Consider the following 54,734-nt stretch of genomic DNA (forward strand, 5'->3'; position numbering starts at 1 on the left):
GCGCGACGACACCCCGGCCAAGGCGGTGATGACCCATGAGGGCCTGGTCACGGTCCGCGAGGGCGTCAGCCAGGCCGAGGCCCGTGACCTCCTGCGCCGCCACAAGATCGAGCGCCTGATCGTGGTGGACGAGGACTACCGCGCCGTCGGCCTGATCACCGTCAAGGACATGGAGAAGTCCCAGGCCCACCCATTCGCCGCCAAGGACGCGCAGGGCCGCCTGCTGGTCGCCGCCGCCTCCACGGTGGGCGACGCCGGCTACGAGCGCTCCATGGCCCTGGTGGACGCCGGCGTCGACGTGGTGGTGATCGACACCGCCCACGGCCACAACGCCAGCGTCGCCGAGGCCGTCCAGCGGGTGAAGCGCGAGAGCAACCGCGTCCAGATCGTCGCCGGCAACGTCGCCACCTACGACGGCGCCCGCGCCCTGATCGACGCCGGCGCCGACGCGGTGAAGGTCGGCATCGGCCCGGGCTCCATCTGCACTACGCGCATCGTCGCCGGCGTGGGCGTGCCCCAGCTCACCGCCATCGCCGACGCCGTGCGCGCCGCCCAGGGCACGGACGTTCCGATCGTCGCCGATGGGGGGATCAAATACTCCGGCGACCTGGCCAAGGCCCTCGCCATGGGCGCCTCGGTCGCCATGATGGGCTCGGTCTTCGCGGGCGTCGACGAGGCGCCGGGCGAGGTCTTCCTTTACCAGGGCCGCAGCTACAAGTCGTACCGCGGCATGGGCTCGGTAGGCGCCATGGGGCAGGGGTCGGCCGACCGCTATTTCCAGAAGGATGTGAAGGACAGCCTCAAGCTCGTGCCCGAAGGCATCGAGGGCCAGGTGGCCTACAAAGGTCCGATCGCGCCTATTCTGCACCAGATGGTCGGCGGCCTGCGGGCGGCCATGGGCTATGTGGGCGCGCCCAGCCTGCCCGAGTTCCGCGAGCGGGCGCGGTTCATCCGCATCACCAGCGCGGGCCTGCGCGAGAGCCACGTCCACGACGTGATGATCACGCGCGAGGCCCCGAACTATCCGAGCGCGGGCTGATCCGGGCTTAACGGAGGGGCGACGATGGGGACTGAACTGGCGGTGGAGCTGAAACTCCTCGGCGCGGCGATCGTGGTGGGCCTGGTGCAGTTGCTCTGGGCTGCTGCGGCCGCCCGCGCGCAACAGGGTGACCTGAAGTGGGCGGCAGGTCCGCGCGACACGCCCATGCCGCTGGGCGGTGTGGCCGCGCGCCTCGACCGCGCCTTCTGGAACTTCGCCGAAACCTTCCCCTTCTTCGCCGCCGCCGTCCTGGCCTGCGCGGTGGCGGGCAAGCTGGGCACGCCGCTGACCATCTGGGGCTGCGGCCTCTACGTCGGCGCCCGCGCCCTCTACGCGCCCCTCTATGCTTCGGGCGTCCCGACGATCCGCACCCTGGTCTGGCTGGCCGCCATGGCCGGCCTGGTCATGGTGCTCGCGGCCCTGTTCAGGTGACCTGATGCGAGACGGCGGACGCGTTACCGCAGCCATTGAGGTTCTGACCGAGATCGAGACGCGCCATAAGCCCGTCCGCCTCGCCATGAAGAACTGGGGCGAGGGCGCGCGCTACGCGGGCTCCAAGGACCGCGCCTTCATCTCAGGGCTGGTGCTCGATGTCCTGCGCCGCCGCCGCACCCTGGCTTGGCGCATGGGCGACGACAGCCTGCGCGCGGCGGTGCTCGGCACGCTACATTTCCACTGGGACTGGCCTATCGATCGCATCGCCGAGGCGGCGGGCGACGAGGTCCACGGCCATGGTTCGCTCACCGACGCCGAGCGGGCGGCCCTGGCCGCCCCGCGCGACCTGGCCGACGCCCCGCCCGCCGTGCGCGGCGACTATCCCGACTGGCTCGACGCCTCGTTCGCCCGAGTGTTCGGCGACGATCGCGCCGCCGAGGGCGCGGCCCTGGCCGAGCGCGCGCCGGTGGACCTGCGGGTCAACACCATCAAGACCGACCCGGTCCGAGCCCTGAAGGCGCTGACAACCTTCGACGCGCGGCCGCCCGGCCTGATGCCCAACGCCCTGCGCGTGGCCGCGCCTGCCGCCGCCGATCGCAGCGGCGCCGTCGAGGCCATCCCGCAGTTCTCCAAGGGCTGGTTCGAGGTCCAGGACCTGGGCTCGCAGATCGCCGCCTCGGCCGCGGGCGACGTGAAGGGCAAGCAGGTGCTCGACCTTTGCGCCGGGGGCGGGGGCAAGACGCTGGCCCTGGCCGCCGCCATGGCCAACACCGGCCAGATCTACGCCTACGACAGCGACGCGCGCCGCCTGACCGACACGGTCCGCCGCGGCGACCGCGCCGGCGTGCGCAACCTCCAGGTCCGCACGCCGCTCAACCCGGAGCCGCTGAAGGATCTGGCCGGCAAGATGGACGTGGTCTTCATCGACGCGCCCTGCAGCGGCACGGGCTCGTGGCGCCGCCACCCCGACACCAAGTGGCGCCTTACGCCCGAGACGCTCGCCAAGCGCCAGGCCGACCAGGACCTGGTCCTCGACGACGGCGCGGGCTTCGTGAAGGCCGGCGGCCGCATGGTCTACGTCACCTGCTCGGTGCTGCCCGACGAGGACGAGGACCGCGTCGCCGCGTTCCTGGCCCGCCACCCCGAGTTCGCCCGCCGGCCCGCCGCCGCCACGCCCGAGCTCGAACCTCACCTGACCGCCGATGGCGACCTGCGCCTGACCCCCCGATCCTCCGGCACCGACGGCTTCTACGTCGCGGTGCTGGAAAAAGCCCGCTGACGGAGCCCCATGACCACGCCCGCCCACGAAAAGGTCCTGATCGTCGACTTCGGCAGCCAGGTGACCCAGCTCATCGCGCGCCGGCTGCGCGAGGCGGGCGTCTATTGCGAGATCCATCCCTACGACAAGGTCGACGACGCCCGCCTGGACGCTTTCGGGCCCAAGGCGATCATCCTCTCGGGTGGCCCCGCCAGCGTGCATGAGGACGAGAGCCCGCGCGCGCCGCAGAAGGTCTTCGAGCTCGGCGTTCCGGTGCTCGGCATCTGCTACGGCGAGATGACCATGTGCGCCCAGCTTGGTGGGGCGGTGGAGGGCGGCCACGACCGCGAGTTCGGCCGCGCCGAAATCAAGCTGCAGCACGAGAGCCCCCTGCTGGAGGGCCTAGGCGACCTCGGCCACACCGAGACCGTGTGGATGAGCCATGGCGACAAGATCACCGCCATACCGCAGGGCTTCTCGGTGGTCGCCACGTCCGAGGGGAGCCCCTACGCCGTGATCGCCGACGAGGGCCGCCGGTTCTACGGCATCCAGTTCCACCCCGAGGTGGCCCACACGCCGCGTGGCGCGCTGATCCTGCGCAACTTCACCCACCGCATCGCCGGCCTGAAGGGCGACTGGACCATGGCCTCCTACCGCCAGGAGCAGGTGGCCAAGATCCGCGCCCAGGTGGGCGATGCCAAGGTGATCTGCGGGCTGTCCGGCGGCGTGGACTCCTCGGTGGCCGCCGTCCTGATCCACGAGGCCATCGGCGACCAGCTCACCTGCGTGTTCGTCGACACCGGCCTGCTGCGCAAGGACGAGGCGACCCAGGTCGTCACCCTGTTCCGGGATCACTACAATATCCCGCTCGTACACGTTGACGCGTCTGATCTTTTCCTGGGTGAGCTCGCCGGCGTCACCGACCCGGAGACCAAGCGCAAGACCATCGGCCGCCTGTTCATCGAGGTCTTCGACAAGGAGAGCGCCAAGATCGAAGGAGCCGCCTTCCTGGCCCAGGGCACGCTCTATCCTGACGTGATCGAGAGCGTGTCGGCCAGCGGCGGCCCCTCAGCCGTGATCAAGAGCCACCACAATGTCGGCGGCCTGCCGGACTATATGAAGCTCAAGCTTGTCGAGCCGCTGCGCGAGCTGTTCAAGGACGAAGTCCGCGCCCTGGGCGTGGAACTGGGCCTGGCGCCCGCGTTCGTCGGCCGCCATCCGTTCCCGGGCCCCGGTCTGGCGATCCGCATTCCCGGCGAGATCACCCGCGAGAAGGTCGCTGTCCTGCAACAGGCCGACGCCATCTACCTGGAGGAGATCCGCAAGGCGGGTCTCTACGACAGCATCTGGCAGGCATTCGCAGTGCTGTTGCCCGTGAAGACGGTCGGGGTCATGGGCGACGCCCGCACCTACGAGGACGTGCTCGCCCTGCGCGCCGTCACCTCCACCGACGGCATGACCGCCGACTTCTTCGAGTTCCCGTGGGAGGTCCTGGGCCGCTGCGCCACGCGGATCATCAACGAGGTGCGGGGCGTCAACCGAGTCGTCTACGACGTGACCAGCAAGCCGCCCGGCACCATCGAGTGGGAGTAAGTTGATAGCGTTCGGGAGCTATCGGCGGCGATCAAGTTATCGCTATATCACACTGAAACAATAAGTGAAATACCTCTAGGTCTATCGCTCTCTATCGCCCGCCAGCGATCTGGGATGGCGGTAGCGTTGACGGTAGCGGCCTAGCTTGCCCAGGGCCCCTCGTGCTCATACCGTCAGGCCGTTCGATGGGCCTGACGGTATTTCTGAGGACGTAAGTTGCAGAAATAACAGGGAAAATGGCACGTCGACGGCCCCTGAAAAGGGGTGACGGTAATCCACTCCCGAGCGCCTGCCATGCTAACCGACACCGCCCTGCGAAACCTCCGCCCCAAGGACAAGGCCTATAAGGTCGCCGACCGAGACGGGATGTACGTCCACGTCGCGACCTCGGGGGCCGTCACATTCCGCTACGACTATCGCCTGCACGGACGACGCGAGACCCTGACCATCGGCAAGTACGGATCGGCCGGCATCTCGCTCGCGCGGGCGCGGGAGAAGTGCATCGACGCGCGCCGCGCCGTTTCGGAAGGGCAGTCACCCGCCCGGGAGAAGCAACGCGAGAAGCGGCGCCTGAAGGAGGCGAAGAGCTTCGGCCAGTTCGGCGAGCGCTGGTTCAGCGAGGCGCCTATGGCCGACAGCACCCGCGCGATGCGGCGGGGCATCTACGAACGCGACATGCTTCCGGTGCTGCGCAACCGGCTTCTCACCGAGATCACGCCGGACGACCTGCGGGCGCTCTGCGGCAAGGTGAAGGCGCGGGGCGCGCCGGCCACGGCGGTTCTCGTTCGCGACATCCTGAAGCAGATCTATGGCTTCGCCATCCTGCACGGAGAGAAGGTCGCCAACCCGGCGGACGATGTCGGGCCAGCCTCCATAGCCACCTTTGTCGCCCGGGATCGTTCGCTCTCGCCGACTGAGATCCGGATCATGCTCAAGCAGCTGGAGCATGTCCCGACCCTGCCGACGATCCGCCTGGGCCTGCGGCTGATCCTGCTGACCATGGTCCGGAAGAGCGAGCTTCAGGACGCGACGTGGGACGAGGTCGACTTCGAGAACGCGGTCTGGACCATCCCGAAGGAACGGATGAAGCGGTCCAAGGCCCACAACGTCTACCTCTGCGACCAGGCCCTAGACATCCTGATCGCGCTGAAGACCTGCGCCGGGAACTCGCGGTACTTGTTGCCGTCGCGCTACGACGCGGACGCCCCGATGTCGCGCGCCACCTTCAACCGGGTGACAACCGCGGTGGCGGCCCGCGCGCAGAAGGAAGGTCTGCCGCTTGAGCCTTTTACGGTGCACGACCTGCGCAGAACGGGTTCGACGCTGCTGAATGAGCTGGGCTTCAACAGTGACTGGATTGAGAAGGCGCTGGCGCATGAGGACGGCCGCTCTTCTCGCGGCGTCTACAACAAGGCGCAGTACGAGCCCCAGCGCCGGCACATGCTTCAGGAATGGGCCAACCTGATCGACGCGTGGGTGGAAGGGCGCAGGTTGAAGCCGACCTTGCTTCCGCCGGCGATGGAGATCGGTCCGCTCGACTCTACGGTCTGACCGGCCGCGCGCGTCGCTGCCGGACGTCGGGGGCCGGCGCCCGGGCGACTTGGCCGGCGTCGGACGCCTGCTGCCGGGCTACGAGCCAATTCTCGACTTCCGCGAGATCCCACGCGACGCATCGCGGCGTGAGGTTGAACCGGCGCGGAAACTCGCCGCGTTGCTCCATCTCGTAGATTGTGGTGTCGGCCAGCGGGACCATTTGCCGAAGCCTGTCCCTGCGGATGGATTGGCGGACGACAAAGCGAGCCGACTCCGAGCGTTGGGTGTCCAAGTTCATCGCGACATTCCATACGTCTGCCTGAGCGACTCAGAATGTTAGGCCGTCTCGGCGGGGGGAAGGGCGTAGTCTCACTCCCGGCGCACTTGGCGCGCCGGCTGGCCCAGATGGCGCAGCATGCTGGTTCCAGTCCGCTCTCTTCAGGGGGAAGTTGCGCCCTCATCAGTCGAGGCCATTTTGCCTATGTCGGGCGAATGTCGAATGAGCTCATCGCCGCGTGGCCGCATCCTTCGCCCGAGGCGACGGGGGGAAACTTTCCCACCTACGAACTTCGAGGCCAGCGCATCGCCTTGGACACCGACCTCGCACGCCTTTTCGGCGTCCAGACGTTCCGACTGAACGAGCAGCTGAAGCGGAACCTCGATCGCTTCAGCGGCTACGCTTTCCAGCTGACCGCTGACGAGTTTGCGGCTTTGACATCGCAGATTGCGATATCAAAGTCTGGTCGGGGCGGCCGTCGGACAGCGCCTTGGGCCTTCACCGAACATGGCGTGGTTATGGTCGCCACAATCCTGAATTCCGAGCCGGCGATTCATGCCATGCGGCTCGTCGTCGAGACCTTCGTTGCCGCGCGTCACGCCGGTGGAACGCTGCCAGCGTCCAGTGGCCTGGGACCGCGCTTGCAGAGGACCCTTGAGCGGCTCCTCGACACCGTCGTCGACCAACGCGCCCAGTCGACGGTGCGGGAGGAGGCGCAGGAGCTCATCGCGCAGTCGATCCAGCACCTGAAGGACCGGCTCGGCCGCCCGGGCCTGGAGAATGAAGAGCTTGCTGCGCGGGCCGCCAAGCTCCTGGCCGAGGCGGAACTCGCTAAGGCGACAGCGGCCAAGAGCCAAGCCGAGGCGAACGAGATCGAGCTGCGCTTGCTGGCCCGCCGGCTGCGGCTGGTCATCGAAGCCGAGCGGGCGTTCGCCGCAGGCCAGACGGATGCATTCCTCACCGTCCTGGAGGACCTCGGCCGCGCCTCCTGAGATATTCAGGACCCGCTTGTCGTGAGGTGGCGCTGGTCTACGCAGGACCGACCCAGCATCGCGAACGTTCGCCCGAACCGCCGGCTCAAGACACGGCGCCTAGCGCCTGTCCGCCGCCCGTTTGCTGACGCTTGCCCAAGCCACCCCTGTGGCGAGCGCGCACAGCGCGCCCGCCAGAAGCATGGCTCCCGCGCCGCGCGGCGCGGATGCGAGAGGGCCCGCAGCCAGCGAGTACGCCCCGCCGAAAATCAGGGGGCCGATCGCGCTGGCCGCCCCCTGAAGGGCGGTGTTCGCCCCCTGCAACTGCCCTTGCTGCGCGTCACTCACCCGCATCGAGAGGATGGTCGCGAGCGTGGGGGCCCCCACGGCGCCTGCGGCGTAGAGGGGCAGAGCCGCAAGGAAGGTCTTGCCATCCGGTGCGAGCCCCAACACCAGCAGCGCCAGCATCAGGCTCATCAGTCCAAAGATGAGGGTCGGAGGTTCGCCATACCGTCGCACCAGTCTCTCGACCCCAAAAGCTTGCACGACGATCCGACCAACGCCCAACGCCGTGAGAGCCAGGCCGGCCGCGCCGACGCTCCAGCCGTACCGTTCAATAACGCAGAGAACGAAGAACGTCGGCAAGGCTTGGTCCGCCAAGGCGGCGAGGCCGAACACAAGCGCCGGCGCACGAAGTCCCGGGCGGCCGAGGAGCTCGATCACGCCCCGGAACGGCCACGCTTGACGCAAGGGTGACAGGCTTCGCCGACGATCGGCGGGCAGGGACTCTTTCAGGCGCAGGGCGGCGTAGAGCCAGGTCGCCGCCGCACTCAGGGCGCAGACCACGAACGGAAGGCGCATGTGGATGTCGGCGAGGCCGCCGCCAAGCGGGGGTCCAGCTATGAGCCCGATCGACCAGGCCGCGCTCAACAGACCCAGGCGGCGGGCGCGCTCTTCGGGCAGGCTGACGTCGATGACGTGCGCGCTGCAGGCGATGACGCTGGCGGCGAGCGCGCCGCTGATCGCGCGGCCCACCAACAGCCAGGTGAGACTCGGCGCGACGGCCATGAAGAGGGCGTCGGCGGCCAGGCCCGCCAGGGCCACGAGCAGAACAGGTCGGCGGCCGAAACGATCGGCCAGGCTCCCCATGAGGGGCGCGCTCAGGAACTGGGCGGCGCCCCAAGCCGCCAGGTGGGGAAGGGCGGGCAGGATGATCCCGACCGACAGGGCGTCCAGGGCAGCCACCACATAGACGGGGTGCGAAATGCGCGGCGGTCCGGCCTCCCGCGGCGGGCCGAGGAGAATGCGCATGGGTTAGTCGGGCCGCAGGGCCCGAAGGAGGATGCATCCGTCGTCGCTGATCCCGTGCTGACGCGCCTCGTCGAGGATCAGCGCGAGATCGCTGGCGAGGTCGGGCGGCGAAGCCATCTCGGCCAGGCGACGTCGGGTGGTCGCCTCGATGGTGGCCAGCGGTAAGGGGGTGAGCACGAGAGCGTAGCTGTAGCGCACCTCGAGGTCGCCCGCTGCGGCCAGGATCCGGACGAATTCTGCGGCCGCGATCGAGGGGTTGTGGACATAGCCGAGGCGACGGTCGGCCCGCTTCAGCCAGGCGTCGTAGCTCCGCGCCACGCGCTGGCAAGGGAGGTCGTCGTCATACCAGCTGTCGAGCACCAGGACGCCGCGCCGCGCGACCCGCACCGCTTCGGCCAGGGCCCTGCCGAGCCGTTCCACGTGGTGGGCGGTATAGTCAAACACCACCAGGTCAAACGTGCGGTCCGCGAACGGCAGCGCCTCGGCGCGTGCGGCTTGGACGTCGAGGCCACGCGCCTTTGCAGCTTCGAACGCCAGAGGCTCCGGTTCGACGCCGGCGACAGCGACACCTCTGTCCCGCAGGTCGGCAAGCAGTTGGCCGGCACCGCAGCCGACCTCGAGCAGCGACGCCGGGGCGAGCTCCAGGACCTCGTCCAGCAGCCGCCGCTTGTAGGTCTTGTGAGCGCGCTCAAGCGGCCGTCCTTCGGCCGGCGGGATCATCAGGGGCAGTTGCATGCTCGGGCTCCTCGAAGAAGCGCCAGATGCGGGCCTGCGGGTCCTGTCGGATAGATGCTATTCGGACGGAAAGTATTCTTCGTCGGACAGGAGTTGCGTTCCATGCTGATCGCGGAGTGGGCGCGGTTCGAGGCTGGCTTTGCCGGCGTATGGCACGACCATCCCGAGGCGCAGCTGATCTACCCGGATCGGGGCGTGATGGTGCTGCACACCCGCGAGGGCCAATGGGTGACGCCGCCGCTGCAAGCCTGTTGGCTGCCGGCTGGCGAAAGGCACCGGGTCGAGACCTCCCGGGGGTTCGACATGGTGAGCGTCTACTGCCGGGGCCGCCTGCTGAAGCGGCTGCCGGCGAAGCCGACCGTGATCGCCGTCAGCCCACTTCTGCGCGAGATCATTCTCGCGGTTCCTTCGGCAGCCTCACGACCCGAGGCGCGGCGCCTGGCGCATGTTTTTGCCGATCATGTGCGACCCCAACGGGCGCCGACGCTGTTCATTCCCCAGCTCTCGGGACCCCATCTGCCCGCCATTGCGGCTGCGCTCTCGGACGCCCCGGGGGACGAACGGACCCTCGAGGCGTGGGCGACCGAGCTCGGGGTGAGCGCGCGGACCCTCGCGCGAGCGTTCGAACGCCAGGCGGGGATCACCTTCAGCGCTTACCGTCGCCAGGTTCGCCTCAAGGCCGCCCTCGTGCGGCTCGCCGAGGGGGAAGCGGCGACGACCGTGGGCCTCGACCTCGGATTTGGCGCGGCAAGCAACTTCATCCGCGCCTTCCGCGCGGCGACAGGCGTGACACCCGGCAGCGCGTTCCGACGCAAGACCGGAACCTAGCGCACTGCGTTTGGCGAGGCCGCCGCCATGGCTCCGCTCGCCGAGGCCGGCCTGATCCGCCAGCGCAAACTCGGGACCTTCGTGGCGAGGCCCAGGATCCACTCGATGGTGCTGGACATCCCGGACATCCCCGCCGAGGTGACCGCCCGCGGCGAGCCGTACGCCCACGACCTGCTGGCGCGCGACGTGCGCTGCGCGCGAGGCGGCGACCTAGGGCGGCTTGACGCGGCGCAGCCGGTCGAGGTGTTCGCGCTGCGCTGCCTGCACAGGGCCAGCCAGCGTCACTTCGCGCTCGAGGAGCGTCTCATCAATCTCGAGACCGTGCCCGAGGCGCGCGACGTGGATTTCGCCGCGACCGCGCCCGGCAGCTGGCTGCTGGGCCATGTCACATGGACCGAGGCCGAGCACCGGATCAACGCCGCCAACCCCTCCAAGGCGGCCGCCGCCCTGCTGACCCTGGAATTGACCGTCGCCTGCCTGGTGATGGAGCGCGGCACTTGGCGGGGGCAGACCGCATCACCCATGTCCGGCGTACCTTCCCGGGCGATGCCTATGACCTGGTGGCGCGGTTTGCGCCGCAAGGTTCGGGCGGCGCGCCGCCGGCGAAGCTGCGCCCTCGGTAGCGGGCGGCCGAACCTATCCGGCGGAGGCGGCGTCGAGGCGCGCGAGTTCCGCGACCACCTCCGAGCAGAGTTCAACCGGGTCGCAGCCCAGGACCCGGGCCATCGCCAGGAACTCGAGCAGGTCGATCCGGCGCTGGCCTCGCTCGATGCGCGTCACGTGCGAGTTCGCCTTCCCGAGCGCTTGGGCAAGCGCCCGCTGAGAGAACCCGGCGCGGCGGCGCGCCCGCAAGAGCACCGCACGGGCCCCCGCATAGTCTGCGCTGAAGACCGGGTTCGGGCGGCGTCCGAAGGGCATCCCCGTGTCAGTGGAGAAGCTGGCCGAGGAAGGCCCGCGTCCGCTCGTGCTGCGGGCGCTCGAAGAAGTCCGCCGGTGGCCCGGCCTCGAGGATCTGACCCTGGTCCATGAACACGACGCGGTCGGCGACCTGGCGCGCGAAGCCCATCTCGTGGGTGACCGCCAGCATGGTCATGCCCTCGCGCGCCAGGCCGATCATGGTGTCGAGCACCTCCTTGACCATCTCCGGGTCCAGGGCCGAGGTGGGCTCGTCGAACAGCATGATCTTCGGCTTCATGCAGAGGGCGCGTGCGATGGCCACGCGCTGCTGCTGGCCGCCGGACAGCTGGGCGGGGTGCTTGTGCGCCTGGTCCGCCACGCGCACGCGCTCGAGCAGCGACAGGGCGGAGGCCTCCGCCTCGGCGGGCGTCGCCCCGCCGGACTGGACCGGCGCCAGCGTGCAGTTCTGCAGCACGGTGAGGTGCGGAAAGAGGTTGAAGCCCTGGAACACCATGCCGGCTTTGCGGCGGATCGCCTGCAGCCGCTTGGGCTCGGCCGTGGCCTCCTCCCCATCCACGCTCACCGTTCCGGCCTGGTGCCGCTCAAGCTGGTTGATGCAGCGGATCAGCGTCGACTTGCCCGAGCCGGACGGGCCGCAGATCACGATGCGCTCGCCCGCCGCCACGGTGAGATCGACGCCGCGCAAAGCGTGGAAGTCGCCATACCACTTGTGCAGGCCGACGAGTTCGACGGCGGGACGGTCGGGAGATGCGGCAGGCAGGGTCATGCGTCGGTCCGGGTGTCACGTTCGAGGGCGGCGGCGAAGCGGCCGAAGCCGAAGCAGAGGCCGAAGTAGATGGCTGCGATGAAGAGGTAGGTCTCCATCGCCGGCGAGCTCCACTCGGGGTCGGCCAACGCCGCCCGGCCGGAGCTGATCAGGTCGAACAGGCCCACCACCAGGACGAGGCTGGTGTTCTTGATCATCACGATGACGGTGTTGGTGAGGCTGGGGATCACCACCGCCAGGGCCTGCGGCAGGACGACGTGGCGCTGAATGCGCCAGTAGCCGAGGCCGAGCGCCTGGGCCGCCTCCGCCTGGCCGGAGGGCAGGGCCTGCAAGCCCCCTCGGACGACCTCGGCCAGGTACGCCGCCGCGAACACCAGCAGCGCGATCATCGCGCGGAAGAACTTGTCGGGCAGCAGCCACTCGGGGACCAGCAGCGGCAGCAGGATCGAGGCGATGAACAGGATGCTGAGCAGGGGAAGCGCCCGGGTCAGCTCGATGAAGAGGGTGGCGAGGATGCGGATCGCCGGCAGCTCGGAGCGGCGGCCCAGCGCCAGCAGAACGGCCAGCGGAAACGCCCCGCCGACCGCGGTGACCGTGAGGATGAGGGTGACCGGCAGGCCGCCCCACATCGTGGTGGCCACATAGGAAAGCCCGGCGAACCCGCCGAACATCAGCATAAGGGTGGCGGGCAGCACCAGCGCCCAGAGCGCCGCCAGGCGCGGCCGCCAGGCCGCGGGACGCAGCGAATAGCCGAGCAGGACGAGGAGGGCCGCCGAGACCAGCATCGGCCGCCAGCGCTCCTCGAGCGGATAGATGCCGAAGAGGATCTGGCCGCCCTTCGCGGCCACGAAGCTCCAACAGGCGCCTTGGGCGTCGCGGCAGGCCTCCGGCTCGGCCGGGAACAGGACCGCGTCCAGGATGGCCCAGCGGATCAGCGGCGGGGCCGCCGACCCGATCGCCCAGAGGACCAGCAGCGTCAGGACGACGTTGAGCGGGCTGCCGAACAGCCGCTTCGCCAGCACGGCGGCGCCTGACGGGGGCCGTGGCGGGGCGAGGATGGCGGTGTCGGCCATCTCAGCGCCGCCCCGGCTGGACGCGGCGGTTCAGGAGGTTGAGCGCCGACGCCAGGGCCAGGTTGACGGCCATGTAGACCGCCACGATGATCAGCGTGCCCTCAAGCGGCTGGTTCGTGCGGTTGATCACGGTCCCCATGACCGTCATGAACTCCGAATAGCCGATGGCGATGGCGAGCGTGCTGTTCTTCACCGTGTTGATGTACTGGCTGGTCATGGGAGGGGTGATCACCCGCAGCGTCTGAGGCGCCACGACGAGACGCAGGATCTGGCCTTCGTCGAGGCCGAGGGCGCGGCCGGCCTCCCATTGGCCGCGCGGCACGGCCTGGATGCCGGAACGGACGATCTCGGCGATGAAGCCCGCGGTGTAGACGGTGAGCCCGAAGAACACCGTGGCGAACTCCGGCGTCAGCCGCGCGCCGCCCATCAGGTCGTCGCCATCGGCGCGTGGGACCTCGAGCGTCCAGCCGCCCAGCCCGGCGGCGGCGATCCAGGCGATGACGGCCGCGCCCAGCGCGGCCAGGCCGTATGGCGGGCGCCGGACGCCCGGGCGCGTGCGGCGGCCGGCCGCCAGGCTCGCAAGGATCGGCAGCACGACGGTGGCCAGGAGCCCCAGCGCCAGGGCCCAGGCCGGGACGCCCGCGACAAGCTTCGGCACGGCGATCCCGCGCACCGAGGCCACGATCCCGGGAAGCACCTCCTGCGCCCCGCCCACCGGCATGGCCTGGCTCCAGAGCGCATAGAGGAAGATCAGCAGCAGCACCGGCGGAGTGTTGCGCACGGCCTCCACCCAGACCGCGGCGAGCGCGGCCACCAGGGGATTGGTGCTGAGCCGTGCCACGCCGAGCAAGGCGCCGACGACTGTGGCCGCGACGCAGACGAGCAGCGAGAGGAAAAGGGTGTTGGCGACCCCGACGGCGATGGCGCGCACGTAGCTGTGGTCGGGCGCGAAGGCGATCACCGTGTCGGCGATCTTGAACCCCGCGCGGTCACCCAGGAATGCGAAACCCGTGGGGATGCCGCGCAGCTGCAGGTTCGAATGGGTCGTGGCCACGACGAGTGCCACGAGGGCGGCCACCAGGGCCACCGCGGCCGACTGGATCGCGACGGCCTGCCATGCGAGCGGCGGCCGGGGCGGTCGGGGCGAGGGAAGGGCCAGGCCCGACATCACCGTCAGACGTCCCAGGGGAAGGGGAAGAGCAGGCCGCCGTCCTTGTAGGACCGGTTCAGCCGCCGCTCGGCCTTGATGCGGGTGCCGCCGCCCAGGTTGCGCTCCCAGATCTCCCCGTAGTTCCCCACCTGCTTGATGACGTTGTAGCCCCACCGCGGGTCCAGGCCGATGGCGCGGCCGAACGCCGGGTCGGCTCCCAGCACGCGGCGGACGTCTGCGGGACCGGTCTTCAGCTTCTCGTCCACATTGGCCTGGGTGACCCCGTTCTGCTCGGCCCAGATCAGGAGGTTCACGGTCCACCGCACCACGTCGAACCAGCGGTCGTCGCCGCGGGCGATGGCGACTCCCTGCGGCAGCAGGTGGTCCAGATAGACGAGGGTATGGTCGGCGGGTTTGCGGGCCACGGTCGCCACCTGGCTCGCGCCCAGGAAGCCGTCGGTCACATAGACGTCGCAGCGGCCGGAGAAATAGGCGTCGCGCGCGGTGATGGTGGAGTCGAAATAGACCCGCTCGAAACGGATCTTCTCGTCGGCTTCCACCCGCGTGAGCGTGTTGTCGGCGGAGCTGCCGCCGCTCTGCAGGCAGACCGTGCGGCCGTCCAGCCCGGCGGGCTTGACGGTCCCGAGCGCCTTGCGGAAGATCAGCACGTCGCTGTCGAACTGGGTCACCGCCACGAAGCGGATCGCCATGTCCCTGGTGAAGGTGACCGTGGTCGTCCGCTGGAGCACGTCGATCTCGCCGGTCTGCACCGCCGGCAGCCGCTGGGCCGCGTTGAGCGGGATGAAGCGGATCTTGTTCGCGTCGCCAAGGAGGGCGGCGGCGAAGGCGCGGCAGACGTCGACGTCGAAGCCTCGCCAGACCCCCTTCTCGTCCGGGCGGGAGAGGCCGGTGATCCCCTGGCTCGCGCCGCAGGTGACGTAGTCGCGCTTCACCATCCTGGGAATGGCGCCGCGCTCGGCCTTGGGCGCGGGCGCGCAGGCGCAGAGCGCCAGCGCCAGCGCCGCGGCGGCCGGGCCGAGCCGGGGAAGGCGCCCGCGCACGCCGCCTCAGGCCCGGCGCTGGGCGGCGTCGGGCCGCGCCGCGGCGATGCGGTCGAAGGCCGCGGCGAGGTCCGCCTGCAGGTCATGGGCGTCCTCGAGGCCGATGCTGAACCGGACCACCGGCCCCTCGTGGGGAAGCGGCGCAACCGTGCGCGGCGGCGGACGGTCCAGCACCGCCACGAGGCTGCGCGTGCCGCCCCAGCTCGCACCGATGGCGAACAGTTTGAGGGACTCTACGGCCTCGGCCAGGACCGGCCGGGTCCACGGCTCGAGGAAGACCGAGAACAGGCCCGCGCCGCCCGAGAAATCCCGCTTGAAGACGTCGTGTCCGGGGCTGGAGGGCAGGGCGGGGAACCGCACCTCGGCGACGCCCGGCTGACCGGCCGCCCAGGCGGCGAGCGGCCCGGCGGTCTGCTCGGCCCGGTCCATGCGGATGGCGAGGGTCTCGAGGCCGCGGAGCACCAAGCTGCTCTCGTCGGCGGAGACGCCGAGCCCCAGGAAGCGGCTGTGGTCCTTGAGCCGACGGTAAAGGTCCACGTCGGCCACCGAGACCGAGCCCATCATCACGTCCGAGTGCCCGGCGACGTATTTCGACAGGGCGCAGACCGAAAAGTCGACTCCGTGGGCCAGGGGCTTGAAGCGCAGGGGCGTCGCCCAGGTGTTGTCGGCCGCCACCTTCGCCCCGCGGGCGTGGGCCGCCGCGGCGATGGCCGGCACATCCTGCACCTCCATGCTCATGGACCCAGGGGACTCCACCCAGACCAGGGCGGTGGCGTCGGTGAGCTGGCCGGCGATGTCCGCGCCCAGCAACGGGTCGTAGTAGCGCGATCCGATGCCGAGACCGGCCAGGAACCTGTCCGCGAAGGGGCGCACCGTGTCGTAGATGGTGTCCGGGAACAGGACCTCCTGGCCCGGTGCGGCGGCGGCCAGGGTGGCGAGCGCGATGGCCGAGAACCCCGAGGGCAGGGCCAGCGTGCGCGCGGCGCCCTCCAGCCGGGCGAGCCGCGTCTCCAGCTCTCGCGACGTGGGCGTGCCGTAGAGGCCGTACGAGAAGCCGTCGTAGATCTCGTCGCGACGGCCCTGATAGGCTGCGACGGTGGGGAAGACGACCGTGGAGGCGCGGTGCACCGGCACCGCGAGGCTCTCGAACGGCGCCTCCAGCCCCTGTCCGGGCGTCACGCAGAGGGTGGGGTCACGCATCTCAACTGCTCCTTGCAGGACCAGGCGTAGCCCGGCCTTGGTAGACGTTCAAATTCATAGTTGCGGCGTAAGCATGCGTGGAGGTTATGCTGACGCCATGAACCTCACCCTGATCGAAGCCTTCAGCGCGGTGATGAAGACCGGCTCCACCACCGCCGCGGCGGAGCTGATGCGCGTCTCCCAGCCGGCGATCAGCCGCTCGCTGAAGCGGCTGGAGGACACCACCAAGCTGAAGCTCTTCGAGCGCAGCGGACCGCGGCTGACGCCGACACCCGAGGCGCACGTGCTCTACCAGGAGGTGCTCGACACCTTCGTCGGCATGGACCGGCTGCGCCAGTCGGTGGCGCGGATGCGCGCCGTGGGCACGGGTTCGGTGCGGATCGCGAGCTCCGCGGCGCTCGGCCTGTCCTTCGTGCCCAAGGTGCTGAAGCGCTTCGCGGAGCGGCGGCCGGAGGTCTCCATCCGCTTCGAGATCGGCAATTCGGTCACGGTGCGCAATCTCGTGGCCTCGGGCGCATACGACATCGGCCTCTGCGCCGAGGAGATCGACCGCAGCAACCTGGTGGTGAAGCCGTTCATCGAGACGCGCGGGGTGTGCGTGGCGCGGCCCGACCATCCCCTGGCCGGCGAGGCGGTCATCCGGCCGCAGATGCTGGACCGCCAGCCCGTGATCTCGCTCGCGCCCGACGACACGGCGCGCCTGCAGTTCGATGCGGCCTTGGCCGCCGTCGGCGCCCAGCCACGGGTGGTGGTGGAGACCCAGTTCGCGGCCACCATCTGCCAGCTCGCCCTGGAGGGCATGGGGATCGGGCTGACCAATTCCCTGACCTACGTCTCGGACCGCTTCGAGGCGCTCGGGCTCCTGGCCAAGCCCTTCGAACCCGCCATCGCCTTCCGCTCGCTGATGATCCTGCCGCCACATCGGGCGCGCTCCCGGCTGGTGGATGAGCTGGTCTCGTTGCTGGAGCAGGACCGCGATGCGCTGTCCCGCGCCTGCGAGGACCGGTTCGGCCGCTTCGCCCCGCATCCTGAGGACGGCGCCTAGCGCGCCACCGCGAAGGTGGCCGCCACCTCGACGGCGGCGCCCAACGGCAGGCTTCCGGCCCCCACCGCGGCGCGGGCGTGGCGACCGGCTTCCCCGAACACCGCCACCATGAGGTCCGAAGCGCCGTTGATCACCTGCGGATGGTCGATGAAGCCGGGCGCGGCGTTCACGAACCCGGTCAGCTGCACGCAACGGCGGACGCGGTCGAGGTCCCCGTCCAGCGCGTGGCGCAGCTGGGCCAGCACGGCAAGGCCGCAGAGCCGCGCGGCCGCCTGGCCGTCCTCGACCGTCAGGTCCTCGCCGACGCGGCCGGCGATCAGGCGCTCGCCCTCGCGCGGCAGCTGGCCGGAGACGACGGCGATCCCGTCGTCGACGACGACAGGGACATAGTTGGCGACCGGCGCGCCGGCGGCCGGCAGGGTGAGGCCGAGCGCGGTGAGTCGCGCCTCAATGTTGGACATGGTCATGGGAGGCCCCTGGGGGCCGCGCCGGCGGCGCGGCCCGAGACTGGGAGGAAGGGAAGGCCGCGCGCTAGAATTTGCCGGTCAGGCGCACGTAATAGAAGCCGCCGTTGAAGCCGAACGGTGAGAACTGCGGATAGACGATCCCGTTGTTGATCTGCGCCTGGCGGCGGTCCCTGTCCGGGTAGGCGTCCAGCAGGTTGTCAGCGCCGACGGCGATCGAGAGCTGCTCGGTGGCCTGGAAGCTGACCTCGGCGTCGACCAGCCACTCGGCCCCGAACTCCTGGTCGAAGGAGAGCGCGGTCGGCGTGGCGTTGGGGACCGCGTCGATCCACTCGCCGTAGTAGTTGGCGCGCAGCAGCACGTTCCAGCGGCCATGCTCCCACGTGCCGGTCACGTTGCCGCGCCAGCGGGGATTGAAGTTGCCGATCTCGATGCGCCGCTCGCGGTCGACGGCGCGGGCGTCGCGCAGTTCCGTGACTTTGCTGCGGGTGTAGTTGGCCGCCGCCGTCAGGCCGAGCTTGCCCATCTCCGTCGCCCAGGACTTGGAGAGCACCACGTCCACGCCCTCGGTCTCGGTGTCGAAGAAATTGCCGAAGAAGCGCACGCTCTGCAGGTCGCCGGCCGGCGTGCCCCGGGCCGCCAGCGCCGCGCGGTCAGCCGCCGTGATGGTGATCCGCGAGGTGAGCGCGATGCGGTCCTCGACCTCGATGTTGAAGTAGTCGGCGGTGAGCACCCAGCCGTCCACGTCGAGGACGGCGCCCACCGCCCAGTTCATCGACTCCTCCTCCTTCAGCGGCTTGGCCCCGTAGAACTGCGCAATCGGGTCGGTCGGCGGCCGCGTGGCGATCAGCAGGAGGCCGCCGGTGAGCGGGTCGATGTTGGTGGCCACATCCGAGATGTTGGACTGGCCCGGGGTGGGCGCGCGGAAGCCGGTGTTGACCGAACCGCGCACGGCGAAGCCGTCGAACAGCTCGTAGCGGCCGGTGAGCTTCCAGTTGAAGGTGGAGCCGAAGTCGGAGAAGTCCTCGTAACGGGCGGCTGCGCCGATGGTCAGCCTGTCCATGACCTCGGTCTCGAGGTCGAGGTAGGCGGCCCAGTTGCTGCGCGAGAATGAGCCGGCCGAGGCGGGCGTGTAGCCGGGGAAGCCGCTGGAGCCCACGGCCAGGCCGATGATGCGGCCGGTGTCGGGATCGAGGATGCTGGCGAACCGGCCTGCCTGGTAGGATGCCGGCTCGCCCGGCTTGATCTCGAAGGTCTCGCGCCGGTACTCGGCGCCGAACGCCACGTTCAGGGGCTCGGCGAACATGCCCGTGTCGACGGGATAGACGAAGTCGGCGTTTAGGCGCGCCTCACGCTGCTGCAGCTCCCCGGCCCGGAACGAGGATGGGGAGGCCGGCCCAAGGGATGGGTTCACCGTGTTGTCGAGCTTGAACTCGATCTCGTTCTGGGCGAGGCCCGCGCTGACGTCATAGCGCAGGCCGCCCAAGGCTTCGCCCTTGGCCCCCGCGGTCAGGCTCATGTCCAGCATGTTGCTGCGGAAGATCGGAGCGAACCCGCCGGGGAAGCGGCTGGTGAAGCTGAAGCGTGGGCCGCCCGGCGCCGTGGTGAGCGGCACGCTGGCGAAGACGTCGGCGCGGTTCAGCGGCCGGTAGAAGAAGTCGGACTCGGCCGAGGCCTGGCCGAAGTTGCCGAACGCGTAGGCCGTCACGGCTTCCGTCGCGGGGAGTTCGGCGTTGAAGAACAGGCGGGCCGCGTCGACCTTCGGCGCGCCCCATCGCTGGGCCGGGACGGGGACAGCCGTATTGCCCGCGTTGATGAGGGCCTGGGCGTCGGGCCGCTGCTGGCCCCGGGACGTCTTGGCGGAGCTGGACAGCTCGCCGCTGATGTTCAGGAAGCCCTCGGCGGAGAGCGGTACGCCCACGTTGATCTGAAGGTTGTAGTCCTCGCCGTCGCCTTCGTAGAACTGGCCGTAGCGGGCGATGGCGGTGACGCCTTCACTCTGGCGCTTGAGCTGGAAGTTGATCACGCCGGCGATGGCGTCGGAGCCGTACTGCGCGGCGGCGCCGTCGCGCAGCACTTCGATCCGGTCCACCGCAATGGCGGGGATCGAGGAGAGGTCGACGCCCTGCGCCCCGGCCGCCAGCGGCTGGTTGGTGATCTGCACCACCGCGGAGCGGTGGCGGCGCTTGCCGTTGACCAGCACGAGGGTCTGATCCGGCGGCAGGCCGCGCATGCTGAAAGGCCGCACGAACGCCGAGGCGTCCTGGGCGACGAACTTCTGGACGTTGAGGGAGACGACCGCCGTCTTCAGGGCGTCGTTGAGGTCCGAAGCGCCCTGTCGCTGCAGGGTCTCGCCGGAGACCACGTCCACCGGCGTGGAGGACTCCGTGAGCGTGACGCCCGCCCGACGGGTGCCCGTGACCACCACCTCCTGCAGCTGTTCGGTACTCGCCTCCTGCGCCTGCACTGCGCCCGGCGCGCCGGCAAGTCCCAACATCATGCCGGTCGCCGACATCATCAAAGCCGTCCGCGCCGCCCCACGCCTTTGAGCCATATTCACCCCCATCGGCTTCCGCCGTCATGTGGCTGCGCGTTCGCAACCCGCACCCCCAGCCGATCACGCTGGTATCCGCCCTTCAAATGCGGATTTGAGCGTCATCATGCATTCAGGTTATGATGGCTCTGCCCTGAATCCAGGGCGTCGATCACCACACTCCGGAAGCCGCCGGCCTCTACGGTGTTGCTCGTCGGTTTGGTCGGGTCGGGCTCCGTCCCGTCCGCCCCTCGGGCTTGCCCGGGACAAGGTCAAGGGAACGCTGGCGGCGCAGTGCGATCAATCCTGGGCGCCGGCGCCGGCGCAGCCCGCCGCCTAGTGCGCGGCCGCGGCGGCGCGCGACGACCAATGGACGTGGACGATCTTCCAGGCGCGGCCGTCCCGGCGCAGCAGCATGGTCTCCGTGGTGACCCGGTCCACGTCGCGGTCCTTGTAGCGGCCCTGGGTGCGGCCTTCCGATGCGACCCAGGCGATGGCGCCGGCGACGCCGCCGGTCCGGCGCACCAGCTTGCCGGGAACCGCCTGGGCGAAGGCGGCGTCGCCCGCCAGGTGGGCCTGGGCATATTCCGCCTTGGACCGCTCGGCGCCGCCCGCTTCGAAGATCAGCGCGTCCTCGGCGAGCTGCGCCAGCGCGCCGGCCGTGTCGCCGCGGGCGAGCGCGGCGTGAAACGCATCGACCACGCGAGCCGCTTCGGCCGGCGCCGGGGGCGCCGCCTTGGTGGCGGCCGCGCCGTGTTCGCCCGGGTGGGCGAGGGCCGGCGCGCCGGCGAACGCCAGGGCGGCGGCCAGCATCAGGACAGTGGGGCGGAGGGCGTGCATGGGAGCTCCAGGGTCAGCGGCCGGGCCGCAGCGACGGGTCGAGGGTCTGGGCGAGGATCTTGCGGGCGCGATAGACCCGCGTCTCCACGGTCTTGGCGGTGACGCCGAGGATTTCCGCCGCCTGCTGCTGCGACAGCCCGTCGATGGCGGTCAGCAGGAGGGCCTCCTTCAGCGGCGGCGGCAGGCGGGCGATGCCGCGGTCGAGCAGCGCCAGGCGCTCGCCGTCCACCAAGGTCGCCTCGGCGTCCGGCGACGGGTCGGGATGTTCGTGGGCGCCGGCATCCTCGGGGGGGTGGTCCCCGAAGATCAGCCGGCGGAACGCCAGCCGCCGTCCGCGGTCGCGGGCCTTGTTGACGGCGATCGTGCGCAGCCATGCGCCGAACGGACGCGCCGCATCGTAGCGCGGCAGGGCGGACCAGGCGGCGATGAACGCCTCGTGCGCCGCCTCGCGCGCTTCCTCCGGATCGCCCAGGTAGCGACGCAACAGCCCGTAAAGCCGGTCCTTGTGCCGTCCGACGAGGACCGCGTAGGCGCGCTCGTCGCCGCCCGCCGCCTGGCGGGCCAGGGCGGTGTCGGTTGGCTCGGTCGGCGCGCTCACGGGCTCTCGTCAGTGAGCGCCTTCACCACGGTGTCGTCGAAACGGGCCGCCTGCTCGGGCGTCAGCACCTGGCGCATCGCCAGGACGTGGAGAATGGTCTCCTTCTGCAGCTCGCCCATGGCCCGGTGGAAACGGTCCACCGCCTGCTGCACGGCCGGCGAATAGGCGTGCTCAGTCTCGATGGCGCCGGCCAGTTCCGCATTGGCCGCGCGCATCTCCGATTCCAGGCGCTGCCGGCGCGCGGCGAAGGTCCGCTCGAGCCCCTCGATGCGGCGTTCCTGCTCGGCGCTCAGGTCGAGCTTTTCATGCACCATCTCGTGCAGCGGAGGCTGATCCTGCATGCGCGCGACGATGTAGGACGCGCCGCCCCACGCGCCGGCGAAGGCCGCCACGATCGACAGGACGATGGTGACCAGCAGGCCGCGAGCGAAGCTCACCCGCGGCCCTCGAGGAGCGTCGAGGGCGCGAGGTGCGCCCCGGTCGAGAAGGTGTCGAACCGGTGCGGCTCGCTGAGCGTCGTCGCCGCGGCCATCCCACCGGCGGTGATCCCCATGGCCAGCGCGAGCCCCACGGAGGCCGCGCGGACGGGCGTGAGCGCGCGCGAGGCGCGCGCCGCCTCGCGACGGCGGGCCAGGCCCGCCAACACCCCGTCCTCAAAGCCGTCCAGCGACGTGTCCGGCGCCTGCTGCGCCAGACGGGCGAGCATGTGGTCGAGATCGTTCGACATCGGTGGTCCTTGCCCCAGCCTCATAGGGATATACGCCTGGAGCGCGGCGATCCCGCAAGGTCCGCTGGGATGTGAGGATCCTGACGTCAGCCGCCGTGCTGGCGAAGCCAGTCGCGGAGCTCGGCGATGCCGCGCGTGCTCTCGTCGATGATCTTCTGCGCCATCTGCTTGGCCTGGGCGTCGCCGCCGTGCTCAAGCTCGATCCTGGCCATGGCGATGGCGCCCTCATGGTGGGCGATCATCTTCTTGGCGAAGGTTGCGTCGACCGTGGGGGCCTTCGCCGCCATCATCGCCTTGTCCATGGCCTGCATCGACGTCATGAAGGCCTTGTCCGCCATCGCCTTGTGCGGCCCCGCACCCTTCGTGTCATGGGCCATCTTGCTGTGGTCGGCCGGCGGCTGCGCCAAGGCGACGCCCGCGCCGAGGCTGAGGGCCGCGGCGGCGGCGAGGATTCGCGACGTCTGCATGAGGTTTCGTCCTGCGTCTTGATTGAAACGATCGCCCGTCGATAACTCCACGCGAGCGGAGACCTAAAGCGCAACCGGATCAATCGTTGCGGCGCTTCGCTTTAAGCATCGGAAGCTTCCGAAGACTGGAACGATTTCGCGCCTGAACCTACGAGGTCTGCGATGGCGCGTGTCTTGAGGGATCGCTCCGGGCTCGCGCGTATCCCCTGTGGCGCCCCGCTTGTCCTTCCAACGGTGGGAAGGCGCATCGGGACGGCGGCGCGCCAGGGCGCCGGGCGAGACGGCGAGGGAGGGCCTCGGATGAACATCGGTCAGGCGGCACGCGCGTCGGGCGTCAGCGCCAAGATGATCCGCTACTACGAGCAGATCGGCCTGGTCCGCGCAGCGGACCGCACGGACAGCAACTACCGCAGCTTCGACGCGCGCAACGTCAACGAGCTGCGCTTCATCAAGCGCGCGCGGAGCCTAGGCTTTTCGGTCGACGAGATCGCGAACCTGCTCTCGCTGTGGCGCGACCGCGTCCGGCCGAGCCGCGACGTGAAGCTGATTGCCGACCAGCATGTCGCCGAGCTCGAGGGCCGCATCGCCGAGATGCAGGCGATGGCCGACACCCTGCGCCACCTCTCCGGCTGCTGCGCGGGGGACGACCGGCCCGATTGCCCGATCCTGGCGGACCTGGCGTCCGCCGATCCGCAGCCGGCCGCCGCCGGCCGCAGGCCGACGGGCAGCCGCTTCGGCGGCTGACCGCAGGGGCCGATCCTACTTCAGCGAGAGGACTTGGTCGCCTGCCGCGTTCAGCGTGAAGGTCACCGACTTGCCGGTCTTGGCGGCCTGAACCACCTCGGGTGCGGCCTTGAACGTCATGGTCATCGCCGGCCACTTCAGCGCCGGGATCGGACCGTGGTGCAGGGTGACGGTGCCGGCCTTGGCGTTGACGCCCTTGACCACGCCCGAGCCCTGCACCGCGCCGGCGGGCTTCGGGCTGGCGGCCGTCGCGCCATGGTTGGCATGCTGGGCAGCCGCCGGCGCGGCCACGGCGAGGGCGCCGGCGAGGATGATGGCGAATTTCATGTCGGTCTCCGGTGGGTCGGGGCGGGTCGGCGAGGCCGACCGTCGATGAGGATTACGCGCGGCCGCCGCCGATCCCTCACTGCGGACGGCCGCCTCTTGACCTTGCCATGATGGGAAGCCCCATCTGGGCGGCCGAGGCCAACCCTGGAGGTGCAGGATGCTTCGGTTGAAGGTCGAAGGGATGAGCTGCGGCCACTGCGCGGGCGCGGTGACGCGGGCAGTGCAAGGGCTCGATCCGCGCGCGGAGACCCACGTGGATCTTCAGGCGGGAACGGTGGAGGCGCAGACCCCCGCCGACGCCGAGGCGGTGTCACGCGCGATCACCGCCGCCGGCCATGGGGTCCGCGCCGCCGCATGAGGGCGGCGCTGCGCCGCGGCGTCGGCGCGAACCTGCCCAGCGCGGCCGTGTTCTGCAATTCCGCGACGAACGGCGCGCGCCGAGACCTCTCGCACTCGCGAACGGGCCTGCGCGGCGGCGGCCGAAACCATCGCGCCGACGTTCCAGTCGCCTCAACCGTGCGTCGCGAAGGGGCGCGTGCGGCCGGATCGGTCGATCAGGAGCAGCGTCTGGAAGCTCTCCTTCGCGCCGTCCGGCTGTTCCATGCCCGGAGATCCCAGCGGCATGCCGGGCACGACCAGGCCCAGCGCCTTCGGCCGCTCACGGAGCAGGCGCGTCACGTCGGCCGGTGGGACGTGGCCCTCCAGGATGTACCCGGCCACCACGCCGGTGTGGCAGGATGAGAGCACGAACGGGATTCCGTACTTCTGGCGGACCGGGGCGAGGTCCTGCACCTCAACGACCTTGGGGGTGAACCCGGCGCGGGTCATGTGGGTGACCCAGCCGCCGCAGCAGCCGCACCAGGGGGTCTTGTAGACGGTGAGTTCGGCGGCGGCCGCCCTGGCGCAGCCGGCGGTCAGTCCCAGCGCCGCCGCGCCGGCCAGCAACGCACGGCGGTTGGGGCCGGCGGCCGCGGGGGAGGAAGGCGAGATCATGAGGGCGGTCCTTTCAACGATGAGGCATGCCGGTCGGGCCAGCGGCGGCGAAGGAGCAGGTAGCCGGCCGGGATGACCAGCATCGAGAGCAGCGGGGCGGTGAGCATGCCGCCGATCATCGGGGCGGCGATGCGGCTCATAACCTCGGACCCGGCGCCGTGACCGATGAGGATCGGGGCGAGGCCGGCCAGGATCACGGCGACGGTCATGGCCTTGGGCCGAACCCGCAGCAGGGCGCCTTCGCGCACGGCGGCGTCCAGTTCCTCAGGGCCGGGGGTAGGGCCGCGTTCGGCGAGGGCGTGCTTGAGGTAGATCAGCATCACCACCCCGAATTCGGCGGCGACGCCGGCCAGGGCGATGAAACCGACGCCGGTGGCGACGGACTGGTGGTAGCCCAGCAGGTAGAGCGCCCAGACGCCGCCGCTGAGTGCGAAGGGCAGCGTGCCCATGATCAACGCCGCCTCGTCCCAACGCCGAAAGGTGGCGTAGAGCAGCAGGAAGATGATCGCCAGCGTGGCGGGGACCACCAGCTTCAGGCGCTCGGCGGCGCGCTGCAGGTACTCGAACTGGCCGGAGTAGGCGACCGAGACGCCAGGCGGCAGCTTCACCTCCTTGGCGACGGAGCGGCGCAGATCGGTGACGACCGAGTTCAGGTCGCGCCCGCGCACGTCCACATAGACCCAGGTCGAGGGGCGGGCGTTCTCGGTCTTCAGCATCGGCGGACCGTCAACGATCCGGATCGCCGCAACGGTCCCGAGGGTGATCTGCTGGCCGCCGGGCGTGAGCAGGGGCAGCTGGCGCAGGCCCTCGAGACTGTCGCGCAGCTCGCGGGGGTAGCGGACGTTGATGGGGTAGCGGGCGACGCCTTCGACAGTCTCCCCGATGGTCTCGCCGCCCACCGCGCCGGAGACGATCTCCTGCACGTCGGCGATGTTGAGCCCGAAGCGCGCGGCCGCGGCGCGGTCGATGTCCACGTCCACGTAGCGGCCGCCCGTCAGGCGTTCGGCCAAGGCCGAGCTGACGCCGGGCGTCCTCTTGGCCACCGCCTCGACCTGGGCCGCGACGCGGTCGAGCTGGGCGAGGTCGGTCCCGGAGACCTTGACCCCGATGGGGCTCTTGATGCCGGTGGCCAGCATGTCGATGCGGTTGCGGATCGGCGGGACCCAGACGTTGGCGAGGCCGGGGACCTTCACCACCCGGTCCAGTTCCTCGGCCAGCTTCTCCGGCGTCATGCCGGGCCGCCACTGGTCGCGCGGCTTGAACTGGATGGTGGTCTCGAACATCTCGAGCGGCGCCGGATCCGTCGCGGTCTCGGCGCGGCCGGCCTTGCCGAACACGGTCCTCACCTCGGGCACGGTCCGGATCAGGCGGTCGGTCTGCTGGAGCAGCTCCGAAGCCTTCGCCGCCGAGATGCCGGGCAGGGCCGACGGCATGTAGAGCAGGTCGCCCTCGTCCATGGGCGGGATGAACTCGCCGCCCAGGCGGCTCAGCGGCCAGGCCGTGGTGGCGAAGGCCAGGAGGGCGATGACGAGGACCGTGCGCGGCTTCCGCAGCGCCCAGTCGATGGCGGGCGCGTAGGCGCGGGTCAGCCAGCGGTTCACCGGGTTGGCATTCTCGGCCGGGATACGGCCGCGGATCAGGTAGCCCATCAGCACGGGCACGAGGGTCACCGACAGGATCGCCGCGCCGGCCATGGCGTAGCTCTTGGTGAAGGCCAGCGGCGAGAACAGCCGGCCTTCCTGCGCCTGCAGGGCGAACACCGGGACGAAGCTTAGGGTGATGATCACCAGGCTGAGGAACAGCGCCGGCCCGACCTCTTCCGCCGCCTCGGTGATCACGCGCCAGCGGGTGTCGTTCGTCATCTCCTCGCCGGGATGCTCGTGCGCCCAGCGTTCCAAGCGCTTGTGGGCGTTCTCGATCATCACCACGGCCGCATCGACCATGGCTCCGACGGCGATGGCGATGCCGCCCAGCGACATGATGTTGGCGTTCACGCCTTGGGCGCGCATGACCAGGAAGGCGAAGAGCACGCCGAGCGGCAGGGTGATGACCGCCACCAGGGCCGAGCGCACGTGCCAGAGGAACAGCGCGCAGACCAGGGCGACGACCACGAACTCCTCAGCCAGCTTCTGGGTCAGGTTGGCGATGGCGCGGTCGATCAGCTGGGAGCGGTCGTAGGTGGTCACCATCTCGACGCCGGGCGGCAGGCTGCGCTTCAGCTCGGCGACCTTGTCCTCGACCGCCGCCAGGGTCTCGCGCGCGTTCTTGCCGGTGCGCAGGATGACGACCCCACCGGCCACTTCACCCTCGCCATTCAGCTCGGCGATGCCGCGTCGCATTTCAGGGCCGAGCTGGACGGTCGCCACGTCGCCGAGCCGCACCGGAACGCCGCCGGCCGCGGCGCGTAGCGGGATGGCGCGGAAGTCGTCGAGCGTCTTCAGGTAGCCGGAGGCGCGGACCATATACTCGGCCTCGCCCATCTCCAGCACCGAGCCGCCGGCCTCCTGGTTGGCGCGCCGGATCGCTTCGACGGCCTCCTGGTGGGTGACGCGGTAGGCGGCCAGGCGGACCGGATCGAGCACCACTTGGTACTGCCGCACCATGCCGCCGACGCTGGCGACCTCGGCGACGCCGGGAACGGTCTTCAGCTCGTAGCGCAGGAACCAGTCCTGCAGGGACCGTAGCTGGGAGAGGTCGTGGCGGCCCGAGCGATCGATCAGGGCATACTCGTAGATCCAGCCGACGCCGGTGGCGTCCGGTCCGAGCGACGGTCTTGCCGACGCCGGCAGGCGGCTCTGCACCTGGTTCAGGTACTCCAACACCCGCGAGCGGGCCCAGTAGAGGTCGGTCCCATCGTCGAAGAGCACGTAGACGAAGCTGTCGCCGAAGAAGGAATAGCCGCGCACGGTCTTGGCGCCGGGCACGGAGAGCATGGTGGTGGTGAGCGGATAGGTGACCTGGTTCTCGACGATCTGCGGCGCCTGGCCGGGGTAGGTGGTGCGGATCACCACCTGCACGTCGGAGAGGTCCGGCAGGGCGTCGACCGGGGTTGAACGCAAGGCGATGATCCCGGCGACGAGCAGAGCGGCCGCGGCGAGCAGCACCAGGAGGCGGCCCCGGACCGCGGCGCGGATGATGGCGGCGATCATTGGCCGCCCATCCGGCGGAGGCTTCGCACGACCGGGCCGTTCGGCGTCTGGTCGAACCCGAAAACCACGCGGTCTCCCAACTTCACTTCGCGGGCGAGGCGCGCGTCGGCGAGCCGGAACTGCATGGTCATCGCCGGCCACTGCGCGGCTGGGATCGGTTCGTGGGACAGGGTGATCCTGTCGCCCGCTAGCTGTTCGATGCGGCCGACTCCTTGGAAGACGGCGGGCGCGGTCGCCTTGGGTGGTGTGGCGTTCAGGGGGCGGGCCTGGACGCCCGACAGGCTGGCCTCGCTGTCGAGCAGGAATTGGCCGGACGCCACGACCTTGTCGCCTTGGGCCAGGCCGGCGAGCACCTCGGTCCGGCCGCCGGCTTCGCGTCCAATGCTCACCTCGGCCGGCAGATAGCGTCCGCCCGGTCCTGCGATCATCACCAACGTGCGCCGCCCGGTGCGGATCACGGCCTCGGAGGGCACGAGCAGCGCCGGTTGCGACAGGCCCCCGAACTGGACGCTGGCGAACATACCCGGCCGCAGCCGGCCGCCGGGGTTGGGCAGCTCGACCCGTGCCGTCAGAGTCCGGCTCTCTGTTTCGGCCTGCGGGAGGACGGCGGTCACCCGGCCATTGAAGGTCTGGCCGGGATAGGCGGCGAGAGTGGCCGTCACGGATTGGCCAGGCTGCACCTGGCCGGCGGCGGCCTCGGGGACGGCGGCGTTCAGCCAGACCCGCCCGAGCCCGTTCACCTCCGCCAGCGTCTGCCCGGCTGCAATGGTCATGCCGTTGCGGACGCCCAGCGTCTTGATCACTCCGCCGCTCGGCGTCGCGACCGTGGTCATGGTCTGGATACGCCCGCTGCGCTCCACCGCAGCGATCAGGCCCGGCGGCATCCCCAGCAGCTGGAGCCGCTGGTGGGCGGCCCGGATCAGGGCCTCGTCGCCGGTGCGACGCACGGCCAGGTATTCGCCCTGGGCCCCCGCCCACTCCGGCACCAGCACGTCGGCCAGCGGCGCGCCCGCGCCGACGACATCGCCCGGCGCGCGGCCATAGCCCTGCTGCACGAAGCCCGCCGCCTTGGCCTGGATGATCGCCACGTCGCGCTCGTTGAAGGCGATGACGCCCGTGGCGGTGACGCCGCTCGGCAGGGTTCCGCGCTCGACGGTCGCGACTCGGACGCCCAGGTTCTGGGTCCTGGCCGGGTCGATCTGGACACCGCCGGCCGCCTGCCGCTCGTCCGCGTATTTCGGCTGGAGCTGCATGTCCATGAACGGCGACTTGCCCGGCTTGTCGAAGCGCTGGGCGGGATACATCGGGTCGTACCAGTAGAGGATGGGGCGGCCGGTCTGGGGCCCGATAGGCGCGGGGGCGGGCTGGCTCATCCGGCCGCCGAAGAACCCGGCGGCGCCGATGACGGCGGCGCCGGCGAACGCCAGGGCGAGGGTCTGGCCGCGGGTCATTGGTCGGCTCCGTAGGTGAGCAGGATGCGGGCGCCGTCGCGGGCGGTCAGCGCCTCGCGTTCCAGGGCCTCCAGCCGGGCGTCGGCCAGGTCGGTGAGGGCCAGGCGCACGTCGTCGAAACTGGCGCGCCCGGCGCCGTAGCTGCTCACCTCGAGATGCGCCCGCTGTTCGGCGGTGGGTACGAGGACGGCGACCGCGCGCCGCCACTGGTCGTGATGCATGACGTGGTCCGCGAGGTCGGTCTCCAGCGCCGCGACCAGAGCGCGCCGCCGGTCCTCCCGCTCGGCTTGAGCGCGGTTGCGGTCGGCGAGGCGCGCGGCGATCACCGGTTCCTGCCGCGAGCCCTGGAAGAGCGGCAGGCTGACCGTCACGCCAGCCGAGAGCAGGTCCCCGAACCGCGGGTCGCGACGGCCGTACGCCACTTCGAAGGCCCAGTCGGGTCGCGTCGCGGCGCGGGCGGCGGAGACCTCCGTCTCGGCCTTGCGCTGGCCGGCCTCGGCGGCGAGCAGGGCGGGATGGCGGTCCAGCGCGACGCGCAGGGCGGCGGGGTCGACCTCGAAGGGGGGCGGGTCGCCGGCCGCCGTGGGCGCGGCCTCGTTCGTCCAGCGGGTCAGCTCGGCGCGCGCCCTGGCGGCGGCGGCTACGAGCTCGCTGCGCCGGTCCTCGAACACCGCCTTCAGGCGCGCGGGCTCCAGGCCCGTGGCCGGGCGCGCCGATCCCGCGGCGACGGCGGCGGGCTGGGCGGACCACAGATCCTTCAGCCCGGCCACCAGCTGGTCGAGTGTCGCCAGCCGGCGTTCGGCGTAGGCGAGATCGATCCAAGCCATCGCGGTGGCGACGCGGACGACGCGCCGCTCCTCGGCGGTCATGGCCTCGGCGACGCCGATCTCGGCGGTGGCCCCGGCGAGCTCGGCGCGACGGCGCGCGGCGTTCGGCACCTCCTGCATCACCCCGAGCTTCACCATGGTGAAATCGTCGCGGGTGAAGCTGCCGGCGTTGGGGCCGGAGACCGGATAATCCTGAATCCCGACGCTCAGCTTCGGATCGGGCAGGCGTCCGGCGGCGCGGCTGGCGGCGCGCACGGCGTCGACCTTGAGCGCACTGGCCTGCAGGCGGGGCGCCGAGCGCTCGGCGAGGTCGAGGGCGGCCGCGTAGGTGAGCGGCGCGGCCGAGGTCGGCGCCGGGGTCGACGCGGCCACGAGGCCGAAGAGAAGGGGCGCGCAGGCGCGCCAGGGGCAAGGCATGTGGATCGTCCTGAATGTGGCCGTGACGCGCGCGAACGCGCGCAAAGGCGTTGGCCGGGCGCGAGGGCGCGGTCCGGCGTCGGGCTTCAGGCGATCGGTCTGGGAGGTCGCTCCATCCCGGGCGGCGGGTGAGTCCGGGCTTCCCGCGCGGGGATGACCTCGAAGCGCGTCCAGGTGAAGGCGGGCGCCGGGAGGACGACGGGGCGCGGCAGGTCGGCGACCACCCCCGCCATGACCAGGCACGCCGCCAGGCAGGCGTCGGCGCTCTGGCCGGGATGCGGGTCGCAGCAGGGCATGTCGGCCATGGGATCGGCGCCCGACGCCCCGTCCGGCGCCGCATGGGACGCGATGTGTCCGGCGGCCGCCATGTCCATGTGCGTGCAGGCGCGCTGGGCCGCCGCCGCGTTCAGCGGCGCCGCCAGGAGCACGAGCACGCCGAGGAGCGCGAGGAGCCGGGACATCCCACCAAGCCTAGCCGGTGTGCGCTGCGCCGTCACCGGGATTACTGGGCCGAGACCGGGGCGAGGACGCCGAGCGCGCTGACGAGGCCCAGCACGGCCAGCCCGGCCGCGGCCTCCAGCCGGACGCTGCGGCGGAGCTCGGCGACGGCCGCGGCGGTCTGGCCGTTTCCGAGGCCGGTGTTCAACGCCGGTGTGTGGCGGAAGCGGTTGGCGGCGGCGAGGCCGAGCATGCCCACGAAGAGGCCGAGCTTGATCAGCAGCAGCCAGCCGTACGCCGAGCCGGTCATCGCCAGGATCCGCTCCGGCCCGACCAGGAACCAGCTGTTGACCAGCCCCGTCAGCACGAGCGCGGCGACCACCAGGGAGCCGACGCCCGAGAATCCATCGAGCGCCACATGCGTCGCCTGGAGGTCGGGTGCGGGCGTCCAACGCGCCGAGAGGATCAGCGCCAGGGCGGCGAGGGCCCCCAGCCAGACCCCGGCGGCCAGCAGGTGGAGCACGTCCGCCGCGGCGTGGATTCCCCCGGCCAGGCCCGGCTCCGCGGCGCCGTGGCCGGTCCACGCGAAGGTGGCGAGGGCGACGGCGCCGAGCCCGCTGCCAAGCCACCAGAGGCCAAGGCCGCTCGGCAGGCGCAGGGCGGCCGCCAGCGCGAGCGCGGCCGCGCTCGCCCGGACGAGGATCGCGATCCCGAACGCCGTGCCGCCGGCCACCGTCGTCAGCATCTCCGGGTCAAGGGCGGCAGCCGGATCGCCGGCCATCACCGCGGTCTGCGCCACCAGCGAGACCAGGGCGCCGACGAGCAGGGCCGCTGCGCTGGCCGCCAGCACGCGCCGCGGCCAGGGCAGGGCCCGGGCGGGCGTTCCCCGGTACCCGTAGAGGAGGAATAGGGGCGTCCCGAACAGGATCACGCCGGCCGCGAACTGGACGAGCCGGGCGGCGACGACGGCGACGTCCATGACGTCAGCGGACGGTGAAGTCGAACTTGCCTTCCATGCGGTGGGTGTCCGCCGTCACCGCGTGCCACTTGACGGCATAGGCGCCCGCCATCAGCGGCTTGGCGGGGGTGACCACGACGGTCATGCCGTCCTTGGCGACGCTGGTCTTGGCGGCCACCGCCATGTTGTTCATCTGCGGCATGGTCAGCTCCACGCCGGAGAACTTGGGCTGCAGCTTCTCGTTGAACTTGAGCACGATCTGCTTCGGCGCGGCTACGGTGGCGGCGTTGGCGGGGTTCGAGCTGACGAGCTTGGCGTGCGCCAGGGCGGACGTGGCCGAGAGGGCCAGCGCGGCGGCGGCCAGGGCTGCGATCGGGGTAAGCTTCATCGATGATCTCCTCGCGGCGCGTGGGGCGCTCGTTCGGAATACGCGCCGGGCGCCGCCCAGCCCTCACGTAGATCGATCGATCCGCTGAAATTTTCGCGATCGGGATGAGGGCGAGGGCCGGGCTCGCGCGTAGATGCTGTGTGCGGCCGGTGGGCCGCCCAACTGTTCCGGGACGAATTCGATGTCATATGTGGATCGTCGCCAGCTGCTGCGCGGCGCTTCCGGCTTCGGCGCGGCGGCTCTGGCCAATGCCTTCCTGCCGGCGTGGGCGCGCAGCGCGCCGCTCGCGCAGGCGCGACCCGAGGGGCTGTCCGGCGAGGACATCCGCCTGACGATCGGCCACAACGCGCTCAAGGTGGACGGGCGGGGCGGCCATGCGGTGGCGATCAACGGCACGGTTCCCGGGCCGCTGATCCGTCTGAAGGAGGGCCAGAAGGTCCGCCTGCATGTGACCAACACCCTTCCGGAGGAGACCTCGATCCACTGGCACGGCCTGCTGGTGCCGTTCGAGATGGACGGGGTGCCGGGCGTGAGCTTCCCGGGGATCAAGCCCGGCGAGACCTTCGTCTACGAGTTCCCGGTCATCCAGAGCGGGACTTACTGGTACCATTCGCACTCGGGCCTGCAGGAGCAGGAGGGCCACTACGCTCCGATCGTCATCGATCCGGCCGGGCCCGATCCGGTCGCCTACGACCGCGAGCACGTGGTGGTGCTGTCGGACTACAGCTTCCTGCACCCGCACGAGATCTTCCGGAAGCTCAAGCAGCAGGGCGGGATCTTCAACTACCAGAAGCAGACGATCGCCGGCCTGCTGGCCGGCAAGGACCAGACGCTGCAGGAGCGGATGGAGTGGGCCAAGATGCTCATGGACCCCACCGACATCTCCGACGTGACCGGCGCGGTCTACCGCTTCCTGATCAACGGGCGGGGCCCGGCCGACAACTGGACCGGGCTCTTCGCCCCGGGCGAGCGGGTGCGCCTGCGGTTCGTCAACGCCGGCGCCCAGACGATCTTCAACGTCCGCATCCCCGGCCTGAAGCTGACGGTGGTGGCGTCCGACGGCCAAAACGTGCGGCCGGTGGAGGTGGACGAATTCCAGATCGGCAACGCCGAGACCTATGACGTGATCGTCCAGCCGACCGAGGACCGGGCCTACACCCTGGTCTCGGAAGCCGTCGACCGGTCCGGCATGGGCCGGGCGACGCTGGCGCCGCGCCCGGGCATGACCGCCGAGGTCCCGCCGCTGCGGGCGCGGCCGCTCGGGACCATGAAGGACATGGGCATGGACATGTCGTCGATGCACGGCGCCCACGGCGGGGCGGCGAAGGGCGATATGGCGGCCATGCCGGGCATGGACCACGCGGCCATGGGGCATGGCGCGGCGGGCGCGTCCCCGCCGCCAGGAATGGGGCCTCCGCGGGTGCGAGGCTCCGACGCCATGGGCGATATGGGCGGCATGGAGATGTCCATGCGCGATCCCCTGAACGCCCCGCAGATCAAGCTGGGCCCGGGCGTGCAGACGATCGCGCCGACGCCCGTCGACCGCACCGGCGAGCCGGGGCAGGGGCTGGAGAGCGTCGGTCACCGGGTGCTGGTCTACAAGGACCTGGTCGCCCTGGAGCCCAATCCGGACACCCGGGCCCCCTCACGGGCCATGGAGATCCGCCTCACCGGCAACATGGAACGGTTCATGTGGGGGTTCGACGGGCGGAAGTTCAGCGAGAAACCGAAGCCCTACACCCTGCGCGCCGGCGAGCGGGTGCGCGTGACCCTGGTCAACGACACCATGATGACCCACCCGATCCACCTGCACGGCCACTTCTTCGAGCTGGTGCACGGGCCCGTCGGGCACATGCCGCGCAAGCACACGGTCAATGTCCTGCCAGGCGGGAAGGTGACGTTCGACGTCACGGGGGAGGCCGGCGACTGGGCCTTCCACTGCCACATGCTCTACCACATGCACGCCGGCATGTTCCAAGTGTTCGCCGTGCGGCCCGGCGAGGGAGCCGCCGCATGACCCGCCTCATTCTCCTGGCCCTGATCCCGGCGGCGTTCACGGCGCCGGCCCTGGCCCAGACGCCCGATCCCCATGCCGGCCACGCGATGCCCGCCGCCAGGCCGGGCCCGGCGGCTCAGGTGAAACCCGCAGCCGACGCTCCGGGGAAACCCGCGCCCGCGCCCGCGCCCGCGCCCGCGGGCGAGGGCCCCATGACGCCGGCGAGCGATCCGCATGCGGGTCACGTCATGCCGACGCCGAAGGCGGCCGCGCCCGATCCGCACGCCGGCCACGCCATGCCGGCGGCGCCGGCGACCGCCGATCCGCATGCCGGCCACCAGATGCCGGCCGCGACGCCGGGCGCCGCCGCCGTGGATCCCCACGCCGGCCACCAGATGCCGACGGCCACCCAGACCGGCGCCGAGCTTCCCGTGGGCGATGCGCCGCCCCCGGCGCCGCCGGCGGTTGCCCTCGCGGACGCCATCTTTGGCGGGCCGAACATGGCGCGAGCCCGCAAGGTGCTGCGCGGCGAGCACGGCGGGGCGCGCGCGTCGCAGGTGATGGTGAGCCTCGCCGAGGCGAGCCTCGGCGACCGCGGCTACCAGTGGGAAGGCGAGGCCTGGTTCGGCAGCGACGAGCACCGCTTCGTGCTGAAGTCGGAAGGCGAGGGCGCCCGCGGCCATGGCGTCGAGGACGCCGAGGTGCAGGCGCTCTATTCGCGGCCGGTTGGGGTCTACACGGATTTCCAGGTGGGCCTGCGCCACGACATCGAGCCGGGACCCTCGCGGACCTACGCGACCGTCGGGTTCGAGACCCTGGCGCCCTACTGGTTCGAACTCGAGGGCGCGCTGTTCCTGTCCGAGAAGGGCCACCTCTCCGCCCGGCTCGAGGGGAGCACCGACTATCGCCTGACCCAGAGGCTGGTCCTGCAGCCCCGCGCCGAGCTGAACGTCGCGGCCGAGGACGACGCCCGGCGCGGCGTCGGCGCCGGCCTGTCGGACGCCGAAGTCGGCCTGCGCCTGCGCTACGAGTTCAAGCGGGAGGTCGCGCCGTACGTGGGCGTCGTCTGGTCGCGAAAATTCGGCGACACCGCGGACTTCGCCCGGGCCGAAGGCGAGGGCGTCGAGGACGTCCGCGCGGTGGTCGGCCTACGCGCCTGGTTCTGAGGCGCGGGCGGCCCCCGGCTCAGCCCGCCGCCGGGCCGCGGAAAGCCCGCAGCCGCAGGGCGTTGGCCAGCACGCTGACGCTGGAGAGCGCCATGGCCCCCGCCGCGATCATCGGCGAGAGCTGCCAGCCGAACGCGGGATAGAGCGCGCCGGCCGCCACCGGGATCAGCAGCACGTTGTAGCCGAACGCCCAGGCGAGGTTCTGGCGGATGTTGGCGAGCGTCGCCCGGGACAGGGCCAGCGCCGTGGCCACGGCGCGCAGGTCGCCGCGCATCAGCACCACGTCGGCGCTCTCGATGGCGATGTCGGTCCCCGCGCCCATGGCGACGCCCACGTGGGCCGCCGCCAGGGCCGGAGCGTCGTTGACACCGTCGCCGGCGAAGGCGGCGCGGCCGTAGCGGGCCTCGAGATTCTTCAGAGCCGCGACCTTGCCGTCCGGCGGCACTTCGGCGACCACCTCGTCAATCCCCAGCGCGTCGGCCACGGCGCGCGCCGTGCGCGCGTTGTCGCCGGTGATCATCGCCACCTTCAGGCCGGCGCCCTGCAGGGCGGCCAGGGCCGCGGGCGTCGTCGGCTTAATGGGATCGGACACCGCGATCACCGCGGCGAGAGCGCCGTCCACGGCCACGAACAGCGGCGTCTTCGCCGCCGCCGCCAGCCGCTCGGCCTCGGCCGCGAGCGGGGCGATCGCCACCCCGAGCCTCGCCATGAATCGGTCCGCGCCCACCTGTACCCGCCGGCCCGCGACCCCCGCCTGGGCCCCGAAGCCGGGGACCGCCTCGAATCCGTCGCTGGCGGCGGCGGCGAGGCCCTTCCCGTCGGCGGCCTCAACGATCGCGGCGGCGATCGGATGTTCCGAGCGGCGCTCCACGGCGGCGGCCAGGCGCAGCACCTCGTCGGCCTCGAACCCCGTCGCCGGCGTCAGGTCGGTCAGCACGGGACGCCCGAGGGTGAGCGTGCCGGTCTTGTCGAACGCCACGACGCGGACATCGGCCAGCGCTTGCAAGGCCTCGCCGCGGCGGAACAGGATCCCGAGCTCGGCAGCCTTGCCGGTCCCCACCATGATGGAGGTGGGGGTGGCCAGTCCCATCGCGCAGGGGCAGGCGATGATCAGCACCGCCACGGCGTTGACCAGGGCGAAGCTCAACGCCGGGCTCGGGCCGAAGGCCAGCCAGGCGGTGAAGGTGGCGGCGGCGGTGGCGATCACCGCGGGCACGAACCAGCCGGTGACGCGGTCGACCACCGCCTGGATCGGCAGCTTGGCGCCCTGGGCGGTCTCCACCATGCGCACGATCTGGGCGAGCAGGGTGTCGCCGCCGACCTTGGTGGCGCGGAAGCGGAAGGCGCCGGTCTTGTTGACCGTGCCGCCGACCACGCTGCTCCCTGGCCGCTTCTCGGCGGGGATCGGCTCGCCGGTGATCATCGATTCATCGACGAAGGAGCCGCCCTCCACCATCTCGCCGTCGACCGCGATCCGCTCCCCGGGGCGGACGTCGAGGAGGTCGCCCGCCGCGACCTCGCCGATCGGAACCTCCACCGCGCGCCCGTCGCGCACCACCCGGGCGGTCTTGGCCTGCAAGGTCATCAGCCGGCGGATCGCCTCGCTGGTGCGGCCCTTGGCCTGCGCCTCGAACAGCCGGCCGAGCAGGATCAGGGTGACGATGACGGCGGCGGCCTCGTAGTAGACCTGGTCGGCGCCGGCGGGCATCAGCCCCGGGGCGAAGGTGGCGACGGCGGAGTAGGCGAAGGCGGCGCTCGCCCCGAGGACCACCAGGGAGTTCATGTCCGGGGTGCGGCGCAGCAGGTTGGGGACCCCCTTGCGGTAGAACCGCAGGCCGGGTCCGAACAGCACCAGGGCCGCCAGCGCGAAGCTCGCCAGGCGCCACGGCTGCTCGCCGAGGGTCGTGGCGAGCCAGGGGTGCGCCCCGGGCACGAAATGGCGCGCCATCTCGATCAGGAACAGCGGCGCGGTCGCCAGGGCGGCGACCGCCAGCGCGCGTTTCAACCCGGTGATCTCGGCGGCGCGCGCCTGCGCTTCGCGGTCGGACACCTCGGCGCTCGGGGCGCCCACGGGCTCGGCGGCATAGCCAGCCGCCGCGACCGCCCGAACCAGGTCCGCGACGCCGGCGCCGCCTGCGAGCCGCCGGACACGGGCGCGCTCGGTGGCGAGGTTGACCTCCGCGGACATGACCCCGGCCTGGGCGGCCAGCGCGCGCTCGACCCGGCCGACGCAGCTGGCGCAGGTCATGCCGCCGATCTTCAGCTCCACCTCATGGGTCACAGGCTCGTAGCCGGCCTTGCGGATCGCCTCGGCCACGGCGCGCGCGTCTCCGTCCGGCCCCAGGTCGACGTGGGCGCGCTCCGCCGCCAGGTTGACGCGCGCCGCGGCGACGCCCGGAACCGCCGCGATCGCCCGCTCCACGCGGCCGACGCAGCTCGCGCAGGTCATTCCAAGGACCGGAATTTCGATCGGGGTGAGGGTGGTTTCGGGCATCGCGCGGTCTCCGCAGGTCATCGCCCGCCCCAGATGGGGTTTCCCATCATGGGAAGGTCAAGGGGCGAAGGCTGCGCGACTCAACGGCGAAAGCCTCCAATAATGGGAAGGTCCTGAACGCGCCAGGGGCCACGCCAGCCGCAACGCGGCCGCGAGCTTCACATCATTCCCACGCGCTTAAGACGAACCTGCCAAGTATTGGAAGGTTTGATTGAGTGGTTTCTCTGCCTATTGATGCGGCAGCGCGTCAGAGATTCGCATTTTATTTGACGGAACGAAGAAAACCACGATTTCGCACCCCGACGGGCGTGCGCGGGCATTCTTTTCCGCGCGAAGCGGGGGACGCGCCGTAACCCGCCCTGTGCGCGCCGCCAGTCCCGCAAATCCCTGCCGCGGCGAGGTCCTTGAGTTTGTATATACATACATTGACACCCGTCGGGGCTCGCCCGGAGAGTTCGTGACGTCGGCGACGTGAAACCCGGGAATCGGGCGCGCGGTCCCGGGCCATGGGGGTAGCTATGAATCGGATCTCGAAGCGTCTGTTGTTTGCGAGCGCCTGCGCCTCGCTCGTCATGTCGGGCGGCCTCGCCGCGGCGGCCGAAGCGGGCGACGCCGTGGACGAGGTGGTGGTCACCGGCAGCCGCATCAAGCGCACGGACATCACCGGGGTCGGGCCGGCCACGGTCGTCACCGAGGAGGCGATCGCGCGCACCGGCGTGGCCAATGTCGAGACCATCCTGCAGCGCCTGCCGGCCTCGGCCGGCAACGCGGGCGGCCAGACCAACGCCTACTGGACCGGCAACGGCTACGGCACCGCCCAGGTGAACCTGCGCGGCATGGGCATCAACCGGACCCTGGTGCTGCTCAATGGCCGCCGCGTGGTCTACGGCGGCACCGGCGCCAACAGCGCCGTCGACCTCAACACCATCCCCGCGGCCATCATCGGCCGCATCGACGTGCTCAAGGACGGGGCCTCGGCGATCTACGGCGCCGACGCGGTGGCCGGCGTCGTCAACATCATCACCCGCACCGACTTCGAGGGCGTGCAGGTCACCGGCAAGTACGGGATCACCGACGAAGGCGACGGTGAGGAGTTCACCGGCGACCTGCTGTGGGGCCTGCGCGGCGAGAGGGGCGGCTTCACCGCGGCGGTGAATTACCAGAAGACCAAGCCGGTCAACATGGCCGACCGCGAGCCCTGCGGCCTGGGCGAGGTCGGCGGCCAGCTGGTCTGCGTCGGCAGCGCCTCGACGATCGGCGGGCGCGCCGTGCTGCCGAACGGCCAGCAGATCAACTTCAACCAGACCCCGGGCGGGAACGGCAACTTCTTCGAGCCCTACAGCGCGGCCAAGCACAACTTCAACTCCAACCCGTTCCTGAACGCGGTCAGCGCCCTCGAGCGGATCAGCGTGGGCGTGTTCGGCGACTACGACCTGACCGACGACGTCGAGCTGTTCGGCGAGTTCATGTTCACGAACCGGACGAGCGACCAGATCGCCACGCCCGGCACCCTGCGCAACCTGGTGATCCCGGCGAACAACCGCACCAACCCCACCGGCCAGCAGATCACCCTGATCCAGCGCCGGCTGGCGGAGCCGGGGCCCCGCCAGTTCTTCCAAGACACCGACACCTGGCGGATGGTGGGCGGCCTGCGCGGCAAGTTCGCCGGCGACTGGACCTGGGAGGTGGCCGGCAACTGGGGCAAGACCAAGGGTGTCGACGGCTCCACCAACATCGCCAACCTGCAGCGCGTCGGCGAAACCCTGGCGGCCTGCCTTCCCGGCGCCACCGGCTCGGCGCCCTGTGGCGACTACCTGGGCGCCGGCGACCTGACGCCCCAGGTGCTCGACTACATCCTGGCCACCACCCGCGACACCGGGGGCAACGAGCAGAAGAGCGTCACCGCCGACGTCTCCGGCACGCTCTTCCAGCTGCCCGCGGGTCCCCTCGCCATGGCGGCCGGCCTCGTCTACCGCGAGGAGGTGGGCTACCGGAACCCGGACGCCCTGACCGTGCTCGGCGTCGCCAACACCAACCAGCAGAGCCCGATCCGCGGCGAGGTGAAGACCAAGGAGGCCTACGCCGAGCTGTCGGCGCCGCTGCTGGCGGACATGCCGCTGGTCCAGCGCCTGGAGCTGAACGGGGCCGCGCGCTACTCCGACTACGACCTGTTCGGCGACAACTGGACCTACAAGCTGGGTCTCGACTGGACGGTGATGGACGGCCTGCGGCTGCGCGCCACCTACGGCACCGGCTTCCGGATTCCCAGCGTGCCGGAGCTGTTCGGGGGCGTGGCCGAGGGCAACCTCACGACCACCGACCCGTGCAGTCGCTATTCCACCAGCACCAACGCGACCCTGGTGGCCAACTGCCGCGCCTCCGGCGTGCCGGCCGGCTATGTGCAGCTGGGCAACACCGTCCTCACCACGGTCGGCGGGAACCAGGACCTGCAACCCGAGAAGTCCGAGAACCTGACCCTGGGCGTTGTGTTCCAGCCGACCTACGTCCCGGGTCTCTCGGTGACGGTCGACTACTTCGACATCCAGATCGACGACGCGATCCGCAACATCCCCGGCTCGACGAAGCTTTCGGTCTGCTACGCCAGCGCGAACCTGTCACACCCGTTCTGCGCCCCGACCCAGTTCCGCCGCAGCGCCTTGACCGGCGAGGTCAACTTCCTCTCCTCGCAGCCCACCAACGCCGGCAAGGAAGTGATGAAGGGCGTCGACTTCGGGGTGCGCTACGGCTTCGACGTGCGAGGCCTGCGCGCCGACCTCGACTGGAACACGACCTATCTCGCCAAGTACGAGATCACGCCGTTCCTGGGCGCCGACCCGATCATCTTCGACGGCCGCATCGGCGGCGGCAACGGCGGCTACCCGCACTGGCGCTCCAACGCGGCCTTCACCCTGTCGGACGTGAACTGGAACGCCACCTGGTCCGTGCAAATGATCGGCAAGGCCAAGGACTTCAACGCCGCGCCGACCGCCATCGGCTCGCGCACCTCCAACGTCTTCTACCACTTCGTGCAAGCGTCCTACCGCTTCACGGAGAAGGCCAGCATCGCTGTCGGCGTCGACAACGTCTTCGACAAGGACGCCCCGTTCATCCAGAGCTGGACCGACGCCAACACCGACACCATGACCTACGACCTGCTGGGTCGGCGGGGATACGTGCGGCTGCAGTACACCTTCTAGAGCCGCCCCCCGAGAGCGCCGGCCGGGCATCCCCACTCGCCCGGCCGGCGTTCGACATTTGGATACGAGACCACCACATGCGCTGGCCCGCCTTCGCCCGAAAGACCCACAAGTGGCTCGCGCTGCTGCTGGCGGTCCAGGCTGTGTTCTGGACCCTGAGCGGCGTCTATATGACCGCCGTCCACATCGATATCATCCACGGCGACCGGCTGGTGAAGACGCAGCCCGCCGTCCCGGTCGACGTCACCGGCCTGATCGATCCCGTGCATCTCCTGCACCTGGCCCCCGGGCTGCGCTCGGCGCGGCTCGAGCGCCAGCTGGGCGAGCCCGTCTATGTGGTGGAGTCGGAGGACGGAAAGGCCCTGTTCGACGCCCGGAGCGGCGCCAAGCTGTCGCCGCTGACCGAGGCCCAGGCCCGCGCGCGGGCCAAGGCGCTGTTCGCGGAGGACGGCGAGGTCGTCAGCGCCGAGTTCATCACCAAGGCGCCGCTGGAGGTGCAGACCCGGCCGGTTCCGCTGTGGCGGGTGGAGTTCGAGGGCGCCTGGCGGCCGACGTTCTACATTTCGCCCTACACCGGCGAGCTGGTCTCGCGCCGGCACGACCTGTGGCGCACCTTCGACTTCGTCTGGATGTTCCACATCATGGACTACGACGACCGCCAGGACGTGAACAATCCGCTGATCCGGATCTTCACCTGGATGGCCGTGGCCACCGCCGCCACCGGCGGCTGGCTCCTGCTCTACAGCTTCCGCAAAAAGCGCCGCGTGCGCAAAGCCGCCGCCTGAGGTCCGCGCCGATGTTCCTGATCCGCTGGCTTCACAAATGGTTCGGCCTGATCCTGGGCCTGCAGTTCCTGCTCTGGGCGGCGAGCGGCGCCACCATGGCGCTGCTCGACCACCACGAGGTCTCCGCCGAGCACGCCATCCTGCCGGTGGCTCAGATCCAGGCGCCCGACGCGCCGCTGCCGCTCGCCGCCGTGCAGGCGCAGGTGGGGGCGCCGGTGCTCAAGCTGCAGCTGAAGCCGCTGTTCGACACCTATGTCTACGAGGTGACGACGCCGTCCGGGGTCCAGGTGCTCGACGCGGCGCGCGGGACGCCGATCCCGATCGATTCGGCGAAGGCCAGGGCGCTGGCGGTGGCGCGCTACAGCGGCGCGGCGCCGGTCCGCTCGGTCGAGCGGGTGGAGCGTCCCACGCTCGAGACGCGCGACGTCGCTCTGCCGGTGTGGCGGGTCGAGTTCGCCGACAAGGACCGCAACACCCTCCTGGTGTCGGCGACGACCGGCGAGGTGCTGGGCGCCAAGAACGACACCTGGCGGCTCTGGGACATCGCCTGGATGCTGCACATCATGGACTACACGGAGCGCCAGAGCTTCAACCATCCGCTGATCATCACCGTGGGCGTCGGCGCGGCGTGGCTGGCGCTCAGCGGGCTGATCCTGCTGTTCCGCAGCTTCCGGCGGGGGGACTTCAGCTGGGTGCTCGATCCGCTCGAGCGTGTCGCCTCCGGCCGCAAAGCCCGCGGCGACCTGAAGCCGCGGGCCGGCGTCGCGTCCGAAGAAGGGCGTTGAGCCCGCTCGCACCAGAACAGTGCGTGTTCAATCGCAGCCGGGTCTGTCACGGCCGCGGCCCCCGGGCCGGAGGTGGGGCGCCGCGACGCAGGCGCGCGCCGGTGCAGGACGATGGGGCCGCCTGATCGCATGACCGAACTGAACGACGCCGCCCTGCACAAGCGCATCCGGTCCGACATCTCGAAGCGGATCCTGTCCGGCGCCTGGCCACCGGGCCATCGGATCCCGTTCGAGCACGAGTTGATGGCCGAGTATTGCTGTTCCCGGATGACGGTGAACAAGGCGCTGGGCCCGCTGGCGGAGCAGGGCTTGATCGTGCGCCGCCGGGGCGCGGGCTCGTTCGTGTCGCGCCCACGGATCCATTCCGTCGTGCTCGACATCCCGGACATCCCGACCGAGGTCACCGCCCGCGGCGAGCCCTACGCCTACGAACTGCAGCTGCGGAAGGCGCGCGTGGCGGGTCCGCGCGACATGGCGGCTCTGGGGCTGGACGATCCCGTCGAGGTCCTGGAGCTGCGCTGCCTGCACCGCGCGAGCGGGCGGCCCTTCGCGCTGGAGGAGCGGCTGGTCAACCTCGCGGCGGTCCCCCAGGCCGGGGACGTCGACTTCGGCCGGACCGCCCCCGGCAGCTGGCTCCTGGGTCACGTCCCTTGGACCGAGGCCCAACACCGGATCAGCGCCGCCAACGTGCCGCGCGCGACCGCCGTCCTACTGGGCCTCGATCCCCACGCCGCATGTCTCGTGCTCGAGCGCCAGACCTGGCGCGGCGAGGACCGCATCACCCATGTGCGCCTGACCTTCCCTGGCGAGGCCTATGATCTGGTGGCGCGCTTCGCGCCTCAGCCCGCCCCAGACCGGCTGATTCGCTAGGCGAGGGGGCTCGTCCGGGGCTCCGGCTCGCGGCTCCGCCAATCACCCGGTGTCAGTCGTCGGAGGGGCTCCGGGATCGTCCTCCACGCGCGGGAACGCGCCCCACAGCCGCTCGCTGCCCCACCAGGCGCCGGCGAACCCGACCGCCATCATCGCCCCGAGCAGGGGCCAGGCATGAGGCCCCAGCGGCAGGACGCCGGCAGCGTAGCCGACGACGGCCGCCGCCATCAGGAGCAGGAACGGTCCGGTGACGCGGCAGTGGATGCGGCCGCATCGGCGCGCATTCACCAGGCAGGCGACCCCCATCGCGGCGAGCATGGCCGTCCAGACCCAAGCGCGCCAGGTGGGCTCCAGGCCGAAGGCCGCCAGCATCGCGGCGGCCGGCGCGCCCCAGAGGCCCGCGAGAGCCCGCCCGTCGCTCGCCCAATCCCGGGCGCGTGGGCCGCGACGGCCGCCGCCGTCAGCCATCGCCGCCGCAGCAGGCCGCGGCCCCGCCGCTCGCCCGCGCGTCCTGGATCGGCGGGCAGGGGACGTCGGCATAGGAACAGAACACGCAGCAGTCGCCGGCCTTGGGTTTCAGGACCGCCCCACAGGCCGGGCAGTCGTAGAAATATTGGCAGGCGTCCGTCGGCATGGTCTCGGTCGTCGAGACTTGGCACGCCGGGCAGGTCAGGGTGGATCGCAGCTCGATCGTGGTCTCGCTCATCCTCGCAGACTCCTCAGCAGCATCAGCACCCGGGGCTCGACGAGCGGCTGCCAGACCAGGGCGAGACCAACCAGGAACGTGGCTGCGGTCAAGAGCCCGAGGGTCGATCGCCCGGTCGGCGGACAGGCTGCGTCGGCTTGGCAGGCGCGGCGACGGCGCCAGACGCTCCACCAACCCACGCCAAGTGCGGCGACCGCGGCAAGAGTCAGCCAGGACCGCTGGCCGGCCACCAGGGCGAGGCCGGCGAGACTGACGCCGGTCAACGACAGGGCGATCGGGAGCACGCAGCAAGCGGCCCAGGCGAACACCGCGATCGCGGAACCGCCGAGGGCAGACCAGCCGAGAATCCGGTCACGACGGTCGGAAGGCTGCGGGATGTCGGGTCGCATGGGCTCGCGTCTCAGGGGCAGTCGTCGTAGCCTGCGGTCTGTAGTCACTACAGGAACAAGGGTTTTCTTCTCATGCCGTCGCGCAAGGAACTCACCCGAGGCCGGCTGGCCGAGATGACGGGCGTCAACCTGGAGACCATCCGCTATTACGAGGGGATCGGACTGATGCCGGACCCAGATCGGACTCCGGCCGGTCACCGGGTCTACGCCGACGCGCACCGGCGGCGGCTGTCGTTCATCCGTCGGGGACGGGAGCTGGGCTTCGGCGTCGAGGAGGTCCGGGCGTTGTTGGGACTGGCCGAGCCGCAGCGGCGCTCCTGTGACGAGGTCCGGGCGATCGCCGCAGCCCATCTCCAGGACGTGCGCGCCAGGATCGCCGATCTGATGCGGCTCGAGTCCCTGCTCGCCACCACGGTCGACGGATGCGGCGCGCGGGGCGCCGCACCCTCGTGCCCGGTGCTGGACCTCCTGGAGTCCTCCTAGAGCCGCAGCGACGGGGAAATTTGTGCAAGCCGCGTCCAGGCGGGAGAGGACTTCCCCCGCCGCCGACCGTCGCGCCTCGACCGGACGACGCTGCGATCCTCGACTTCGTGCCGATGGCCATCGCCGGGGCCTCGGAGTGGCTTGTGGCCGGGCCGGCGGCCGCGCCATCGGGCTGTTCAGGACGTTTGCGCTCCTCGGAAGGCCGCGAGCGCATCAGTCAGGTCGACAGGCTGCACAGGTTCCATGGGCCTCGATGACGATCGCGCGCGGCTGGAACCCCTGAACGGCGGCTGCGAGCATGACCGCGTCCACGACGTCCGATCTGCCTTCGGCGACGCGTCCGCAACAGTCGCAGATCAGGAACTCGGACGCCGCGTGGGCGTGCGCGGCGGAGCAGGCGACGAAGGCGTTCTGGCTGACCAGGCGGTGCGCCAGTCCCAGGTCGACCAGGAAGTCCAGCGCCCGGTAGACCGTGGGCGGCTTCGTGGCCCGGCCCGGCGCGAACCTGGCGATCAGGTCGTAGGCCTTCGCCGGCCGCCCGGCGCTCGCCAGGAGTTCGTAGGTCCGCCGGCGGGTCGGCGTCCAGCGCTCCCCGGCGGCCAGACAGCGCGCTTCGGCCCGCCTCACCGCATCCGCGACTTCGGCGGCGCCGGGCGGCGGCAGGGCCGCATGGGGGCAGGGGGTCGCCGGCGTCATCTGCGGCTCAGGGTGGCGACTTCGCCGATCCCGTCAGTGACGAGGAGCGTGAAGGCGACCTCGTCGCCGGCGCGCACCCGTTGCAGGATCGAGCGCCGGGCACGGAAGGACATGGTCATGTCCGGCCAGTCGCTGGCGGAGCCCTGCTGGTGACGCAGGATGATGACGCCGGCGGCGGCGTCCACGGCCACGACGCGCGCGCGGCCCTCCGCCCGACTCGCCTCGACCACGATCGGGCCCGGCAGCGCGCCATGCGCCGGGTCGGCCGCCATCACCCGCTTGTGGTCCAGCGCATCCGGCGTCCGATCCACCACGGGCCGGTCGCAGCCGGAGAGAAGGAGGGCGACCGCCAGGGCCCAGAGGCCGGGCGCCCGCGTCGACGCGGGAGGGTTTTGCGTCACTCCACCTGTCCTGCAAACCCGGGACGGTGGTGGCCGCAGAGGGCGGAGTCCCCCAGCGCCTCGATCACCCGGCAGTCGGCGACCTCTCCGGCGCATCCGGCGCCCACCATGCGTTCGAGTTCGGCCCTCAGGGCACTGAGTTGCGCGATCTTCTCCTTCACGGCTTGGAGCTGTTCGGCCGCCAGGCGGTTGGCCTGCTCGCACGGCCGGTGCGGATGGTCGGAGAGGTCGAGCAGGTCGCGGATCGCCTCCACCGAGAAGCCCAGCTGCCGCGCATGCTTGATGAAGGCGAGCCGCTTGACCGCCGCCTCGCCGTAGACCCGCCGGTCGCTGTCGGTCCGCTGAGGCGTCGGCAGCAAGCCGATCTGCTCGTAGAAGCGGATCGTGGGCACCTTGACGTCGGTCGCCTTGGCCAGCCGGCCGATCGGCATGTTCGTCATGGGCAGGCTCCTGGGCACGAGACATCCAAAATAGGCGCTTGATCCTCTACCTACTAGAGGATGCACACTGTCGACATGTCCTCCTGTTCTTCAGAGCCCGCGCAAGGCCAAGCCCACGGCGGCGCGACGAGTTGCTGCGGCGCGACCGTGGTCTTCGACGGCGCGTCGCCAGACTACCGGCGTGTTCTCGCCTGGGTCATCGCCATCAACCTGCTGGGCTTCGGCGTCGTGGCCGTCGGCGCCCTGCTGGCCGGGTCGGCGTCGCTGGCCGCAAACACCTTGGATTTCGCGGCCGACGCGGCCACCTACGCCGTGAGTCTCTGGGCGATCGGCAAGAGCGCGCGCGTCCGGGCTGGTGCGGCGCTCTTCAAGGGCGGGAGCCTGGCGGTGATGGCGTTGGCCATCCTGGGCTTCGCGGTCTGGCGCGCCCTCAGCGGGACGATGCCCGATGCCGCGGCCATTTCCGGCCTCGGGTTGTTCGGCGCGGCGGCCAATCTCGCCGCGGCCATCTTGCTTATGCGTTATCGCGAGGGGGACGCGAACGTCCGCTCGGTCTGGCTCTGCACCCGCAACGACCTTATCCAGTGCGTCGCCGTGGCGGCGACGGGGGTGGCGGTCGCGCTCACCGGGTCGCGCTGGCCCGACCTGGCGGTGGGCGTGTTGCTCGCCGCGGTCTTCCTGCGCTCGGCCTGGTCGATCACGGCCCAGGCCCGGGCCGAACTGGCGGCGGAAACCCCGCTGAAAGCGGACTTTGTAACGCATTCCCGCGCCGCCCGACGCGGGCTATAGGGGCGGCTGTGACGGGACTTCGGACATTCTGGCGACGGGTCGGCGGCCTTATGGCCGTCCTGCTGGCGTTCGCCCTGATGTTCGCGCCAGTCGCCGAGGCCGCGGTGTGCGGCAATGAAACCTCGGCTCCCGCGGCCGCCCAGACCCTCGACGATGCGTCGGCCTCGGCGGAGGTCGCCTCCGTGGCCGTGAACAGCCACGGGACCGCGGCGCCCGACAGCGGGGATGACCTCGGACTTTGCCAGCACGGGCACTGCCACCACGCGGCGCCCTACCTGCCGACCCTTGTGAGCGAGGCGGTGGCCCACCCGTCGGTGTCGACCCCCGCGGTCAAGCTCGCCAGCCAGCCCCCGCGCTCCCGCGCGGCCTCCCGCCTGGACCGGCCCCCTCGCGCCTGACGAACCACGCGCGCCTGGCGCGCGCCGGATTTCGTCATTTCGCGAGAAGGGTCCACCTTGTCTGTCATCTTCCGACGGCCGTTCCTGACGGCCATGCTGCTGGGCGCGAGCGCCAGCGCGCTCTATGCGGGCGCCGCGTCCGCCGAACCCGCCCCGCCGTTCCCGGACCTCCTGCGCCAGGCGCAGGCGACCGCGCCGCGGCTGTCCGAAGCCCGCGCCGAGATCGCCCGGACCGAAGGCCTGGCCCGCCAAGCCCGGGCCATCCCCAATCCCACCCTCGGCGTCGAGGTCGAGAACTTCGCGGGCTCGGGACCCTTCAAGGGCACGGGGATGTCCGAGACCACCGCCTCGATCGAGCAGACGCTTGAACTCGGCGGCAAGCGATCCGCCCGCGTCGCCGTCGGCCGCGCCGACGTGGCGGCCGCCCGGGCCCGCGCCGCGCGCATCCAGGGCGAGTACGCCTTCGACCTGGCGGCCGCATATGCGGAGGCCGAGGCCTCCGATCGGCGGCTGCAGCTGGCGAGCGAATCGGCCGGCTTCGCCCAGGAGGACGCCCGCATCGCCGGCGCCCTGGTGGAAGCCGGCCGCGAGGCGGACCTGCGCCGCGTGCAGGCGCTGGCGGCGCTGCAGGCCGCCCGGGCCGACGTCGAAGAGGCGCGCGCGGCGCGCGCCACGGCCTTCTCCAACCTGACCGCCCTAGTGGGGGCGCCTGCGCCGATCACCTCCATCCCAGTGAGCCTGCTCGCCCGGGCCGGACAGGCGTTTCCCGCGGCCGCCCCCGACCCGCTCTCCAGCCCGGCCTATCTCGCCGCCCAGGCCGAACGCGAGGCCGCCGCGCGTCGCATCCGCATGGAGCGGCTCCGCGCCGTGCCAGATGTCACCGTGTCGGTGGGGGCCCGCCGCTTCGAGGGGGATGACGCCACCGCGATGGTCGCCGGGGTGTCGATCCCGTTCCCCATCTTCGACCGCAACCGCGGCAACATCGGCGCGGCGCAGGCCGAACTTGCGGCCGCCGAGGCGCGGCTCAACGCCGCCCGCCTGGACGCCGAAGCCGCCGTCCGATCGGGGTCGGCCCGCCTAAGCGCGGCGGAGACGCGGCTGACGGCCTCGCAGGAGGGGGAACGGACAGCGGAGGAAGCCTACCGGCTCACCCGGCTCGGTTATGAGGGCGGCAAGCTCGACCTCGTGGAACTGCTCAACGCACAGCGGGCGCTCGCCGAGGCGCGCGCCCAGACCATCAACGCCGCCGTCGAACGCCTGAGCGCCCAGGCGGGCCTTGCGCGTCTGGCCGGCGCCACGCCCTTCGGAGATCCCCGGTGAAGCAAGACAAGACCCGACTGTACGGCGGCGTCGCCGCCGCGATCCTCCTGGCCGGCCTCGGCGGCTTCGGCATCGCCAGGCTGACGGGCGACAGGCCGGCCGCCACCGCCCCGGAAGCGGAGGGCGAAGAGCATCACGAGGGGGAGGAAGGCGTGGTCGCCATGACGGCGGACCAGGTCAAGGGCGCGGGCATCCTCGTTCAGCCCGTCGCCGTGGGCGGCTTCGCCAACGAGGTGCTGGCCCAGGCCACCGTGGAGGCCGCGCCCAACGGGCAGGCGGTGCTGACGGCGCGCGCCGCCGGGGCGGTCACCCGCATCTACAAGCGCCTTGGCGACCCGGTCCGGGCCGGTGAACCCCTGGCCATCGTGGAAAGCCGTGAAGCGGCTCAGATCGCTGCCGACCGCTCGGTGGCGAGCGCGCGGGCCTCCCTCGCGCAGAAGCAGTTGGCCCGCGAGAAGCGTCTCTTCGAACAACGGGTGTCGGCGCGGCAGGATTACGAGACGGCGCAGGCCGAGGCCGCGGCGGCCAACGCCGAGGCCCGGCGCGCGCAGGCGGCGTCTGGCGCGGCCAACGTGACCTCCGACGGACGGGGCGTCGTGGTGTCGAGCCCGATCGCCGGGCGCATCACGGCGGCTCCGGTCAGCCTGGGCGCCTTCGTGCAGTCGGAGACGGAACTCTTCCGGATCGCCGACCCGCAGCGGATCGAGGTTCGGGCCTCGGTCAGCGGCGCGGACGCGCCGCGCATCTCGCCCGGCGACCGGGCGGTGGTCGAACTTGCCGACGGCCGCGCGATCGAGGGCCGGGTGCGCTCCATCACGCCCTCGCTAGACGCCGAAACCCGCGCGGCGACCGCCGTGCTGGACCTGCCGGCGCTGGGGCTGCAACCCGGCCAGTCGGTCCGGGCGCGAATCATTCCGCAGCGGGCCAGCGCCTCCAAGGCGATCGTGGTGCCGGACGAGGCGGTCCAGACCGTCGAGGGCCGCGACGTGGTCTTCGTGCGCACGGCCAAGGGCTTCACGGCGCAGCCGGTGACGGTGGGCCAGCGCAGCGCCGGGCGCGCGGAGATCGTCGCCGGCCTGAAGCCCGGCCAGACCATCGCCGCGCGCAACGCCTTCCTGCTGAAGGCCGAGCTCGGGAAGGGCGAGGGCGATGAGCACTAGCTTGCTCACCAGGATCGTCATGCCCGCCGCCCTGGCCGCCGCCATCGGCGGCTGCGCCACCGCGTCGTCTCTGGACGGCGCTCGCGCGGTCGACACCGACCTCACCGGCGGCGGCCATGTCCGGATCTGGAGCGCCTATCTCCGCGCCGGCGGAGACGAGGCGGCGGTGCGCGGCATGGTCAGCGCCGATCCCCTCTGGCGCGGACCGGTGTCGGGGCATCTGCACGTCACGGCCTACGGCCGCGACGGTGAGGTTCTCGCGCGCCGTCCGGTCGCCTGGTCCAATCGGCTGACGGGGCGTCGCGGCGCGCCATCGGCCAGCTTTCAAACGAAGCTCGGCGTGCCCCGCGCCCAGGTCGCGCGCCTGGCGGTGGCCTACGCGTCGGGCGTCCATAGTCCCTCGGAGTCCTTCCAATGATCGCCGGCCTCATGGCCCTCTCCGTCCGGGCGCGCTGGGCGGTCGTCTTCTTCATCGCCATCGTCTCGGCGATCGGCGTCTGGCAGCTCACCCGGCTGCCGATCGACGCGGTGCCGGACATCACCAACAAGCAGGTGCAGGTCAACACGGTCGACCCGGGCCTGTCGCCGGCCGACATCGAGAAGCGGGTGACCTTCCCGATCGAGACCGCGCTCGCCGGCATCCCGGGCCTGGAGAGCACGCGCTCGGTCTCGCGCAACGGCTTCTCCCAGGTCACGGCGGTGTTCAAGGAGAACGTCGACCTCTACTTCGCGCGCCAGCAGGTCAGTGAGCGGATCTCGCAGGCCCGCGAAAACCTGCCCGAAGGCCTGCAGCCGCAGATCGGCCCGGTGACCACCGGGCTCGGCGAGGTCTTCATGTACACGGTGGACTTCGCCAACCCGGGCGGGAAGGGCGCCAAGTTGCGCGACGGCCAGCCGGGCTGGCAGTCGGACGGCAGCTACCTGACGCCGGAGGGCGAGCGGCTCGCGGACGACGTCTCGCGCGCGGCCTATCTGCGCACCGTCCAGGACTGGATCATCGGCCCGCAGCTGCGCACGGTGCAGGGCGTCGCCGGCGTCGATTCCATCGGCGGCTTCGAGAAGCAGTATCTGGTCGAGCCCGACCCGGTGAAGCTCAACGCCTATGGGGTCTCCTTCTCCGACCTGGCCAAGGCGCTGGAGGCGGCCAACCTCTCGGTGGGCGCCAACTTCCTGGAGCGGGCGGGCGAGGCCTATCTGGTCCGCGCCGACGCCCGGATCCGCTCGGCGAACGAGATCGCCAATGCGGTGATCGCCACGCGCGGCGGCGTGCCGGTGATGGTCAAGGACGTGGCCACCGTACGCATCGGCGGCGAGCTCCGCACCGGCGCGGCCAGCATGAACGGCCACGAAGTGGTGGTCGGCACCGCCCTGATGCTGATCGGCGAGAACAGCCGCACCGTCGCCAAGGCGGTGGGCGAGAAGCTCGAGACGCTCGAGAAGTCCCTGCCGGTGGGCGTCGCCGTCAAGCCGACCCTGGACCGCTCCAAGCTGGTCAACGCCACGATCGCCACGGTGCAGCGCAACCTCTTCGAGGGCGCCGTGCTGGTGGCCATCGCGCTGTTCTTCCTGCTGGGCAACGTGCGCGCCGCGGTGATCGCGGTCCTGATCATTCCGATCTCGTTCCTGATGACCGCGATCGGGATGAACACCCTGGGCGTCTCCGGCAACCTGATGAGCCTGGGCGCCCTCGACTTCGGCCTGATTGTCGACGGGGCCGTGATCATCATCGAGAACTGCCTGCGCCGGCTGGCCGAACGCCAGCATCGCGAAGGCCGTCTGCTCGACCTGCGCGAACGGCTCGAAGAGACCATGCTGGCGTCCCAGGAGATGATCCGTCCGACCGTCTATGGCCAGGCGATCATCTTCCTGGTGTTCGCGCCGCTGCTGACCTTCCAGGGCGTGGAGGGCAAGACCTTCTCGCCCATGGCCATCACCCTGATGCTGGCCCTGGCGGCCGCCTTCATCCTCTCGCTGACCTTCGTGCCGGCGATGGTGGCCCTGCTGATCCGCGGCAAGGTCGCGGAGAAGGAGGTGTGGCTGATCCGCAAGATCAACGAGCGCTACATTCCGCTGCTGCATCGCGCCGTGGCCCGGCCCTGGCCGTTCATCGGGGCCGCGGCGGGGGTGTTCGTGCTCGCCGGCTTCGTGTTCACGCTGCTGGGCCAGGAGTTCATTCCGCAGCTCGACGAGAAGAACCTGGCCGTGGCCTCGCAACGCATCCCCTCCACCTCGCTGGAGCAGTCGCTGCGTATGCAACGGGGTGTGGAGCAGGCGATCAGCAGCCTTCCGGAGGTCGAGCTGATGTTCTCCAAGACCGGCACGGCGGAGGTCGCCACCGACCCGATGCCGCCGAACATCTCCGACGGTTTCGTTCTGCTGAAGCCGCAGAAGGAGTGGCCGAAGGGGGTGAACACCAAGGAGGACGTGATCGCCCGCATTGAGGCGAAGACCGGGGCGCTGATCGGCCAGGGCTACGAGATGAGCCAGCCCATCGAGCTGCGCTTCAACGAGCTGATCGGCGGGGTGCGCGGCGACGTCGCCGTGAAGATCTATGGCGACGACCTGGAGAAGATGACCGCCACCGGCACGCGGATCGCCGCGGCCCTGTCGTCGACGCCCGGTTCGGCAGACGTGAAGGTGGAGCAGGTCAGCGGCGCGCCGACCCTGGACGTCCAGTTCGACCGCGCCGCGATCGCCCGCTTTGGCCTCACCGTGGAGGAGGTGGCCGACACGGTGGCCGCCGCCATGGCCGGGCGCGAGGCGGGGATGCTGTTCGAGGGCGACCGCCGCTTCGACGTGGTGGTCCGCGTGCCCGCGGCCACGCGGGCCAGCCTCGACGCCCTGGGCGCGCTCCCGGTCATGCTGCCGGGGGAGGACGGACACGCGCGCGGCTCCGTGCCGCTCAGCCAGCTCGCGCAGTTCCGCTACACGGAGGGCCTCAACCAGATCAGCCGCGAGAACGGCAAGCGCCGGGTCGTGGTCTCCTCCAACGTTCGTGGCCGTGACGTCGGCTCGTTCGTGAAGGCGGCCCAGCCGAAGGTGGAGCAGGTGGCGCTGCCGCCGGGCACCTTCATCGAGTGGGGCGGCCAGTTCCAGAACCTGCAGGCCGCCTCGCAACGCCTCGCGATCGTCGTGCCGATCTGCTTCCTGGCGATCTTCGCCCTGCTCTACATGGCGCTGGGCAGCCTGCCGCTCGCGGTGGCGGTGTTCACCGCCATCCCGCTCGGCCTGGCCGGCGGGGTGTTTACCCTGGCCCTGACGCGGATCAACTTCTCCGTCTCGGCGGCCGTGGGCTTCATCGTGCTGGCCGGTGTGGCCGTCCTCAACGGCCTGGTGGTGATGAGCGCGATCCGCCAGCGCCTGGACGCCGGCCTGCCGACCACCAAGGCCATCGTCGAAGGCATGATGGAGAAGGTCCGGCCGGTGGTGATGACCGGCCTGGTGCCCGCCATCGGCTTCATTCCGATGGCGCTGGCCCACGGCACTGGCGCCGAGGTGCAGAAGCCCCTGGCCATGGTGGTGATCGGCGGCCTGGTGACGGCCACCGCGCTCACGCTGCTGGTGCTGCCGGCGATCACCCAGGTGGTGCTGGACTTCGCCGAGCGGCGCCGGCGCCGCCCGCAGGCGGACGCCGGCCTGGTCCCGGCCGAGTAGGAAACACCCATGCCTCCTGAGGAGAGTCCGCCCATGGATGACGCCGCCAAGCTGCTGCGGATCTACACTGACGAGGCCGCCTACTTCGGGGACCGCAAGGTCTTCGAGGTGGTGGCCATCCGGGCCCGAGAGGCCGGGCTCGCCGGCGCGACGGTGCTGCAGGCCCTCATCGGGTTCGGGCACACGCCGCACCTGCACACCCGGCATCTGCTGGAGGACGACCAGTCGGTGGTCATCGAGATCGTCGACGAGGAGACGCGGTTGCGCGCCTTCGCGGCCGCGCTCGCGGACCTTCCGGACATCGGCCTCATCACGCTGGAGGCCGTGGAGGTGCTGCGAAGGCCGCCCCGGGCGGGCCTCGATGGCTAGGGGCTCGCCACATCGGCACGCACGGAGACCTGAGGAAAAGCCACGCCGTCTCACGATCCTTTTGGTGGTGGTGGCCGTTCTGCTGCTCGCGGCGGCGGCAGCGCTCCTAGTGAGCACGCCGT

General features: G+C 71.0%; 55 protein-coding genes and 1 pseudogene (1 of these 56 only partly in view). 25 read left to right on the plus strand and 31 right to left on the minus strand.

Annotated elements, in window-relative coordinates:
• From guaB to ACODSY_RS19300, 5 genes are all read left to right on the plus strand, one after another.
• Nucleotides 1-1,039, plus strand: the 3' portion of a protein-coding gene (gene guaB / locus ACODSY_RS19280) for an IMP dehydrogenase (RefSeq protein ID WP_488953503.1). 422 nt of this gene lie to the left of the window's left edge; the window shows 1,039 of its 1,461 coding nt (coding positions 423-1,461); its start codon lies off the left edge, out of view; its stop codon occupies nt 1,037-1,039.
• Between the two features lie 24 nt (nt 1,040-1,063).
• Nucleotides 1,064-1,471 (plus strand): MAPEG family protein, encoded by a 408-nt coding sequence (locus ACODSY_RS19285; RefSeq protein WP_488953504.1) that lies wholly within the window; start codon nt 1,064-1,066, stop codon nt 1,469-1,471.
• A 4-nt stretch (nt 1,472-1,475) separates the two neighbouring features.
• A complete protein-coding gene (locus tag ACODSY_RS19290) occupies nt 1,476-2,753 on the plus strand; it encodes an RsmB/NOP family class I SAM-dependent RNA methyltransferase (protein WP_488953505.1) in 1,278 nt (425 codons plus the stop codon).
• A gap of 9 nt (nt 2,754-2,762) precedes the next feature.
• Nucleotides 2,763-4,325 (plus strand): glutamine-hydrolyzing GMP synthase, encoded by a 1,563-nt coding sequence (guaA, locus tag ACODSY_RS19295; protein WP_488953506.1) that lies wholly within the window; start codon nt 2,763-2,765, stop codon nt 4,323-4,325.
• Between the two features lie 294 nt (nt 4,326-4,619).
• Nucleotides 4,620-5,876 carry a tyrosine-type recombinase/integrase gene (locus ACODSY_RS19300; RefSeq protein WP_488953507.1) on the plus strand — a complete coding sequence of 419 codons (1,257 nt, stop codon included), beginning with the start codon at nt 4,620-4,622 and terminating at the stop codon, nt 5,874-5,876.
• Here ACODSY_RS19300 and ACODSY_RS19305 read toward each other — a convergent pair.
• Nucleotides 5,866-6,156: a helix-turn-helix transcriptional regulator gene (locus ACODSY_RS19305; protein WP_488953508.1), complete on the minus strand. Its 291-nt coding sequence runs from the start codon at nt 6,154-6,156 to the stop codon at nt 5,866-5,868. The two genes, ACODSY_RS19300 and ACODSY_RS19305, sit on opposite strands and share 11 nt — an antisense overlap.
• Before the next feature lie 194 nt (nt 6,157-6,350).
• Between ACODSY_RS19305 and ACODSY_RS19310 the strand changes: the two genes are divergently transcribed.
• On the plus strand, nt 6,351-7,127 hold the full coding sequence (locus tag ACODSY_RS19310; RefSeq protein WP_488953509.1) for an ORF6N domain-containing protein: 777 nt from the start codon (nt 6,351-6,353) through the stop codon (nt 7,125-7,127).
• A gap of 99 nt (nt 7,128-7,226) precedes the next feature.
• On the opposite strand, the gene ACODSY_RS19315 is transcribed toward ACODSY_RS19310, so the two are convergent.
• The gene (locus tag ACODSY_RS19315) at nt 7,227-8,417 is read right to left on the minus strand and encodes an MFS transporter (protein ID WP_488953510.1); all 1,191 of its coding nucleotides are present in this window, start codon (nt 8,415-8,417) and stop codon (nt 7,227-7,229) included.
• A gap of 3 nt (nt 8,418-8,420) precedes the next feature.
• Nucleotides 8,421-9,152, minus strand: coding sequence for a class I SAM-dependent methyltransferase (locus ACODSY_RS19320; protein WP_488953511.1), 732 nt, complete (start codon nt 9,150-9,152; stop codon nt 8,421-8,423).
• 102 nt (nt 9,153-9,254) lie between these two features.
• Here ACODSY_RS19320 and ACODSY_RS19325 point away from each other — a divergent pair, with 102 nt between their 5' ends.
• Together ACODSY_RS19325 and ACODSY_RS19330 are read left to right on the plus strand one after the other, a co-directional pair.
• Complete coding sequence (locus ACODSY_RS19325; RefSeq protein ID WP_488953512.1) at nt 9,255-9,980, plus strand: AraC family transcriptional regulator; 726 nt, start codon at nt 9,255-9,257, stop codon at nt 9,978-9,980.
• Between the two features lie 105 nt (nt 9,981-10,085).
• A pseudogene (locus tag ACODSY_RS19330) lies at nt 10,086-10,427 on the plus strand (UTRA domain-containing protein); the annotation flags it as partial.
• Between the two features lie 189 nt (nt 10,428-10,616).
• Here ACODSY_RS19330 and ACODSY_RS19335 read toward each other — a convergent pair.
• Genes ACODSY_RS19335 through metC form a run of 6 tightly spaced genes read right to left on the minus strand, consistent with a single transcriptional unit; the run spans nt 10,617 to nt 16,148 of the window.
• On the minus strand, nt 10,617-10,898 hold the full coding sequence (locus tag ACODSY_RS19335; RefSeq protein WP_488953577.1) for a helix-turn-helix domain-containing protein: 282 nt from the start codon (nt 10,896-10,898) through the stop codon (nt 10,617-10,619).
• A gap of 7 nt (nt 10,899-10,905) precedes the next feature.
• Nucleotides 10,906-11,664, minus strand: a complete 759-nt coding sequence (locus tag ACODSY_RS19340; RefSeq protein WP_488953513.1) for an amino acid ABC transporter ATP-binding protein — start codon at nt 11,662-11,664, stop codon at nt 10,906-10,908.
• Nucleotides 11,661-12,737 carry an amino acid ABC transporter permease gene (locus tag ACODSY_RS19345; RefSeq protein WP_488953514.1) on the minus strand — a complete coding sequence of 359 codons (1,077 nt, stop codon included), beginning with the start codon at nt 12,735-12,737 and terminating at the stop codon, nt 11,661-11,663. The genes ACODSY_RS19340 and ACODSY_RS19345 overlap by 4 nt, the downstream gene beginning before the upstream one ends.
• A 1-nt stretch (nt 12,738) precedes the next feature.
• Nucleotides 12,739-13,905 carry an ABC transporter permease subunit gene (locus ACODSY_RS19350; RefSeq protein WP_488953515.1) on the minus strand — a complete coding sequence of 389 codons (1,167 nt, stop codon included), beginning with the start codon at nt 13,903-13,905 and terminating at the stop codon, nt 12,739-12,741.
• 5 nt (nt 13,906-13,910) lie between these two features.
• Entirely contained in the window at nt 13,911-14,948 is a 1,038-nt protein-coding gene (locus ACODSY_RS19355) for a transporter substrate-binding domain-containing protein (protein WP_488953516.1), read from the minus strand.
• A 6-nt stretch (nt 14,949-14,954) separates the two neighbouring features.
• Nucleotides 14,955-16,148 carry a cystathionine beta-lyase gene (gene metC / locus ACODSY_RS19360; protein ID WP_488953517.1) on the minus strand — a complete coding sequence of 398 codons (1,194 nt, stop codon included), beginning with the start codon at nt 16,146-16,148 and terminating at the stop codon, nt 14,955-14,957.
• Between the two features lie 97 nt (nt 16,149-16,245).
• On the opposite strand from metC, the gene ACODSY_RS19365 reads away from it, so the two are divergent.
• Nucleotides 16,246-17,193 (plus strand): LysR family transcriptional regulator, encoded by a 948-nt coding sequence (locus tag ACODSY_RS19365; RefSeq protein ID WP_488953518.1) that lies wholly within the window; start codon nt 16,246-16,248, stop codon nt 17,191-17,193.
• Here ACODSY_RS19365 and ACODSY_RS19370 read toward each other — a convergent pair.
• From ACODSY_RS19370 to ACODSY_RS19400, 7 genes are all read right to left on the minus strand, one after another.
• Complete coding sequence (locus tag ACODSY_RS19370) at nt 17,190-17,654, minus strand: RidA family protein (RefSeq protein WP_488953578.1); 465 nt, start codon at nt 17,652-17,654, stop codon at nt 17,190-17,192. The genes ACODSY_RS19365 and ACODSY_RS19370 overlap by 4 nt on opposite strands.
• 70 nt (nt 17,655-17,724) lie before the next feature.
• A complete protein-coding gene (locus ACODSY_RS19375; protein ID WP_488953519.1) occupies nt 17,725-20,175 on the minus strand; it encodes a TonB-dependent receptor plug domain-containing protein in 2,451 nt (816 codons plus the stop codon).
• Between the two features lie 351 nt (nt 20,176-20,526).
• Nucleotides 20,527-21,030 carry a YybH family protein gene (locus ACODSY_RS19380; protein WP_488953520.1) on the minus strand — a complete coding sequence of 168 codons (504 nt, stop codon included), beginning with the start codon at nt 21,028-21,030 and terminating at the stop codon, nt 20,527-20,529.
• Nucleotides 21,031-21,043: 13 nt separating this feature from the next.
• Complete coding sequence (locus ACODSY_RS19385) at nt 21,044-21,628, minus strand: RNA polymerase sigma factor (protein WP_488953521.1); 585 nt, start codon at nt 21,626-21,628, stop codon at nt 21,044-21,046.
• The gene (locus tag ACODSY_RS19390) at nt 21,625-22,065 is read right to left on the minus strand and encodes a Spy/CpxP family protein refolding chaperone (RefSeq protein ID WP_488953522.1); all 441 of its coding nucleotides are present in this window, start codon (nt 22,063-22,065) and stop codon (nt 21,625-21,627) included. The genes ACODSY_RS19385 and ACODSY_RS19390 overlap by 4 nt, the downstream gene beginning before the upstream one ends.
• Nucleotides 22,062-22,355 (minus strand): hypothetical protein, encoded by a 294-nt coding sequence (locus tag ACODSY_RS19395; RefSeq protein WP_488953523.1) that lies wholly within the window; start codon nt 22,353-22,355, stop codon nt 22,062-22,064. Before ACODSY_RS19395 ends, ACODSY_RS19390 begins: the two co-directional genes overlap by 4 nt.
• An 86-nt stretch (nt 22,356-22,441) precedes the next feature.
• The gene (locus tag ACODSY_RS19400; RefSeq protein ID WP_488953524.1) at nt 22,442-22,822 is read right to left on the minus strand and encodes a DUF305 domain-containing protein; all 381 of its coding nucleotides are present in this window, start codon (nt 22,820-22,822) and stop codon (nt 22,442-22,444) included.
• 300 nt (nt 22,823-23,122) lie between these two features.
• On the opposite strand from ACODSY_RS19400, the gene cueR reads away from it, so the two are divergent.
• Nucleotides 23,123-23,566 (plus strand): Cu(I)-responsive transcriptional regulator, encoded by a 444-nt coding sequence (cueR, locus tag ACODSY_RS19405; RefSeq protein WP_488953525.1) that lies wholly within the window; start codon nt 23,123-23,125, stop codon nt 23,564-23,566.
• A 15-nt stretch (nt 23,567-23,581) separates the two neighbouring features.
• Here cueR and ACODSY_RS19410 read toward each other — a convergent pair whose 3' ends face one another.
• Nucleotides 23,582-23,893 carry a copper-binding protein gene (locus ACODSY_RS19410; protein ID WP_488953526.1) on the minus strand — a complete coding sequence of 104 codons (312 nt, stop codon included), beginning with the start codon at nt 23,891-23,893 and terminating at the stop codon, nt 23,582-23,584.
• 157 nt (nt 23,894-24,050) lie between these two features.
• Between ACODSY_RS19410 and ACODSY_RS19415 the strand changes: the two genes are divergently transcribed.
• Nucleotides 24,051-24,251: a heavy-metal-associated domain-containing protein gene (locus ACODSY_RS19415; RefSeq protein WP_488953527.1), complete on the plus strand. Its 201-nt coding sequence runs from the start codon at nt 24,051-24,053 to the stop codon at nt 24,249-24,251.
• 152 nt (nt 24,252-24,403) lie between these two features.
• On the opposite strand, the gene ACODSY_RS19420 is transcribed toward ACODSY_RS19415, so the two are convergent.
• The 7 genes from ACODSY_RS19420 to copC all read right to left on the minus strand — a co-directional run bounded on the left by ACODSY_RS19420 (nt 24,404) and on the right by copC (nt 32,514).
• Complete coding sequence (locus ACODSY_RS19420) at nt 24,404-24,886, minus strand: DUF411 domain-containing protein (protein WP_488953528.1); 483 nt, start codon at nt 24,884-24,886, stop codon at nt 24,404-24,406.
• Nucleotides 24,883-28,035: an efflux RND transporter permease subunit gene (locus tag ACODSY_RS19425; RefSeq protein WP_488953529.1), complete on the minus strand. Its 3,153-nt coding sequence runs from the start codon at nt 28,033-28,035 to the stop codon at nt 24,883-24,885. The genes ACODSY_RS19420 and ACODSY_RS19425 overlap by 4 nt, the downstream gene beginning before the upstream one ends.
• Nucleotides 28,032-29,486: an efflux RND transporter periplasmic adaptor subunit gene (locus tag ACODSY_RS19430; RefSeq protein ID WP_488953530.1), complete on the minus strand. Its 1,455-nt coding sequence runs from the start codon at nt 29,484-29,486 to the stop codon at nt 28,032-28,034. The genes ACODSY_RS19425 and ACODSY_RS19430 overlap by 4 nt, the downstream gene beginning before the upstream one ends.
• Nucleotides 29,483-30,730: a TolC family protein gene (locus ACODSY_RS19435; protein WP_488953531.1), complete on the minus strand. Its 1,248-nt coding sequence runs from the start codon at nt 30,728-30,730 to the stop codon at nt 29,483-29,485. Before ACODSY_RS19435 ends, ACODSY_RS19430 begins: the two co-directional genes overlap by 4 nt.
• Before the next feature lie 86 nt (nt 30,731-30,816).
• On the minus strand, nt 30,817-31,191 hold the full coding sequence (locus tag ACODSY_RS19440) for a hypothetical protein (RefSeq protein ID WP_488953532.1): 375 nt from the start codon (nt 31,189-31,191) through the stop codon (nt 30,817-30,819).
• 41 nt (nt 31,192-31,232) lie between these two features.
• Complete coding sequence (gene copD, locus ACODSY_RS19445; protein ID WP_488953533.1) at nt 31,233-32,147, minus strand: copper homeostasis membrane protein CopD; 915 nt, start codon at nt 32,145-32,147, stop codon at nt 31,233-31,235.
• 4 nt (nt 32,148-32,151) lie between these two features.
• Nucleotides 32,152-32,514 carry a copper homeostasis periplasmic binding protein CopC gene (gene copC, locus ACODSY_RS19450; protein ID WP_488953534.1) on the minus strand — a complete coding sequence of 121 codons (363 nt, stop codon included), beginning with the start codon at nt 32,512-32,514 and terminating at the stop codon, nt 32,152-32,154.
• Nucleotides 32,515-32,695: 181 nt separating this feature from the next.
• Here copC and ACODSY_RS19455 point away from each other — a divergent pair, with 181 nt between their 5' ends.
• Together ACODSY_RS19455 and ACODSY_RS19460 are read left to right on the plus strand one after the other, a co-directional pair.
• Nucleotides 32,696-34,531 (plus strand): copper resistance system multicopper oxidase, encoded by a 1,836-nt coding sequence (locus tag ACODSY_RS19455; protein WP_488953535.1) that lies wholly within the window; start codon nt 32,696-32,698, stop codon nt 34,529-34,531.
• Nucleotides 34,528-35,676 (plus strand): copper resistance protein B, encoded by a 1,149-nt coding sequence (locus ACODSY_RS19460; protein WP_488953536.1) that lies wholly within the window; start codon nt 34,528-34,530, stop codon nt 35,674-35,676. The genes ACODSY_RS19455 and ACODSY_RS19460 overlap by 4 nt, the downstream gene beginning before the upstream one ends.
• A 19-nt stretch (nt 35,677-35,695) precedes the next feature.
• Here ACODSY_RS19460 and ACODSY_RS19465 read toward each other — a convergent pair whose 3' ends face one another.
• A complete protein-coding gene (locus ACODSY_RS19465) occupies nt 35,696-38,170 on the minus strand; it encodes a heavy metal translocating P-type ATPase (RefSeq protein WP_488953537.1) in 2,475 nt (824 codons plus the stop codon).
• A 518-nt stretch (nt 38,171-38,688) separates the two neighbouring features.
• On the opposite strand from ACODSY_RS19465, the gene ACODSY_RS19470 reads away from it, so the two are divergent.
• From ACODSY_RS19470 to hutC, 4 genes are all read left to right on the plus strand, one after another.
• Entirely contained in the window at nt 38,689-41,367 is a 2,679-nt protein-coding gene (locus tag ACODSY_RS19470; RefSeq protein ID WP_488953538.1) for a TonB-dependent receptor, read from the plus strand.
• A 77-nt stretch (nt 41,368-41,444) separates the two neighbouring features.
• Entirely contained in the window at nt 41,445-42,152 is a 708-nt protein-coding gene (locus ACODSY_RS19475; RefSeq protein WP_488953539.1) for a PepSY domain-containing protein, read from the plus strand.
• An 11-nt stretch (nt 42,153-42,163) separates the two neighbouring features.
• Nucleotides 42,164-42,937 (plus strand): PepSY domain-containing protein, encoded by a 774-nt coding sequence (locus tag ACODSY_RS19480; protein WP_488953540.1) that lies wholly within the window; start codon nt 42,164-42,166, stop codon nt 42,935-42,937.
• Nucleotides 42,938-43,066: 129 nt separating this feature from the next.
• Nucleotides 43,067-43,807, plus strand: coding sequence for a histidine utilization transcriptional repressor HutC (gene hutC, locus ACODSY_RS19485; RefSeq protein ID WP_488953541.1), 741 nt, complete (start codon nt 43,067-43,069; stop codon nt 43,805-43,807).
• Nucleotides 43,808-43,849: 42 nt separating this feature from the next.
• Here hutC and ACODSY_RS19490 read toward each other — a convergent pair whose 3' ends face one another.
• From ACODSY_RS19490 to ACODSY_RS19500, 3 genes are read right to left on the minus strand one after another with little or no spacing between them, the layout of a single operon-like run.
• A complete protein-coding gene (locus ACODSY_RS19490) occupies nt 43,850-44,275 on the minus strand; it encodes a hypothetical protein (RefSeq protein ID WP_488953542.1) in 426 nt (141 codons plus the stop codon).
• The gene (locus ACODSY_RS19495) at nt 44,268-44,513 is read right to left on the minus strand and encodes a GDCCVxC domain-containing (seleno)protein (RefSeq protein WP_488953543.1); all 246 of its coding nucleotides are present in this window, start codon (nt 44,511-44,513) and stop codon (nt 44,268-44,270) included. The genes ACODSY_RS19490 and ACODSY_RS19495 overlap by 8 nt, the downstream gene beginning before the upstream one ends.
• Nucleotides 44,510-44,902 (minus strand): MFS transporter permease, encoded by a 393-nt coding sequence (locus ACODSY_RS19500; protein WP_488953544.1) that lies wholly within the window; start codon nt 44,900-44,902, stop codon nt 44,510-44,512. Before ACODSY_RS19500 ends, ACODSY_RS19495 begins: the two co-directional genes overlap by 4 nt.
• Nucleotides 44,903-44,974: 72 nt before the next feature.
• Between ACODSY_RS19500 and ACODSY_RS19505 the strand changes: the two genes are divergently transcribed.
• The gene (locus ACODSY_RS19505; protein ID WP_488953545.1) at nt 44,975-45,385 is read left to right on the plus strand and encodes a MerR family transcriptional regulator; all 411 of its coding nucleotides are present in this window, start codon (nt 44,975-44,977) and stop codon (nt 45,383-45,385) included.
• Nucleotides 45,386-45,598: 213 nt separating this feature from the next.
• On the opposite strand, the gene ACODSY_RS19510 is transcribed toward ACODSY_RS19505, so the two are convergent.
• From ACODSY_RS19510 to ACODSY_RS19520, 3 genes are read right to left on the minus strand one after another with little or no spacing between them, the layout of a single operon-like run.
• Entirely contained in the window at nt 45,599-46,081 is a 483-nt protein-coding gene (locus tag ACODSY_RS19510) for a Fur family transcriptional regulator (RefSeq protein WP_488953546.1), read from the minus strand.
• Entirely contained in the window at nt 46,078-46,482 is a 405-nt protein-coding gene (locus ACODSY_RS19515; RefSeq protein ID WP_488953547.1) for a copper-binding protein, read from the minus strand. Before ACODSY_RS19515 ends, ACODSY_RS19510 begins: the two co-directional genes overlap by 4 nt.
• Nucleotides 46,479-46,922, minus strand: a complete 444-nt coding sequence (locus ACODSY_RS19520) for a MerR family transcriptional regulator (RefSeq protein WP_488953548.1) — start codon at nt 46,920-46,922, stop codon at nt 46,479-46,481. The genes ACODSY_RS19515 and ACODSY_RS19520 overlap by 4 nt, the downstream gene beginning before the upstream one ends.
• A gap of 60 nt (nt 46,923-46,982) precedes the next feature.
• Here ACODSY_RS19520 and ACODSY_RS19525 point away from each other — a divergent pair, with 60 nt between their 5' ends.
• From ACODSY_RS19525 to ACODSY_RS19555, 7 genes are read left to right on the plus strand one after another with little or no spacing between them, the layout of a single operon-like run.
• Nucleotides 46,983-47,711 carry a cation efflux transmembrane domain-containing protein gene (locus ACODSY_RS19525; protein WP_488953549.1) on the plus strand — a complete coding sequence of 243 codons (729 nt, stop codon included), beginning with the start codon at nt 46,983-46,985 and terminating at the stop codon, nt 47,709-47,711.
• Between the two features lie 50 nt (nt 47,712-47,761).
• Nucleotides 47,762-48,109 carry a hypothetical protein gene (locus ACODSY_RS19530; protein ID WP_488953550.1) on the plus strand — a complete coding sequence of 116 codons (348 nt, stop codon included), beginning with the start codon at nt 47,762-47,764 and terminating at the stop codon, nt 48,107-48,109.
• 57 nt (nt 48,110-48,166) lie between these two features.
• Complete coding sequence (locus tag ACODSY_RS19535; protein WP_488953551.1) at nt 48,167-49,429, plus strand: TolC family protein; 1,263 nt, start codon at nt 48,167-48,169, stop codon at nt 49,427-49,429.
• The gene (locus tag ACODSY_RS19540) at nt 49,426-50,589 is read left to right on the plus strand and encodes an efflux RND transporter periplasmic adaptor subunit (RefSeq protein WP_488953552.1); all 1,164 of its coding nucleotides are present in this window, start codon (nt 49,426-49,428) and stop codon (nt 50,587-50,589) included. The genes ACODSY_RS19535 and ACODSY_RS19540 overlap by 4 nt, the downstream gene beginning before the upstream one ends.
• Nucleotides 50,579-51,007, plus strand: coding sequence for a hypothetical protein (locus tag ACODSY_RS19545; protein ID WP_488953553.1), 429 nt, complete (start codon nt 50,579-50,581; stop codon nt 51,005-51,007). Before ACODSY_RS19540 ends, ACODSY_RS19545 begins: the two co-directional genes overlap by 11 nt.
• On the plus strand, nt 51,004-54,243 hold the full coding sequence (locus ACODSY_RS19550; protein ID WP_488953554.1) for an efflux RND transporter permease subunit: 3,240 nt from the start codon (nt 51,004-51,006) through the stop codon (nt 54,241-54,243). The genes ACODSY_RS19545 and ACODSY_RS19550 overlap by 4 nt, the downstream gene beginning before the upstream one ends.
• 33 nt (nt 54,244-54,276) lie before the next feature.
• Nucleotides 54,277-54,612: a DUF190 domain-containing protein gene (locus tag ACODSY_RS19555; protein WP_488953555.1), complete on the plus strand. Its 336-nt coding sequence runs from the start codon at nt 54,277-54,279 to the stop codon at nt 54,610-54,612.
• Nucleotides 54,613-54,734 lie beyond the last annotated feature (122 nt).

The sequence above is a fragment of the Phenylobacterium sp. FG114 genome, from assembly GCF_057809855.1.

Coding starts and splice junctions, on each gene's coding strand:
- ACODSY_RS19395 (WP_488953523.1), bottom strand. CDS start 22,355: ATGTCGAACGATCTCGACCACATGCTCGCCCGTCTGGCGCAGCAGGCG.
- ACODSY_RS19550 (WP_488953554.1), top strand. CDS start 51,004: ATGATCGCCGGCCTCATGGCCCTCTCCGTCCGGGCGCGCTGGGCGGTC.
- ACODSY_RS19505 (WP_488953545.1), top strand. CDS start 44,975: ATGCCGTCGCGCAAGGAACTCACCCGAGGCCGGCTGGCCGAGATGACG.
- ACODSY_RS19325 (WP_488953512.1), top strand. CDS start 9,255: ATGCTGATCGCGGAGTGGGCGCGGTTCGAGGCTGGCTTTGCCGGCGTA.
- ACODSY_RS19290 (WP_488953505.1), top strand. CDS start 1,476: ATGCGAGACGGCGGACGCGTTACCGCAGCCATTGAGGTTCTGACCGAG.
- ACODSY_RS19495 (WP_488953543.1), bottom strand. CDS start 44,513: ATGAGCGAGACCACGATCGAGCTGCGATCCACCCTGACCTGCCCGGCG.
- ACODSY_RS19475 (WP_488953539.1), top strand. CDS start 41,445: ATGCGCTGGCCCGCCTTCGCCCGAAAGACCCACAAGTGGCTCGCGCTG.
- ACODSY_RS19440 (WP_488953532.1), bottom strand. CDS start 31,191: ATGTCCCGGCTCCTCGCGCTCCTCGGCGTGCTCGTGCTCCTGGCGGCG.
- ACODSY_RS19340 (WP_488953513.1), bottom strand. CDS start 11,664: ATGACCCTGCCTGCCGCATCTCCCGACCGTCCCGCCGTCGAACTCGTC.
- ACODSY_RS19410 (WP_488953526.1), bottom strand. CDS start 23,893: ATGAAATTCGCCATCATCCTCGCCGGCGCCCTCGCCGTGGCCGCGCCG.
- ACODSY_RS19555 (WP_488953555.1), top strand. CDS start 54,277: ATGGATGACGCCGCCAAGCTGCTGCGGATCTACACTGACGAGGCCGCC.
- ACODSY_RS19545 (WP_488953553.1), top strand. CDS start 50,579: ATGAGCACTAGCTTGCTCACCAGGATCGTCATGCCCGCCGCCCTGGCC.
- ACODSY_RS19530 (WP_488953550.1), top strand. CDS start 47,762: ATGGCCGTCCTGCTGGCGTTCGCCCTGATGTTCGCGCCAGTCGCCGAG.
- ACODSY_RS19435 (WP_488953531.1), bottom strand. CDS start 30,730: ATGCCTTGCCCCTGGCGCGCCTGCGCGCCCCTTCTCTTCGGCCTCGTG.
- ACODSY_RS19285 (WP_488953504.1), top strand. CDS start 1,064: ATGGGGACTGAACTGGCGGTGGAGCTGAAACTCCTCGGCGCGGCGATC.
- ACODSY_RS19380 (WP_488953520.1), bottom strand. CDS start 21,030: ATGCACGCCCTCCGCCCCACTGTCCTGATGCTGGCCGCCGCCCTGGCG.
- ACODSY_RS19490 (WP_488953542.1), bottom strand. CDS start 44,275: ATGGCTGACGGCGGCGGCCGTCGCGGCCCACGCGCCCGGGATTGGGCG.
- ACODSY_RS19375 (WP_488953519.1), bottom strand. CDS start 20,175: ATGATGTCGGCGACCGGCATGATGTTGGGACTTGCCGGCGCGCCGGGC.
- ACODSY_RS19460 (WP_488953536.1), top strand. CDS start 34,528: ATGACCCGCCTCATTCTCCTGGCCCTGATCCCGGCGGCGTTCACGGCG.
- ACODSY_RS19520 (WP_488953548.1), bottom strand. CDS start 46,922: ATGACGAACATGCCGATCGGCCGGCTGGCCAAGGCGACCGACGTCAAG.
- ACODSY_RS19455 (WP_488953535.1), top strand. CDS start 32,696: ATGTCATATGTGGATCGTCGCCAGCTGCTGCGCGGCGCTTCCGGCTTC.
- ACODSY_RS19480 (WP_488953540.1), top strand. CDS start 42,164: ATGTTCCTGATCCGCTGGCTTCACAAATGGTTCGGCCTGATCCTGGGC.
- ACODSY_RS19335 (WP_488953577.1), bottom strand. CDS start 10,898: ATGCCCTTCGGACGCCGCCCGAACCCGGTCTTCAGCGCAGACTATGCG.
- ACODSY_RS19305 (WP_488953508.1), bottom strand. CDS start 6,156: ATGAACTTGGACACCCAACGCTCGGAGTCGGCTCGCTTTGTCGTCCGC.
- ACODSY_RS19345 (WP_488953514.1), bottom strand. CDS start 12,737: ATGGCCGACACCGCCATCCTCGCCCCGCCACGGCCCCCGTCAGGCGCC.
- copC (WP_488953534.1), bottom strand. CDS start 32,514: ATGAAGCTTACCCCGATCGCAGCCCTGGCCGCCGCCGCGCTGGCCCTC.
- ACODSY_RS19465 (WP_488953537.1), bottom strand. CDS start 38,170: ATGCCCGAAACCACCCTCACCCCGATCGAAATTCCGGTCCTTGGAATG.
- ACODSY_RS19350 (WP_488953515.1), bottom strand. CDS start 13,905: ATGTCGGGCCTGGCCCTTCCCTCGCCCCGACCGCCCCGGCCGCCGCTC.
- hutC (WP_488953541.1), top strand. CDS start 43,067: ATGACCGAACTGAACGACGCCGCCCTGCACAAGCGCATCCGGTCCGAC.
- ACODSY_RS19510 (WP_488953546.1), bottom strand. CDS start 46,081: ATGACGCCGGCGACCCCCTGCCCCCATGCGGCCCTGCCGCCGCCCGGC.
- ACODSY_RS19310 (WP_488953509.1), top strand. CDS start 6,351: ATGTCGAATGAGCTCATCGCCGCGTGGCCGCATCCTTCGCCCGAGGCG.
- ACODSY_RS19415 (WP_488953527.1), top strand. CDS start 24,051: ATGCTTCGGTTGAAGGTCGAAGGGATGAGCTGCGGCCACTGCGCGGGC.
- ACODSY_RS19470 (WP_488953538.1), top strand. CDS start 38,689: ATGAATCGGATCTCGAAGCGTCTGTTGTTTGCGAGCGCCTGCGCCTCG.
- metC (WP_488953517.1), bottom strand. CDS start 16,148: ATGCGTGACCCCACCCTCTGCGTGACGCCCGGACAGGGGCTGGAGGCG.
- ACODSY_RS19320 (WP_488953511.1), bottom strand. CDS start 9,152: ATGCAACTGCCCCTGATGATCCCGCCGGCCGAAGGACGGCCGCTTGAG.
- ACODSY_RS19300 (WP_488953507.1), top strand. CDS start 4,620: ATGCTAACCGACACCGCCCTGCGAAACCTCCGCCCCAAGGACAAGGCC.
- ACODSY_RS19365 (WP_488953518.1), top strand. CDS start 16,246: ATGAACCTCACCCTGATCGAAGCCTTCAGCGCGGTGATGAAGACCGGC.
- ACODSY_RS19370 (WP_488953578.1), bottom strand. CDS start 17,654: ATGTCCAACATTGAGGCGCGACTCACCGCGCTCGGCCTCACCCTGCCG.
- ACODSY_RS19500 (WP_488953544.1), bottom strand. CDS start 44,902: ATGCGACCCGACATCCCGCAGCCTTCCGACCGTCGTGACCGGATTCTC.
- ACODSY_RS19400 (WP_488953524.1), bottom strand. CDS start 22,822: ATGCAGACGTCGCGAATCCTCGCCGCCGCCGCGGCCCTCAGCCTCGGC.
- ACODSY_RS19430 (WP_488953530.1), bottom strand. CDS start 29,486: ATGACCCGCGGCCAGACCCTCGCCCTGGCGTTCGCCGGCGCCGCCGTC.
- ACODSY_RS19315 (WP_488953510.1), bottom strand. CDS start 8,417: ATGCGCATTCTCCTCGGCCCGCCGCGGGAGGCCGGACCGCCGCGCATT.
- guaA (WP_488953506.1), top strand. CDS start 2,763: ATGACCACGCCCGCCCACGAAAAGGTCCTGATCGTCGACTTCGGCAGC.
- cueR (WP_488953525.1), top strand. CDS start 23,123: ATGAACATCGGTCAGGCGGCACGCGCGTCGGGCGTCAGCGCCAAGATG.
- ACODSY_RS19425 (WP_488953529.1), bottom strand. CDS start 28,035: ATGATCGCCGCCATCATCCGCGCCGCGGTCCGGGGCCGCCTCCTGGTG.
- ACODSY_RS19525 (WP_488953549.1), top strand. CDS start 46,983: ATGCACACTGTCGACATGTCCTCCTGTTCTTCAGAGCCCGCGCAAGGC.
- ACODSY_RS19420 (WP_488953528.1), bottom strand. CDS start 24,886: ATGATCTCGCCTTCCTCCCCCGCGGCCGCCGGCCCCAACCGCCGTGCG.
- copD (WP_488953533.1), bottom strand. CDS start 32,147: ATGGACGTCGCCGTCGTCGCCGCCCGGCTCGTCCAGTTCGCGGCCGGC.